Here is a 57171-nt window from a genome sequence, read left to right as displayed (position 1 = left end):
TGCCGCAGACCACCCGTTCCAGCACCCAATCCGCCCCGTTGAGCGCGGGTGAGCGTGCACATCCGGGCAGGCCGATCACGGGTTTCTCGCCAAGATGGCCGAGAAACAGCAGGTTGCCCGGATCAACCGGCATCCCAAATCGTGTAACCACGCCCCCTGCCAGGCGCAGCGCCTCTGGTGCTACATCCATAGGATCGGATGTCGCAGAGCCGGTGAGGACAAACAAAACCTCGCCCGGCGCGTCCTTCAGTGCGGTGGCAATCTCTGCGGTATGATGCGGGATCACCACGCGTGGGCTCAGCATCATACCCATCCGTTCCAGACGCCCCGCCATCGCAGCGCGCCCTTTGCCGGACGGTATCTCTTGTGTAACCCGTGTTTCAATCAACGTAGCCGATGAATAAACCGGAGATCGCACGCGGAGCGCAGCCGTCGCCGCAGCCGTCGCTTGGTCCAGATACGTTTCAGGCACCGCATATGAGATAATCTTGATCGTCGCGACCATGCCATCTGCATCAACCCGGTGATAATCTGGCACTGTCGCCACGGTGATCATCGGATCGATCGCATTCACCGCCGCGATCTGGCTGGCATCCAACTGCAACACGCCAGAGTTCAGCGCATATAGATTGACGCGTCCAGCGCCCGCACCCGATATGCGCAATCCTTGTCCGTCCGCGTCCGGCACCAGCGCCTGCGCCAAACGCAGGGCCGCGTCGTTCTCGTGCACGTCGCCGGGTTCAAGCCGCGCTACGACAATCTCGCTATGACCTTCCTCGATCAGATCTTCGATATGATCTGCGGTCAGTTGCGTGCCCTTGGCAATCTTATAGTCCAGTTGCGACGCGTAGGGGCGCGCGGTGGCCCGGATTGAATGCGCCGCAATCGCGCCAAGAGCGTCGCGCACCGGAACCGGCCCGAATTTCATGCCGCTTTGCCCCGCAGCACCGCCGTCATCTCGGCAAGGATGGACACCGCAATTTCCGCCGGGCTTGCTGCACCGATATCAAGTCCGATTGGGCCATGGATACGGGCAATGTCCTCTTGCATAAAACCAGCGGCAATCATGCGTTGGTGCCGCTGCCCGTGGGTGCGTTTAGACCCCAACGCGCCGATGTAGAAACACTCTGCTCGCAAGGCCGCCATCAGGGCCGGATCGTCGAGCTTTGGATCATGCGTGAGCAACACCAAAGCAGTGCGGGTGTCCAGTCCAAGGCGCTCCACCGCGTCATCCGGCCAATCATCCACGATATGTTCGCCCGGAAACCGCTCGGCAGTGCCAAAGGCTGCGCGCGGCTCAATGATAATGGGATCATAGCCCGCAATCCGCGCCATCGGCACCAATGCTTGCGCAATATGCACCGCCCCCACCACGATCACCCGCAAAGGCGGGTTGTGGATCGCCACAAAGGTCTCCCCATCATCTTCAACCCCAGAGCGATCCATCCGCATGCGCTCCGGGTAGGATGCGGCATTGACCAAATGGCCCTGTCCGCTCGCGAGGTTCACCTCATAGGCCAGTGGGCGGCGCTCAGTGCGCGCCAGAACCAAAGCCTCCAGCGTGTCCTCAGTCAAGGTGTGACCAATGGGTTCGAGCAAGACCTTGATGGTGCCGCCGCAGGCCAGCCCCACGGCAAAGGCGTCACCATCGCTGACGCCAAATTCCAGTAACTTATGGCTGCCCCGCTCCAGCGCCTCCTGCGCTTCCATGATGACCGCACCTTCGACGCAGCCCCCCGAGACGGATCCCTCGACGCGACCATCTCCGCCAACCACCAGTTGTGATCCCGTGCGTCGTGGGGCAGATCCCCACGTCTGCACCACGGTACACAGCACCGCACCAATCCCTGCGCGGTGCCACGCCAGTGCAAGCTCAGGTGCATTGTCGAAACGGGACTGCGGTGCAGGTTCGCTGTCGGTGTTGGTGCCAGATGTCATCTCAGAAATCCCGGTGCCTGAATGTGTTTTAAATCATGGTTCTAAAGGTCAGAAGTTCAAGGATAAATCGCTTCAACTCAGAAACTCTTGAGCCTCTGTGCTTTGCATCAATGCCATAAGACGCGCCTTCTCTCCTGTATCCTCAGGCCGAGAGAGCACACTTGCAAGATCCTCAAGCGAGGCAATGTTGTGACCTGCCCGGAAACTGTCCACATGGGGCAGCATCGCCTGAATGCCCTGCGCCCGTGGTGCAAAACCATCCCACCGCAAGAGCGGGTTGAGCCATATCAGCCGTCTGGCAGAGCGCTGCAAACGCTGCATCTCGCGCGCCAAATCCACCGGGTGCTCCCGGTCAAGCCCATCCGAAACCAACACCACCACAGCACCCTGCCCCATTACCCGGCGTGACCAGTCGCGGTTGAACGCATGCAAGCAGGCTCCAATCCGGGTGCCACCCTGCCAATCCTGCGCCTCAGCGCCTGCAGCGGCAAGGGCCGCATCTACATCGCGTTGGCGCAAGTGGCGGGTAATGTTGGTCAGCCGGGTGCCAAAGGTAAACCCATGAACCTGCGCCCAGCGCCCGCGCCGATGGGCTTCTCGTGCATTGGTCAAAGCATGCAGAAAATGCAGCACCATGCGGCTGTATTGGCTCATGGAGCCCGAGATATCACAAAGCACAACAAGGTTTGGAAATCGCTCCGCCCGGCGCGTCCGGGCGATCCGGTGGATTTCGCCCCCCGTGCGGCAGGCACCGCGCATCGTGCGCCGCCAATCCGCCCGCGCGCCTTGCGGTGACGGCAGATGGCGGCGCGTTTTCAAAGGCTTGATCGGCAATGTAAGACGCGAGAGCATGCGTTTCGCCTTTGCGATTTCATCCGTGCTCATCTGTTCGAAATCAAGCGTTTTAAGCCGCTCTTCAGCCGAGAGCGTCATGGTCGCATCTATCTCGATCTCTTCGCCCTCGGGCGCATCCTGAGGCAGATCATCGGGCAATTGTCCCTGCAGCAAAGCTTCCGCCGCACGTTTTTCCGCAGGTTTTGCCCTGCGCTCTTCTTGGACACCTCGGATCGCGGGCAGCATCGCCGCCATCATATGCTCCAGAAACCGCGGATCGCGCCAGTACAGCCGGAACACTTGCGCGAACACTGCGCGCTCTTCGGGACGCGAGACAAAACAGGCGTGCAAGGTCCAGTAGAAGTCTCGTCGAGAGGTAAAGCCCACGGCAGCCACAGCCTTCACAGCATCCATCACGCGCCCGGTGCCCACATTCAGACCCGCCTTGCGCAAAGCGCGCGCGAAATGGGTGATATTTGCAACCAGCTTAGGGTTTTCCGGCAAACTCAGGGTCGGGACCTCTGCCATCACCCATTATGGGGGCGTTGCCCCCACACCCCCAAGGTATTTGAAAAAAGACGAAAGGACATATCAGCGCTCCTCCAGAGATGCCCGCGCCTGATCGAGCAGACGTTTGGCCTCGGAGCCTTGCAAGCGGGCGATGTCATCTTGGTATTTCAGCAAGGCCCCCAAGGTATCGGCAATGGTCTCGGGACTTAGGTTCACAACATCAAGCGCCAGCAGGCAGTTGGCCCAGTCAATGGTTTCTGCCACGCCCGGTTTTTTGAACAGATCCTCCGTGCGCAACGCCTGCACAAAGGCCACCACCTCGCGGCTGAGGGTCTGCGCTGCCTGCGGCACCCGCGCGTGCAGAATTTCAAGCTCGCGTTCAAAATCAGGATAATCCACCCAGTGATAGAGACAGCGGCGTTTGAGGGCGTCATGCACCTCGCGGGTGCGATTTGACGTCAGGATCACCATCGGAGGCTCAAGCGCCTTGATGGTGCCGAGTTCTGGAATGGTCACCTGAAAATCAGAGAGTACTTCGAGCAGGAACGCCTCGAAAGGCGCGTCGGTGCGATCAAGCTCGTCAATCAGCAGGATCGGTGCGCCGCGCGGGTCTGGTTGCATCGCTTGCAACAGCGGGCGGGCAATCAGGTAATCCTCTGAAAAGAGTTCGTCCTGCAGTGCTTTACGGTCTGCATCGCCCGTAGCCTCTGCGGTGCGGATCGCCACCATTTGCGCGGCGAAATTCCATTCATAGGCGGCGCTCGCCGCGTCCAACCCCTCATAGCATTGCAACCGGATCAAGGAACGCCCTGTCAGAGCTGAGAGAGCCTTGGCAATCTCTGTCTTGCCAACACCTGCCTCTCCTTCAAGGAACAACGGACGATTGAGGCGGGCGGATAAAAACACTACCGTCGCCAGGGCTCTGCCACAGATATATCCCACCTGTGCAAGCTCTGTCTGTACGGCATCAATCGACTGAAATTCTGCCTGTTGTGTCATGCGGCGCGCCTCTTAGTTCAGGTTCTGCCAAGAGGCCATGGCCGCCCCCCTTGCGTCAAGCAGCCTCAACGCGGAGGTGATGCAACATATTGCGGGCTTTGACGCCGGACAGATTGACGCCGCCGCCTGCAGGGTGCGACAACACCAGCGCCAAGGACCCCGGCTGAACGGGTGGGGAGAAAACACCCCTGCAGGCGATAAGAGGCACGATCCACGCGTTCATCTGGGGCGTGGGCCACAAAGAGGGACAGGACAATGCGCATCACCGCGGTGACCTGCGTCAAAAACGAAGGCCCGTTCCTGCTGGAATGGATCGCGTATAACCGCCTGATTGGCGTGACGGATTTCCTGTTTTATTCCAACGATTGCACCGATGGCACTGATGCGCTTTTGGATGCGCTGGCAGCGCGTGGCCGTGTTGTGCATCTGCCCAACCCGGCACAGGGGCGCGCCTATCAGATGGAGGCGCTGAAAGATTGCGCCCATCAGCCCATTGTACAGCAGGCCGATTGGCTTTGGATTGCGGATGTGGACGAGTTCCTGAACATCCATGTGGGCGATCACACGATCCCTGCCCTGATTGAGGCCTGCCAGAACCCACAGGCGATTTCGCTTTCATTCCAGTTTTTTGCCAATGGTGGCGTTGAGAGTTTTTCTGACCGTCCGGTCATTGATCAATTCACCCGCTGCCATAACCCCGACATCTGGTGCGGAGAAAGCGCGATCGAGGTGAAGACGTTGACCCGCAGGGATTTCCCATTGGGGTATTATGGCGCGCATCGCCCCTTTATAAGGAAGGGCGCAGATATACGCCCGCGCTGGTGCGATGGCGGCGGACGGCAAGTGCCGCAGAAGTTTCTGGTCGCGGCCAACCCACGCCGCATTCGCAAGTTCCCCGCCAAGGGCGCGCGACAGTTGGCAACGCTCAATCACTACGCCCTGCGCGCGCTTGACAGCTATCTGGTCAAAAATGATCGTGGCGATGTGAACCGTGAGAACCGCGCCTTTGACGATACCTACTGGCGGGAGAGGAATGATCCTGCTTGGGAGGATCGTTCTATCCTGCGGCTTCTGCCTGCGCTGCAAGCTGAATTGGATGAAATGAAATCCGACCCGGAGATTGCCCGCCTTCATGCAGACTGCGTCGCCCGTCACAAGGCGCGGCGCGATGAGCTTCTGGCGCAGCCTGCCTATCGCGCGATGCGCGCGCAGTTGCAAAAAGCCTCTCCGCTGCCGCCACAAGAGGAAGACATGCTGCTGCGGCTGGGATTGATGTGAGACCTGTTCAATGACCGTTGAAATCATCAACCTCGGGCTGCCGAAATCCGGAACCACCACGCTGAAACATGCGCTGACGCAGGCGGGGTTCTCTGTTGCCGACCACCGGATAAAATCGCGCGAAGATCCCAACGATCCGGCCGACAGAGTGTTTGTTGGCGATCTGATGTATCAGGGACTATTTAAATACGGCGACCCGCTGGCACTGTTGAACGACCATGACGCGCTGACCGAAATTAGTTTTATCTACGGTGGGAATTCGGTCTGGCCGCAATGCGATCATGCGTTGTTGTTGGCCTTGCGAAAACTTCACCCCAAGCTCTGTTTTATTGCGACACGGCGTGACACAGAGCACATGGCGCGCTCGATCATGCGCTGGAATAACCTCGGCAAGCTTCGCATCCCGCTCTCCACCGTTCCCGGACTCCCGGTCGGATACGGACATGAGATCGATGAGCAGATGATCTGGATCGATGGCCATTATGAGGCCCTTGCCCACTGGTTCCGCAATGATCCGCTGTATCTGGAACTGGACGTTGCCGCCCCCGACGCACGGCTGCGGCTTGAGCGGTTCTTGGGCCGTCCGGTACCGTGGTGGGGACAGTCCAACATCAACCCCGAAGATCGCGCGGCACAAGATGGCAGCGCAGAACAGGATAGCGCGCGTTGATGCGAATTTATCTTCATATCGGCCTGCACAAGGCGGGTTCTGAACGTCTGCAGGCGGTGCTCGCGGACAAACGCGATCAACTGTTGGCGCGCGGCGTGATGGTACCGCGTGCCGCAGGACCAAAGAACCACACGCGTCTGTTTATGGCGGTCACCGATCCAGACCATGTCGACCCGCTGCGCTATAATCGGGGTTTCATCGGCACAGCCAAACAAGCGCATCTGCGCGAAACACTGTTAGAAAGCCTCGCTGCGGACATTGCCAAACACACGCCCCATACGCTGATCCTGAGCGCCCACCAACTCGGCACACAATTGTCGCGCCAAAGCGAATTGGAGCGGCTGAAAGCGCTGTTGACGCCGTTCTCTGATGACATTCGCATTGTTGCGCATCTGGATGCACAGGCGCGCATGCTGGCAGATGTCTTTGCCGAGCAGGTCTTTGAAGGCCGTGCCACCGGGCTGGCCCGCGAGGTGGAACTAACCCGCGAGGACAGCTGGTGGGATGCAGCACTGGACACCCTGCCACCGGTGGACCCACAAGCGGGGCAGTTTGAGGAAACCCAAGGTGCGCCCTTTTGGCTTGATTATCAGGCGCTTCAAGCCCATTGGGAGCAGGTCTTTGGCGAGGGCTCGGTTGCGTTTCGCAGCTATGACCCGGCAAAGTTTGACAGCGCGGACATCACCCAAGAGATCTGCGCGGCCTTTGGCATTGAGGGGCAAATCGGGCGTGCAACCGCTATAAAACCCAGCCTACCTGTTCCTGCCGCATGGCTCACCCGTGGGCGCCAGTTCAATGCGCTGCTGCTCAGGCTTCTGGCGCAGGGCAACCATATCCTGCCGCGCAAGCTGTGGCGGCAGATGATCCAAGACCTCCATGTGGAGGGCCCGCCCATTGACGAAGCGCGGCTCGGTGCTGTGACACGGTATTTTTCAGATCAGAACGCCGCGCTTTATGCAGCGCATGAGGCGTTGTCAGAACACACCTTCGAGGTTGCGACCTCGACCGAGGAATGGGCAGAAACTGACCCGCAGATGGGATTTCGCGCCTCGCAATATCTTATGGCCTTTCTGCACCGGATTGAGAAAGCAACAGCGGAAGAGCGCGCCGCGCGCGAGGGCGATCTGCTGGCGCACCGGAGTGCTCGCGCGGCGCAAGAAAGCGCAGCGGGTGCCGCACCCTCCGCAAAGGCGCGCCGATTGATGCCTCCATTAGCGCTCAAGAATTTTGCAATGTTGCAGGGATCTTCGTTCAAGCCACATGACCAACTTGGCCGGGTGGATGAAACCGCCCAGATGCCGCCCTACACTGAGGTTGCGCCGCGTAAGCTCTCAAAAGGACAAAGCGGCAATGTCATCGTCGGCTGCATGAAAGATGAAGCACCTTATATCCTCGAATGGGTGGCCTATCACCGCATGATCGGTGTCGATCATTTCCTGATCTACACCAATGGATGCAGTGACGGCACTTCGGAGCTGTTGGACCGCCTGCAGGACCTTGGCATCCTGCAGCATCGCAACAATGACAACTGGAAAGGCAATTCCCCCCAGCAATATGCGCTCAATCAGGCGCTGAAAGAGCCGGTGATCAAACAGGCCGACTGGGTCATCCATATCGACGTCGACGAGTTCATGAACGTGCGCTGTGGCAATGGGACGCTGGATGATTTCTTTGACCATGTGCCGGACGCCACCAATGTCGCGATGACATGGCGGCTGTTTGGCCACAACGGCGTCACCGCCCTCAGCAACCGGCCTGTGATCGCGCAGTTCGATCATTGCGCGCCAAAATTCTGTCCCAAGCCACATACGGTCTGGGGCTTTAAAACCATGTTCAAAACCATTGGTGCCTATAAGAAAATCTCCTGCCACCGGCCCAACAAGCTGGAAGAAGACAAACGCGCGCAGGTGAAATGGGTCAATGGCTCCGGTCAGGACATGACGCAGGAGGTGGCAGACAATGGCTGGCGTAGTTCCAAGAAATCCATCGGCTATGATCTGCTGCAACTGAACCACTACGCGCTGCGCTCTGCCGAGAGTTTTCTGGTAAAACGCCAGCGTGGTCGGGCGCTGCATGTGGATCGCTCCATCGGGCTGAACTACTGGATCCGCATGGACTGGAACGACCATCGCGACATCACCATTCAGCGAAACCTCCCCAGAATGCAGGCAGAAATGGCGCGTCTGATGGAGGATAAAACCCTGTCCGATTTGCATCAGGCGGGGCTGGAGTGGCACCGTGCCAAGGCGGCAGAGCTGCACCAGCGCGCCGAGTTCGAAGAGCTCTACCGTCAGGCTCTGGAGATCGACCTTACCGCAACCGAACGCGTCGCTTGGGCGCTCTCGCTGGATCTGGAGAGCTGATGATGCGCACGCTGGCCGTTCTGACCGTCCGAAATGAGGCCGCCTATCTGTTGGAATGGCTCGCCCATCACAAGGCGGTGGGGTTCACGGATTTCCTCGTCTTTTCCAACGATTGCGATGACCAAACGGTGGAAATGCTGAACCGCTTGGACGAGATGGGCCATCTCGCACATGTTGAGAATACCGGCCCCTTTGATAAGGGCGGCATCCAGTTCACCGCCATGAAACGCGCCGATAAACACCGGCTGACCAAACGCGCCGATTGGATCATGGCGCTGGATGTCGATGAATTTGTGAACATCCACACCGGCAAAGGGCAGATCAGTGATCTGTTGGAGGCCCTGCCGGAGGCCGATGCAATCACCCTCACATGGCGGCTTTTTGGCAATGCCGATCAGGTCCGCTATCAGGGGGAACGTGTCACCGATCGCTTCACCCGCGCGGCCCCTGCAGTGATGCACTGGCCATGGCGTGCTTCCATGTTCAAAACGCTCTATCGCAATTCCGGCGTCTACCGCAAAATCGGCATCCACCGCCCGCGCAATGTCAAAGACGAGACCGCACTGGAGCAGTTTCGCTGGTTTGACTGCGTCGGGCGCGAATTGATGGGCGATTTCAAAACCAAGCGGGTGTTTTCCAACTATGGTCAGGACAATTATGCGCTGGCGCAACTCAACCATTACCCGCTTGGCGCAATGGAGAGCTACATCCTGAAGGCCAATCGCGGTCGTGCAGTCCATTCAGACCATCTGCTGGACATCGACTACTGGGTGGAGCGCAACTTCAACACCGATGAAGACACCACAATCGCACGCTACCGCCCTGCACGCGATGCGATCCTCGATATGCTTCTTGAGGACGCCAGACTGCGCAAATTGCATGAACACGCGGTGCAGTGGCGCAAGGACCGCTTTATGGAACTGATGCGCGAAGAGCCCTACCGCGCGCTCTTTGGTCGTTTGATGATGACACCGCCCTCGCGCCCCATCAGTGATGTGACAGGCCGTACTCTGGCCGGGTTTGCCACATTGGGCATGCGCCAGCGCCGCACAGTACGCATAGAGCCAAAATCAACCGAGAGCCCTGAAACTGGGCCCGGCAACGAGCCAACACAAAGCTCCGAATAAGCAGGAGTTATCCCCACTGCAGCAACAATGGCCGACAATTGGGCCAAGGTTTTTCTAAATTTAGCCTCAATCTCCACCTAGATCTTACCCTGAGCAAGACCGAAAAAACGGGTGGCAGGTGGCGCAAATGCAAGACGACACAGATATCCTCGAGCAGGACCTTTCAGGATTAAAACCTGCGGAATGGCAGGCCCGCCTGGCAGAGATGGCTGAGGAAAACGGCATGTATCAGCCGCTCGGTGACCGGCATTTCGCCACATTCATCGATCAAGGCAACACGCTTCTGGTGACGTTCGAGAGCCGTCAGGGCATCGAGAGCTTTTCTGAAACTGCCCAGCCACTGGGGTTTGACCTGGTCAAGAATTTGGGCTGGTCGCATCTATGCGTGATCTCGGATGGCGACACCTGGTTTCGCGAGGCGCGTATCTACGGGTTCTTCGATCAGTTGATCGACGATGGTTTCTTTGAAGAATTCGACAATGTCGTCTTCTATGGCGCAGGTCCCTGCGGCTACGCGGCGGCGGCGTTTTCGGTTGCGGCCCCCGGTGCCACGGTAGTGGCGATCCAGCCGCAAGCAACGCTCGATCCGCGTATGACCGAATGGGACGACCGCTTTGTCGAGATGCGCCGCACCTCCTTTACCGACCGCTACGGCTACGCGCCGGATATGCTGGACGCGGCTGACAGGGCCTTTGTGCTTTATGATCCCTACCAGTCTCTGGATGCGATGCACGCGGCCCTTTATGCGCGCCCCAATGTAACGCGTCTGCGGCTGCCTTGCATGGGAGACGCGATCCAGACCCGCCTGATCGAGATGGATATTCTCTATCGGATCATGTCCCTTGCTGGCAGTGGGCGGCTCACCGCAAACGCATTCCACCGGCTCGCACGGGCGCGGCGCGACAATAATGTCTACCTGCGTAATGTTTTGAACCGGCTCGATTATCTTGATCGCCCCTATCTGAACGTGCTCCTGTGCAGAAACGTCAATGATCGCCGCCGCCTGCCACGTTTCCGTCGCCGCCTGCGCGGTCTGGAACAGCGCGCGACAGACGGCGAATTTCGCCTGCCCCCCGGCCCGGTGCTTCCACCAGAAAAACCCCAGACCGACAGCGGGCACTAACCCGCCTTCCCAAGCTCATGGGGCTGTGCTAACGCCTGCCCCATGACCCAGAGCCTGACGATCACCCGCCCCGACGACTGGCATCTGCATCTGCGCGACGGCGAAATGCTGCGCGCGGTGCTGCCGGAAACCGCGCGCCATTTTGGCCGTGCCATCATCATGCCAAACCTCGTGCCGCCGGTGGTGACCGGCGAACAGGCTGGCGCTTATCGCGACCGCATCCTGTCCGCCCTGCCCGACGACATGACGTTCGATCCGCTGATGACGCTCTACCTCACCGAGGACACCGACCCGGAAGATGTGGCCGCCGCCCATGCGTCGGGTCTGGTGAAAGCGGTCAAACTCTACCCCGCCGGGGCGACCACCAACTCCGCTTCCGGCGTGCGCGATTTCGACAAGGTGCGTCCGGTGCTGGAGAAGATGGCCGAAATCGGCCTGCCGCTCTGCACCCATGGCGAGGTCACCGACCCCGACATCGACATCTTTGATCGCGAGGCGGTGTTTATCGACCGGGTTCTGGACCCAATCCGTCAGGCGACACCGGGCTTGCGTGTGGTGATGGAACATATCACCACCCGGAACGCTGCAGATTACGTGCGGTCGCAGGATAAGGATCTGGGCGCAACCATCACCACGCATCACCTAATCATCAACCGCAACCATATCCTCGTCGGTGGCATTAAGCCGCATTACTACTGCCTGCCGGTTGCCAAGCGCGAAGAACACCGTATCGCCCTGCGCGCCGCCGCCACCTCGGGCGATGCACGGTTCTTCCTCGGCACCGACTCAGCCCCGCATACGGACGCCAACAAGCTGCAAGCCTGCGGCTGTGCGGGCTGTTTCACCGCCACCAACACCATGGCGCTGCTGGCCCATGTGTTTGAAGAAGACGGCGCGCTGGACCAGCTCGAAGGCTTTGCCTCCAAGAACGGTCCCGCCTTCTACCGACTGCCGGAAAACCCCGGCCAGATCACGCTGGTGAAACAGGACGCGCCCGTCGCGTTCCCGGAACAGATCGACACGCCGGACGGCCCGGTCACCGTCTTTGATCCAGGCTTTGCGGTGCATTGGACCGTCGCCTGACTTCATCTTCTCGATAAATATCCCCGCCGGAGGCTCCCGCCCGCGCCTCTGGCACTCTGCTCTCGAAGGATACGCCATGATCCCCTCCTCCTACCCCTCACCCGAAGAAATCGCCCGCCTCTCCGCCCGGATGCTGTTGGAAATCGGCGCGGTGAACTTCAACACCGATGAGCCCTACACGCTGGCCTCCGGCCTGCCCTCGCCGAGCTACATCGACTGCCGCAAGCTGATCTCCTTCCCGCGCATTCGCTCCACTCTGATGGATTTCATGGCCGTCACCGTGATGCGGGATGCAGGCTTTGAGGCCTTTGACAATATCGCCGGCGGCGAAACCGCGGGCATTCCCTTCGCGGCCTTGGTGGCCGAACGTCTCGCCCTGCCGATGACCTATGTGCGCAAAAAGCCCAAAGGCTACGGCCGCAACGCCCGTATTGAGGGCGCAATGTCCGAAGGCGAGCGGGTGCTTTTGGTCGAAGACCTGACCACCGATGGTGGCTCCAAGCTCTCCTTTGTGGATGCGATCCGCGACACCGGTGCGACCTGCGGCCACACAGCCGTGATCTTCTATTACGACATCTTCCCCGAAACCACCAAGACGCTGGGCGATCATGGTGTCGCACTTCACTACTTGTGCACATGGTGGGACGTGCTGAAAGAGGCCCGCGTTCAAGGGGCATTCAGCGTCGAAACCCTTGATGAGGTAGAGAAATTCCTGCGCGATCCCCGCGCTTGGCAAGACGCCAACAAGAAAGCCTGAGGAAAACTCTACCCCCAAGGCTACTGATTTCTGTGGAAAAGGTCGCACCGAATCGGAGCGGCCTTTTCCATATCTCGTGGCTGACGCAACTTGCGCACACCAGATACAGAAGTCAGACGCGCCTATCCCGGTTTTTCGAAAAATTGCCCACATCCGTCTCTGCGGTTATCCTCACTTCATCCACAGGGATTTCCAGATGGAAATCAGGTTCGAATCCAGCGTAGAACTCGGGCCTATCACAAGAGAGCAGACATGAACGAGATCACCTCATTTAACGGCGATCCACAGCCGCCCGCGTCACCGGACTCCAGCGGCTCGGCAGGTGAAGCACAGGCATCGGAATTGCCCCACTCCGTCGAGGCGGAACAGCAATTGCTGGGGGCAATTCTCACCAATAATGATGTCTACGACAAAGTCGCCTCGATCATTAACTCCTCGCATTTCTATGATCCCGTGCACGCCCGGATCTATGAGGTCGCAGCCGCCCGCATCTCAAAAAATGCGCTGGCCTCGCCGGTCACGCTCAAGGCCTTCATGGAAGACGATCAGGGCCTGCGCGAACTGGGAGGTCCCGCCTATCTGGCCAAGCTGGCCTCTGCGTCGATCTCGGCCTTTGCGGTGCGCGACTATGCGCAGATGATCTATGATCTGGCGATCCGGCGCGAGTTGATCGCCCTTGGTCAGACCATCGCCGAAAAGGCCCGCCGCGTCGATGTCGCCTCCGAACCCAAGGAACAGATCGTCGAGGCGGAACAGTCGCTCTACCAACTGGCCGAACAGGGCCAGACCGAACAGGGGTTCAAATCCTTCCTGCGCGCTGTCACCGAGGCGGTCAATGTCACCAACGAGGCCTACCAGCGCGGCGGTGGCATGGCCGGGATTTCCACCGGGCTTGACGATCTTGACAAACAACTCGGCGGTTTGCACCCCTCGGACCTGTTGATCCTCGCGGGACGTCCCTCGATGGGGAAAACCTCGCTCGCCACCAACATCGCCTTCAACGTGGCCAAGGCTTACAAGCGCGGGCTGAAACAGGACGGCAGCGAGGGCGCGGTGGACGGCGGCGTCGTCGGCTTCTTCTCGCTTGAGATGTCAGCCGAACAGCTGGCGGGCCGTATTCTGGCCGAAGCCTCCGAGATTTCCTCGCACAAGATCCGTCAGGGCGATATGACCGAAGAGGAGTTCCGCCGCTTCGTGCAGGCCGCCAAGGATCTGGAGAGCTGCCCGCTTTTTATCGACGACACCCCCGCGATCCCGATCTCGCAGCTTGCGGCGCGCGCGCGGCGCCTGAAACGGACCCACGGGCTCGATCTTCTGGTGATCGACTATCTGCAGCTTTGCCGCGGGATGTCCGACAACCGGGTGAACGAGATCGCCGAGATCTCCATGGGGATGAAGGCCATCGCCAAGGAATTGAACATCCCCGTGGTCGCTCTGTCGCAGCTGTCGCGTCAGGTGGAAAGCCGCGAGGACAAACGCCCGCAGCTGTCGGATCTCAGGGAATCGGGCTCGATCGAACAGGACGCCGATGTGGTGATGTTCGTGTTCCGCGAAGAATACTACAAGGAACGCGAAAAACCCGGCGATCACGAGCTCGACAAGATGGAAGAGTGGAAACAGGCGATGGAGCGTCTGCACGCCAAGGCCGAAGTCATCGTCGGCAAACAGCGTCACGGCCCCATCGGCACGGTGGAACTATCGTTCGAGGCGCAGTTCACCCGTTTTGGCAACCTTGCCAAATCCTGGCAGCAGCAGCCCGACGGCTACTAAGAAAAACTCAGACCTGCGGGGACACGCGCCCCGCCCTTTCACCTTTTATCAAATACCTACTGCGCGATCTCCGCTCGCAGCGCATCTCTGAATAACCGCTGCGGGTGCGTCTGGACAGCATGGCCCAGCGGCGCGGAGATCTCCAAGATCAAAGCGCGTCCGGCTGTGGTGGCGCGCTCACTGCGCTGATTCAGGTCACTTTTAATTGGCCGCAGCGTTGCCGAAGTACACCTCTGGGTCCACGAGCGTGCCATCTGTTGTGGCGACGTAGAACACGCCGTCTTTCACCTCGCCTATCTTGCCGTACTCGGAATGCGTGACCTCAAAGTCATTCAATGTGACGCGACCATCCTCGTCGAAGCTTGTCGAGGTTTCGGCCGTGATACCGAAGTCGCGGGTCAATTCAGACGCCCTCACGTTATACCACATTTCAGTGGCTTTCAGGTCGTGCGCCTGTTTTTCGTTATTCTTTCTAATATCTTCCGAAGACAACCTATCAATGATGTCACTAACCATGTCGGGTGGCGTGACGCGCGAGACATATACCACAGAGTGCCCGGGTGACGCCTCTTCAAGCGGAACTGCGATCTTGTTCCTCGAGTTATTCGCATCTCTCGCCGCTGTAATCATGTCACCCAAACGTTCAGCCGCAGCAGCAACAGCATCTTCACGGGTCTCATAGTGGCCCATACCCGGTTGCTGAGCTCTCGCCATAGCATCAGCCGTATACAGTCCCACAGACAGACGGTTCTTGTATCCGTTCTCTGCCTGAAAGGCATCGGATGCGGCCTGTCTGGCATAAGCCTCTGCGAATATTATGGCGCGCTGCGCTGGATCGGAGAACCGCCCGCCATAGGTGCCGCCTTCCTCAGGAATTCCAGCCCCTGCGCCCTCAAATGCCGGTGCCGCAGGTTCTCCCGCCCTTGCTGCAAGCGCAATCTTGCTGAGTGCAAATTTCAGGGCCTGATCGGCGACAGATGACGATGCCAGCGACGTTTTCGGTGCCTCTGTGCCATCCTGGCTTGCCCCTGCGGTTTTGAACAGGGCGAGCGTCTGTTCGCTCAAAGATTGATTAATATACATGGCGACCTCTCAATATCTCAAAGTCTTGAACCATTCTGGCCACGGCAGATTTAACAAATCATGCAGATCAAAACACGTATAGGTAGAATTGTGAATATCTTTAGTGAAAACCGCGATGGTAAAGCACGTAGAGCCAGTCCAGCGGGCGCGCGGTCGTGCCTCCTCTCGGCCCCTGAAGCAGCGCAATAGCCTGCCCAAAGCCACCCCCGATGCGGTTTCCCCCTTGACCCCGGTGGCCTCCATGTCATGAACGACGCATGAGCACGGCACGTTTAAAAATCAACCTGGATGCGTTGGCGATCAACTGGCGCAATCTGGATGCCAAGACCGGCTGCGAGACCGCAGCCGTGGTCAAGGCCAATGGCTATGGTCTGGAATCTGGTCGCGTCGGCAAGGCGCTGGCTCAGGCAGGCGCCCGCAACTTCTTTGTCGCCATCGCCGAAGAGGGCATCGCGCTCCGGCGCGCGCTGGGGCCCGGACCCGGGATTTCGGTCTTTTCCGGTCATATGGAGGGCGACGCAAAACTGTTGCGCGACTTCCAGCTGACACCGATGCTCAACTCGCTTGACCAAATGCTGCGCCATTTCGAGAGCCTTCCGGGACATCCCTTTGGCGTACAGCTCGACAGCGGCATGAACCGGCTCGGGATGGAGGCGGCCGAATGGATGGCGGTGCGCGACATTGCGCTGGATCAGAACCCGGTCCTCTTGATGTCGCATCTGGCCTGTGCCGATGAACCCGGCCACGGCATGAACCCCTATCAGCTCAAGAACTTCATCGAGATGACCGAGGGGCTGAACCTGCCCCGCTCGCTCGCCGCCACCGGCGGTCTGCTCTTGGGCCGCGACTATCACTTTGATCTCTGCCGTCCGGGCATCGGTCTTTATGGCGGTGCGCCCTACAGCGACGCGCTGCCGGTGGTCGAACTGGAGGTGCCGGTGATCCAGACCCGCGACCTCGCGCCGGGCGAAAGCGTGGGCTACGGCAACACCTGGATCGCGCAGCGCGACACCCGCATTGCCACCATTGCCGCCGGCTACGCCGACGGTCTGCACCGCGCCTTTCAGCGGCAGGGCATCATGGCCTATGCGGGTTCCACCCCCTGCCCCGTGGTGGGGCGGATCTCGATGGATCTGGTCACAGTTGACGTCACCGATCTGGACGAGGTGCCCCCCTATCTGAGCCTGATGAACGAGGCGCAGACGGTGGATGTGCTGGCCAACGCCGCTGACACCATCGGCTATGAGGTTCTGACCGCGCTCGGCAATCGCTATGCGAGGACCTATAGCGCATGACCCCCATCTCCGCCCTTGGGATGATCGGCCGCACCTCGCTGGGCCGCCTCGCGGCCCTCGGGCGGATCACCCGCTTTGCCGCCTCGACCTTCAGCCACATGCTGCGCCCGCCGTTCTATCCGCGCGAGCTGGCCAATGCGCTGCTTCAGGTCGGCTGGCTCAGCCTGCCTGTCGTTGCCCTGACCGCGATTTTCACCGGCGGTGCGCTGGCGCTGCAGATCTACGCCGGCGGCGCGCGCTTCAATGCCGAGGCCGTGGTGCCGCAGATCGTCGCCATCGGCATGGTGCGCGAGTTGGGCCCGGTTCTGGTGGGGCTGATGATCGCCGCGCGGGTAACGTCCTCCATTGCTGCCGAAATCGCCACGATGAAGGTGACAGAGCAGATCGACGCGCTGGTGACGCTCTCCACCAACCCGATGAAATACCTCGTCGCGCCGCGCGTGCTGGCGGCCCTGATCACCGTGCCGGTGCTGGTCGGCGTCGGTGACATCATCGGCATCATGGGCGGCTATGTGGTGGCCACCGAGACCCTGGATTTCAACGCCGCTGCCTATCTAAAAAACACCGTCGATTTCCTTGAGCTGCGCGATATCGTTTCCAGCCTGGTCAAGGGCGCAGCCTTCGGCACCATCGCCGCCCTCATGGGCTGCTACTACGGCATGCAGTCGGGCCGCGGCGCGCAGGGCGTGGGCCGCGCCACCAAAGGCTCGGTCGAGGCGGCCGCCGTGCTGATCCTCGCCGCCAACTTTGTGCTGACCGGGGTGTTCTTCTCGCTATGACCCATCCGATGATTGAAATGCGTCAGGTCGCCAAGGCCTTCGGCTCCAACGAAGTTCTGCGCGGTGTCGATTTGGAGGTCGCCAAGGGCTCCTCTCTGGTCATCATCGGCGGCTCCGGCACCGGAAAATCTGTGGCGCTGAAATGTGTGCTTGGCCTCATTGAGCCCGACACCGGCGAAATCCGCGTGGATGGCAAACCCGTGGGCCACGGCGACCGCGATGCCTTCCTTGCCCGCTTTGGCATGTTGTTTCAGGGCGCAGCACTGTTTGACAGCCTGCCGGTCTGGCAGAATGTGGCCTTTCGCCTGTTGCGTGGCCGCCTCGCCCGCCCCCGTGACGAGGCCCGCGAGATCGCCATCGAGAAACTCCGCCGTGTGGGTCTGAAGGCCGATGTCGCCGACCGCCTCCCCGCAGAGCTGTCCGGCGGGATGCAAAAACGCGTCGGCCTCGCCCGCGCCATTGCCGCCGACCCGGAGATCATCTTTTTCGACGAGCCCACCACCGGGCTCGATCCGATCATGTCCGGCGTCATCAACGACCTCATCCGCGAGATCGTGGTGGAGATGGGCGCCACCGCCATGACCATCACCCACGACATGACCTCCGTGCGTGCCATCGCCGACAATGTCGCCATGCTCCACGGCGGCAAGATCCGCTGGACGGGTCCTGTGGCAAAGATGGATCAGTCGGGCGACCCTTACGTGGAACAGTTCATCTCCGGCAGCGCGGAGGGGCCGATCGAGGCGGTGCGGTGAGCGCATTTGCACTGTTTGTCCTGTGCAGCCCGTTCATCGCAGCCGGCTGCACCATCTGGTTGGGCGTCAAACTCAGAAAACAGCGTACGCAAACCCGGTCTGGTACATCCCTTGTCCTTTTGCCATTTGCTGCGTTTTTCTTCTTCGTGCTCTTGTTTGCTGCGCTTTCCTTCAGCCCTGATGTCAGGCAGGTCCTCACGTGGCATATACACGCGATCCCGTTTGCACTGTTTCTTGCAACCGAAGTCATTACCTTTCGCCTTGCCATTCTTGGCCCCTATCGCACGCATGCAATTTGCAGCCTCTTCCTCTGCGGCGTTGCAGGCTACCTCATTTTTGGATCCATCTTCATCTAGGACGTTTTCACATCTAGCTTTGTGAAAACCCGAACATTAGGGACACTCCCATTTGCCCCTCCTTCGCCTCGCCAACCTCGCCCTGCTGATCCTTTACCCCGTCGCGTGGTTTGCGCCCTTGTTGCGAGCGGGCCTGCTGCCGATCTTCGGCCTGTCGGAAATCTCCGTCCTCACCGGCCTTCAGAGTCTTTGGGACAGTGACATCGTGCTGGCGCTGGTGGTCACCGCATTTGCGCTCTTTGCCCCCTACCTCAAGACTATCGGCCTCGCCTTGGTGCAGTTCCGCCTGCTGGATGCGCGCAGCCTGCCTGTACTGAATATCCTCGGCAAGCTTGCGATGGCGGATGTCTTCCTGATTGCGCTCTATATCACCCTGGCAAAAAGCATCAGCTACGCCACGATCGAGGTGGCCTGGGGGATGTATCTCTTCACCGCCTGCATCCTTGCCTCCATCATTCTGTCGTTTCTGACGGACCGCCAGATCAAACGTGAGTCGGCGGCGGGTCAATGACGGCCCAGCGGGCCGCCGCGCCCCGCGCGGTCGGAGATCATTGAGGCGCAGGCGACTCGCATTCAGGCTGGACAGGGCGCGTTCAGGGCAGACCTGCCCCTGAGCCGCTTCTCAGCAGCCCCTTCGCGCCGCGCCAGCGGCGCGCGACCCAACAGGAGGAGATCATCTGTGATGATCGTGCGACTGGCGGGAGCCCCGATGACCTGCCCCCCGCGAAATCCCTCACCATGATGTAGAGTCTGCCCAACCCTTAAGGAGCAGACGAATGCGGAAGAGCCGTTTTACCGAGGCGCAGATCATCGGGATGATCAAGGAGCAAGAGGCAGGCATACCAACGACGGAGGTGTGCCGCAGGCACGGGCTCAGCCCTGCAACGTTCTACAAGCTGAAGTCCAAGTACGGCGGCATGGAGGTGTCGGAGGCCGCGAGGCTGAAGGCGCTGGAGGACGAGAACGCCAAGCTGAAGCGGTTGCTGGCCGATACGATGCTGGACAATGTGGTTCTGAAGGATCTTCTGGGAAAGAACTGACGACGCTGACCAAGCGGCGAGAGGCAGCGCTCAGGGCGATGCGGGATCACGGCATCTCGCAGCGCCGGGCCTGCCGGCTTGTCGGTGTCGACCCAAAGACAGTCCGGCGCGAACGCCCGCCGGACTGCCCTGAGATCCGCAATGAGATGCAGCAGATCGCCGGAAAGCGGCGCCGGTTCGGCTACCGCCGGATTGGCGTGTTGCTTGAGCGCAAGGGCATGAGAATGAACCACAAAAAACTGTATCGGCTCTACCGGGAAGAAGGGCTGTCAGTGAAGCGGCGGCGCGGCCGCAAGCGGTCCCGTGGAACGCGCTCCCCGATGCCGGAGGCTGCGTGTCCCAATGCGCGCTGGTCTCTGGACTTCCTGGCTGACAGCTTCGGGGCATCCCGGAAATTCCGCATCCTGGCAGTGATAGACGATTGCAGCCGCGAAAACCTGTGCCTGATTGCTGACACCAGCATCTCCGGCGCGCGTGTTGCGCGTGAGCTGGATGCGCTGGTGCGGATCTACGGTAAACCCGGATGCATAGTCAGCGACAACGGGACAGAGTTCACGAGCCGGGCCATTCTGAGGTGGGCCGATCAGAACGCAATTCCGTGGCACTATATCGACCCAGGGAAGCCGCAGCAGAACGCCTTTATCGAGTCATTCAACGGCAGCCTGCGCGACGAACTGCTGAACGAGGAGATATTTGACACCCTGGACGACGCCCGCCGGAAGCTGGCGCTCTGGCGTTACGATTACAACACCGTCAGGCCGCACTCATCGCTCGGGAACAAAACACCGGCCGAAGCGCGCCGGACGCTTGAGCAATTTGAGGGCTCCGCGCCCGGCGCGCTTGCCAAGCCCGAAACCGACGACTACCAAAATCAAACCCGCAGACTCTCGTCATGAACGAGGGACCAGTGGGGGGCAGGTCACCACCTATGCGGGAAAAGGGGGCGCTGCCCCGGCCCTGATGGGCCTCCCCCGGGATATTTGTGGTTAGAAGACAACAAAGCCGCACTTGAACAAACCGGAAACATCTGCCACTGATCGCCCATGGCAAAGACAACATTCTCCTGCTCCGCCTGCGGAGCCTCCTTCTCCAAATGGTCCGGTCGCTGCGAAGGTTGCGGCGAATGGAACACCATTTCCGAGGACAAGGGCCTCACCTCTGCCGGTCCGGCCAAGAAATCACTGGGGGCCATGCGCGGCAAGCGGCTGGTGCTGAGCGATCTGGCGACGCAAGAAACACCACCGCCGCGCACATTATGTGGGGTCGCCGAACTCGACCGTGTGCTTGGTGGCGGTTTGGTGGAGGCTTCCGCGATCCTTGTGGGGGGCGATCCCGGTATCGGTAAATCGACGCTCTTGTTGCAGGCAGCGGCGCAGTTTGCCCATGCGGGGCTGAAGACGGTCTATGTCTCCGGCGAGGAAGCCTCTGCGCAGGTGCGGATGCGGGCGCAACGGCTGGGGCTGGAGCAGGCTCCGGTCAAGCTCGCGGCTGAAACAAATCTGCGCGATATCCTGACCACGCTGGAGGCGGAAAAGCCGCAACTGGCCATTATCGATTCCATCCAGACCATGTGGGCCGACAACGTCGACAGCGCGCCGGGATCCGTCAGCCAGGTGCGCGCCGCCGCGCATGAGCTGACCACATTCGCCAAAACCAACGGCATCAGCATCATCATGGTGGGCCATGTCACCAAGGAAGGCCAGATCGCAGGCCCCCGCGTGGTGGAGCATATGGTCGACACGGTGCTCTATTTCGAGGGCGAGCGCGGCCATCAGTTCCGCATCCTGCGCGCGGTCAAGAACCGCTTTGGCCCCGCCGACGAGATTGGCGTCTTTGAGATGACCGGTGGCGGGCTGGCACAGGTCCTCAACCCCTCGGCATTGTTTCTGTCGGAACGCGGTCAGCCCTCGCCCGGGTCGGTGGTCTTTGCCGGCATCGAAGGCACCCGCCCGGTGCTGGTGGAGATGCAGGCGCTGGTCGCGCCCTCGCCCCATTCGCAGCCGCGCCGTGCGGTCGTTGGCTGGGACAGCTCGCGCCTTGCGATGATCCTCGCGGTGCTGGAGGCGCGCTGCGGCATCCCCTTTGCCGGGCTTGATGTCTATCTGAACGTCGCAGGCGGTATGAAAATCTCCGAACCCGCAGCCGATCTGGCGGTCGCCGCCGCGCTCCTGAGTGCCCGAGAAGACACAGCTCTTCCAGCGGATACGGCAATATTTGGCGAAATATCCCTCTCCGGGGCGCTCAGACCTGCCCCTCAGACCGAAAACCGGTTGAAAGAAGCGCAAAAACTTGGTTTCACGGCAGCGATCGCTCCGAGCGGTGGCAAAACTGTATCTGTCCCCGGCCTGACCCTGCGCCCGGCCGCCGACCTCACAGGATTTGTTGGCGAATATTTCGGAGCAGGCTAAAAGGCCACTCAATAGAGATTTCGCGGGCAAACAGGCGAGGGACATGGAAGGTTTCACCATTATCGACGGCGCAGTAGCGCTGGTTATCGTTGTATCGGCGCTTCTTGCCTATGCACGCGGCTTTGTCCGCGAAGTCATGGCTATCATCGGCTGGGTTGCCGCTGGTGTGCTGGCCTATATGTTCGCGCCGCAGGCCGAACCTCTGATGGCAGAGATTCCGGTGGTGGGCGACTTTATCGCCGACAGTTGCGAATTGTCGCTGATCGCCGCGTTCTTTGCGGTCTTTGCCATTGCATTGATCGTGGTCTCGTTCTTCACGCCTCTCATGGCGGGATTGGTACAGCGCTCTGCACTGGGCGGGCTTGATCAGGGGGCTGGGTTCTTCTTTGGGGTGCTGCGCGGCATCCTGCTCGTGGTGATTGGCTTCTTTGTCTATAACGTCGTGATGACCGGGCAGAGCTTCACCATGGTGGATGAGAGCCGCTCGGCCGCAGTGTTCAACCAAGTGATCGGCAAGGTCGAAGAGCAAAACCCCGAACAAGCGCTTGGCTGGGTGACTCAAAAGTACGAAGACCTGATCTCTTCCTGCGAAGGCTGAGAGACGTCACATTGACATATCTAAAGGGCGTCCATTTTGGGCGCCCTTTTTACATTCCCAAACAAGAATAAACCAAACCCGTGTTTCGCTGAGATCTGTTCACAGAGTTATCCTCAGCCTCCGCAAAGTGGTTAACGCGAAACCAGCAATAATTAACCTTCTGTTAACAAAGAAGAATCGATTCTAAACATCTGCCCAACGCAGGCGGAATCCGTCTCTAGGTGTTAACAAGTCCTTAATTACCCCCAGATCCGGCGTTAACCTTTGGGTTGTATCGTGTTTTTCCGGTCCCAAATGCGCTCTGGTACCGAAACTGTCCCAAGCCTGCCCCATTCTTGTCCCAATTCAGGGGCCAATTGAGATCAACGAAGGCAAAAAGCCTCGGCGCTCTCAGAAGGGACATTTGGACATGCTGTTGGATCACACCACCGCGTTTACAGACTATCAGCCGGTTGACCTGCTTCTGGACCTGCGTTCGGATGACGCAGAAGGTCTTAGCGCGTCCCGCCTGCGCCCCCAGCAGGGCGGTGTTTTGCCCGGCACCCTCATCGAGACAGAGTTTGGTTTCAAACAGGCCCGTACCCTGCGCCCCGGTGACATGGTGCAGACCTTTGACGGCGGCCTGCGTGAAGTGGTCAACATCCGTCACTCCGTTCCGCGCCTCACCGCCATGGTGCATGTACCGGCGGGCGCTCTGGGCAACGACGCCGCACTCGATCTTCCCTCCGATGCCATTGTCGCAATCGAAGGCGATCTGGCGCTGGAGCTTTTCGACCTGCCGGTCGTGACCGCAAAGCTCGTCGCGCTGATTGGCCATAACGGGATCAGCACCGCCCTGCCCCAACGTATCGCCCGCATCCACATCGATTGCACCGAAGAAGAATTGCTCTGGAGCGAAGGCGGTCTGGTCCTGAACGCAGGCGCATCTGACGATGATGGGTTCTACAGTGTCCTGAGCCTCTCCGAGACCCGGATGATTGTCGAAGCTGGTCGCGAATCCGCCACCGAACAGAACGCTGCCGCCGAGATTGACGAAGACGCAGAAGATGCGCGTTTCTTTGGCCTCGACGCAATGCCTGCACCGGCCTTTGATCCCATCGATCTGCTGTTTGGCCGCTACGCAGCCTGAAACCTAAACCTATCCAGATCGCTCTGCGCTGACATCTGACGACGATCCAGCGCCGCGCAATTCAGCCTGTGCGGGAAATCCCGCCCCGATCCGGCCCGACATTGTGATCCTTTGATGACATTGCCTGTCAGACAGCCTATGTGAGGGCCGTCACTGTTAGACAGGATTCGGAGCCAAAGCCCCTGTGTTGATCCAGTACTCAGCCGACCTGCGCAGTCGCTCTCGCGCTGCAGGTTCTGCCCCTCTCGCACCCCGCAGCCGCAGTGTGGCCCGCGCCATCGCAGCGCTGCACCGCAAAGGCTCCGCCTACCCGTTCACGAGAAATCCCCTATATCTTGGCCCAACATATGCTGTTGTGGCCTCCGTTCCCGGCGCTCGCGCCGCGACACCTCACGTCTCGGCCTTCGGGCTGTAAGCCACTCGAACGATTATATTGGAGCCTCGCCATGTGCGGTATCTTGGGCATCGCAAGCAGAAACCACCAAGTGTTTGCGGAACTCTATGACGGGCTGCTGATGCTGCAGCATCGCGGTCAGGATGCGTCAGGCATCGTCACCTACGGCGACGGGTTCTTTCGCGAACGCAAAGCCAATGGCCTTGTGAAGGATGTCTTCGGCGCAAAAGATGCCGACACCCTGCAGGGCTGCATCGGCATGGGCCATGTGCGCTACCCGACTGCCGGGTCGCTTTCGGCCGCCGAGGCGCAGCCGTTCTTTGTGAACGCGCCCTATGGCATCTATCTTGTTCACAACGGCAACATCACCAATACCGAAGAGCAGCGCGCCAAGGTCACCGGCAAATACAGCCGCCACCTGCGCACCACCTCGGATTCCGAAATCATGCTCAACGTGCTGGCAGATAAGGTTGCCGATGCCATCAAGGTCAACGGCAACGCCGATCCCATCCGCAACATCTTTGCCGGTGTGAAGATGACGATGGAGCGCGTGCAGGGGGCCTATTCGGTCATCTGCCTGATTGCCGGTGTCGGCATGCTGGCCTTCCGCGACCCGCACGGCATCCGTCCGCTGTCGGTGGCCAAACGCGACGCCGAAGGAAACGGTGACGATTATGCCTTTGCCTCAGAGGATGTGGCCTTTGGCATCAACGGGTTTGAAAAGCTGCGCGACCTGAAACCCGGCGAGGCCATCTTGATTGATCTCGACGGCAACAAACATGAGTTTCAGGCGGTCGAGGGCAAGCTGACGCCCTGCATCTTTGAATATGTCTACCTCGCACGTCCCGACAGCCTGCTCGATGGGATCTCGGTTTACAAAACCCAGATCCGCATGGGGCAGACGCTTGCAAAACAGATCGAAGCCTCGGGTCTCGACATCGACGCGATCATCCCTGTGCCCGACAGCGCACGCCCCGTGGCATTGGAAGTCGCCAATATCACTGGCATCCGCTACCGCGAGGCATTGGTCAAAAACCGCTATGTTGGCCGCACCTTTATTATGCCCGGTCAGGAAGAGCGGCAAAAATCCGTGCGTCGCAAGCTGAACGCGATCCCACGCGAGATGCAGGACCGCAACATCCTGCTGATTGATGACTCGATCGTGCGCGGCAACACCATCAAGAAAATCGTGCAGATGTGTCGCGAAGCGGGCGCTAAGAAAGTCTATATCGCCTCCGCCTCGCCGCCGGTGAAATACCCTAATGTCTACGGCATCGACATGCCCACCAAACATGAGCTGATCGCAAATGGCCGCTCCATCGAGGAGATTCGCGAGGAACTGGGCGCGGATGAGCTGTTCTATCAAAACCTGGAAGACCTGATCTGGGCCGCGCAGGGTGGCAATCCGGATATCGACACCTTTGACTGTTCTTGCTTTGACGGCAAATATGTCACCGGCTCCGTGAGCGAGGATTACCTCAACACGCTGGAAAGCAGCAGCCGCGTCAGCAAGAAAATCAAAGACATGCCCGACGCTGGCACCTCTTGGAACGGCGCAACGCTGGCGACCTGAGGTCAAACCGCAAGCTCCGTCGCGGCACCTGCGGAGATGCGCTCTGTCTGAGCGTGCTTTGGCACAGCGATTGCATGTCCGCGCTAACAGGCGTATGGGGCCTCATAAATCCCGATGGCGCTGATCCCGACAGATCAGCGCCATTCTCTATTTGACTTTCGAAAGGGGCGCTTTCTTGGACGCGCATCTCGCCCGCATGCTGAGTTCTTCTCGTCAGTGCCGCTGTTGCGGCGCGACGTTTGCTCAGCTTCTCAGCCTCTCCTGCGACCGACCGGACATCGTGCCGGGCGATCTGGAGGTGCAGGACAACACAGCCGTGTTTGCGACCAATGGCGATGTGCTAACCGAGGATTTCTGCCGTTTTGGCAGCCTGCGCTTCTTGCGTGCGGTATTGGCGATCCCGCTGGCAGATTCGCGTGGCGAGGAGTTCATTCTTGGCACATGGGCCGGTGTCAGCGAGGAGGTCTTTATGGAGTATCTCGACCTCTTTGAATTGCGCGAAACCGAAAGCATGGGCTCGCGCCCCGCATGGCTCTCAAACCAGATCCCGCCAGACAGCAGTGGCCCGCTTGCTTGCATGTTGCACATGCGTCCCGATGGCCAATATCCGGAGCTTCAGGTGTCTGAGGTCAATCATGACCTTGCCCGCATGCAGGAACTTGGCCTTGATCTCGAAGAACTGCTGATCTTTTTACATGCCTACGGGCATGATCTCGCCTCGCTGGTCTACGACGCCTGACCCTCCGGCAGCAGTTCGCGCATTTGCCCACGCCGTGTCGGCTGCCCCCCGCTTAGTCGGGCACACCCCGCTTTTGCTTTGTGATCGTCGCTGATAGCAGCGGCTCAGAACCATTTGATCACCACTCACAGCTGACACATCGCGCGCTTGGGATTGCAATTTCCGCACCCAAGCGCGTCACCGGACCCTGAATGGCTAACTCACAAACCGCCACCGCCGAAGCGCTCGCCACCTCAAAGGGCGCGCTTCCAAACCGCAATCTCTCACTGATCGGTCTCTTTGGATCTGAAAACAACATGCAGGCACTGGTGCGTTATGCCTCCGGACGTATCGAGACCGTCAAAACCGGTGAACGCCTCAGCCTTGGCCGCATTGTCGCAATCGACCAAAACGGTCTATTGATCGAGCGGCGCGGCGAAGTGGGCCGCCTGCCGATCCTCACCAACTGAAGGCCGCCATGCGATATCCGCCGCACAAAGGCGCATCTCGTCGCAGGGCGATAGGAGGATCATCACGGGGCTTGACCCCGGAGCGACCTCACCGCATGTAAGCGGCCATGACCGATAAACTCGCCCTCATCACCGGGGCCTCGCGGGGCCTTGGCGCCGCCTTGGCCGAAGCGCTTGCGCCCACGCATCATATCATCGCCGTCGCCCGGACAACGGGCGCGCTGGAAGAGCTCGACGACCGGATCAAAGCCGCTGGCGGCTCGGCGACACTTGCCCCCATGGACATCACCGTCCCCGAGGCAATGGCGACCCTATGCCGTGGTATTTTTGATCGCTGGGGCAAACTCGATCTGTGGCTCCACTGCGCAATCCACGCAGCACCGCTCAGCCCTGCACATCACGTGGCCCCAAAGGACTGGCAAAAGTCCCTCACCATCAACGCGACAGCCACCTCTGTGCTGATCCCCTATGTAGCACCCTTGCTGGGCCAGACAGGCAAGGCGGTCTTCTTTGACGACCCCCGCGCGGGCGAAAAATTCTTTGGCGCCTATGGTGCGACCAAAGCGGCGCAAATCTCCCTTGCCCGCAGCTGGCAGCAGGAAACGGCCCGCACCGGCCCAAAGGTCAAACTGCTGACACCGCCCGCCATGCCCACGGCTCTGCGCGCCCGTTTCTTTCCGGGCGAAGACCGCGAGACCCTGACCTCTCCAGCGCAGGCCGCAGCCACACTGCTGCCCGACATTCTGGCAGACTGAGCCCCGCCCTCTTCTAACAAAAAATATCCCGGGGTCCGGGGCAGCGCCCCGGCTCTGCCCCAGAGCCTTGGTCATTCCGGGCGATTTGGCCACACCAGCACCGCCGCACAGCTGAAAATGCGGGCAAAAACCTTGCCCTGTGCCGCCCTGCCGCCTATTCAAGGGCGCAGTCGCGGCCCCCATCTATTGGGTTCGCGCAGACAAAAAACGTGAATAATCCGCAGATATGCTAAGGGGTCACAATGCGCATTCTGGTCACCAACGACGACGGCATCAGCGCACCGGGACTGGCCGTTCTGGAACAGATCGCCGCTGAACTCGCAGGCCCGGATGGCGAGGTCTGGACCGTTGCCCCCGCCTTTGAGCAATCTGGCGTTGGTCACTGCATCAGCTACACCCACCCCTCGATCCTGTCCGAACTCGGGCCGCGTCGCTTTGCTGCCGAGGGCTCGCCTGCCGATTGCGTGCTGGCCGCACTGCATGTGGTGATGAAAGACAATTTGCCGGATCTGATCCTCTCAGGCGTAAACCGGGGCAATAACTCCGCCGAAAACGCGCTTTATTCCGGCACATTGGGTGGCGCGATGGAGGGTGCTCTTCAGGGTGTGCCCGCAATGGCGCTCTCGCAGTATTTCGGCAGTGGCAACCGCAATCTGGACACCCCGTTTGAAGCGGCACGCCAGCACGGGGCCGCTGTGGTGCGCAAACTGCTCGCCGCTCAGCCCCAGAGCACCGACGCCTACCGGCTGTTTTACAACATCAATTTCCCCCCTGTCGCAGCAGCGGATGTCAAAGGGATCAAGGTCACCACTCAGGGCTGCCGCGAAGGCAAGCGGTTCTCCGCAGAAGAGCAATTCTCCCCGAATGGCAAACGTTTCATCTGGGTGAAAGGCGGTGATCAGCAAATCTCGACCGCGCCGGGAACCGATGCGGCGGCCAATCTGGAGGGTTTCATCTCTGTCACTCCGATGCGTGCCGACCTCACTGCCCATGACGCGCTGGAGGCCTTGAAGGCAATCGAATGAGCGGCCCCGACGCGCAAACCAAGATGCAGTTTCTCTTTGCTCTGCGCTCGCGCGGGGTCACCGAAGGGCCAGTACTCGAGGCCATGGAGGCCGTCGACCGTGGCCTGTTCCTGCGCGGCATTTTCTCGGAACGCGCCTATGAGGACGTGCCGCTGCCGATTGCCTGCGGCCAGACGATTTCCCAGCCCTCGGTTGTTGGCTTGATGACACAGGCGCTGCAGGTCAATGCGCGTGATACTGTGCTCGAAGTGGGCACTGGTTCTGGCTATCAGGCTGCAGTGCTCGCCAAACTCGCACGTCGCGTCTACACGGTGGACCGCCACGGGCGGCTGGTGCGCGAGGCCCGGCAGGTGTTTCAGAAAATGGGCCTGTCAAATATCACCTCAATGGTCGGCGATGGCAGCTTTGGGATGCCCGATCAGGCTCCGTTTGATCGAATCATTGTGACCGCCGCCGCCGAAGACCCCCCCGGACCGCTGCTTGCTCAATTGAAGGTTGGCGGTATCATGGTGGTGCCGGTGGGGCAGTCCGATGCTGTTCAGACGCTGATCCGCGTCCGAAAGACGGAAAATGGGCTGGAATATGACGAATTGCGCCCGGTGCGCTTTGTTCCGTTGCTGGAAGGGCTTGGAAAAGACACCTGAGCTGTCCTATTCCGTGGTCAGCCCCGTTGTGCGGTGGCGCCACGCTCGGTTCAGGCCCGGGCCAGATACTTCGCCGCTGCCGTCAAAGTCTCCGCCATAACGGGGACGCCATTCGAGGAGAGCAAGAGATATGACCCGCCCCAGCAAGGTCTTCCGCCCGATCCCCCTGCGCCCCGCAGCTCTGTTGCCGCTGGTTTTGGTGGCCGCGGCCTGTACTGAACCATTGGATTATGACCTGCGCGGTCAACTCGGCGCGTTCAACACCTCCAAAGCGGCCCAGACCGCCACCGAGAACCGACCTGCGCCAGACAGCCGTGGCCTGATCACCTACCCCTCATATCAGGTGGCCGTCGCGCGCAATGGCGACACCGTCGCCGATCTGGCGGGCCGGATCGGACTTCCTGCGGTCGAGGTTGCGCGCTTTAACGGCGTGGAAACCACAGATCCCCTGCGCAAAGGCGAGGTGCTGGTGCTGCCACGCCGCGCGCCAGAAACTTCGGCACGTGGCGGCAACGCGGCCCCCGGCGGCGTTGATATCGCCTCTCTGGCAGGCAGCGCCATCGACAGCGCCCCGTCTACATCGCCCAACCCCGGATCTGTCACCACGACGACGCTGCAGAACACTCCTGCAAAACCCGCACCGGCTCGCGTGCAGGATGGCCCGGAGCCCGTGCGCCACAAGGTCACCCGCGGCGAGACAGCCTATACCATTGCCCGCCTCTATCAGATCCCGGTGAAATCACTGGCGGAATGGAACGGGCTTGGCAGCGATTTTGCCATCCGCGAAGGTCAATATCTGCTGATCCCGCTCAAAGATCCCAAGGCACCGCCGCCTAAGGTCGAGACGCAAGAAACCGTGACCGCGCCCGGTCAGGGCAGCTCAACACCCACACCACCAAGCGCCACGCAGCCGTTGCCGGATGAGAAAGTCAAACCTGCAGCACAAGCCCGCGCAGAACCCGCCCCGACGGTAAAAGTCGAAGAGCCAACTCGCGCTTCACAGGCGGCAATGGCCTATCCGGTCACCGGCAAGATCATTCGCGCCTATTCCAAGGGTAAGAATGATGGCATCGACATTTCAGCGGCACCGGGCAGCGCTGTAAAGGCCGCCGCCGCAGGCACAGTTGCGGCCATCACCGCGGACTCCAACAAAGTGCCGATCATCGTGATCCGTCACGACCGCAATCTGTTGTCTGTCTATGCCAATGTGGATGGCATCAAGATCAAGAAGGGCGACCGCGTGAACCGCGGCCAGACCATCGCAAGTCTGCGCAGCAGCGCGGAAGAGGCCTATGTTCACTTCGAGGTGCGCGACGGCTTCGAAAGCGTCGATCCCCTGCCTTATCTGCAGTAACACCTCCCAACACGGCATACATGGCGAGATGCGCCCGCGCCGGACCGTCAGGTCCGGCGCCCGGCCCAACGGGAGTGGGGCGCTCTGCGCCCCAGCGACGGGCGGGAGCCTCCTCCTTCTAGCCTATTCCATCAGCCTGAAATTCTCTCAGGTAACTCTGCTATGCTTGCCTTGATCAAGGCAGCACTACCGCCCGTTTCCATCGCCGCGAAGCGGCGATCAAAACCGTTGGGCCCGGCGCCGCGCCCCTGACGGGCCGCGGCGGATACCCACACCGATGTCAGCGCAGCGCCACACCCTTACGCCCTGCCAGATCGGTGAAGAACTGCCACGCCACCCGGCCCGATCGTGCACCGCGCGTCGCCTGCCACTCCACCGCCTCGGCCCGCAATGTCTCGGCGTCGACCTCGACGCCATAGGCGGCACAATAGCCCTCAATCATCGCGAGATAAGCGTCCTGATTGCAGGGATGGAACCCAAGCCAAAGACCAAAACGATCCGAGAGCGAGACTTTTTCCTCTACCGCCTCGGAGGGGTTGATCGCCGAGGAGCGCTCATTTTCGATCATGTCGCGGGGCATCAGGTGGCGGCGGTTGGAGGTGGCGTAGAACACCACATTCTCAGGCCGACCCTCGATCCCGCCGTCCAGCACCGCTTTGAGACTCTTGTAGTGCTGGTCGTCATGGCTGAACGACAGATCATCGCAAAACAGGATGAACCGGTAAGGCGCGCCGCGCAGATGGTTCAGCAGGCGCGCCACCGAGGGGAGATCCTCGCGTTGCAGTTCCACCAGCTTCAGATCGGGATGCGCGGCTGTCAGCGCGCCGTGGATGGCCTTCACCAGCGAGGATTTCCCCATGCCGCGCGCGCCCCACAACAGCGCATTATTGGCCGCGTGACCTGCTGCAAAACGGCGGGTGTTTTCCAACAGCGTGTCGCGCGAGCGATCAATCCCCACCAGGAGATCCAGCTCCACGCGGTTGATCTCAGGCACCGGTTCCAAACGATCCGGGCCAACATGCCAGACGAACCCAGAAGCCGCCGCAAAATCCGGTGTCGCCAGCGGGGCGGGCGCCATGCGCTCCAGCGCGTCTGCAATGCGGCTAAGTGTGTTGTCGTCCATGCCTTCCTCCACGTCTGAGTGCGGCCATGACAAAGCACGATTGCCCCCGCGCAACAAGAGCGCACAAACCTGCCCGCAATATTCGCGCGCAAGACATGCATTCACGCGCAGCCACATGCACGCGCCATCCTGCAAAGACAGGGTCGAATAGGGAACCGAACATGGAAAAAAGGCGCGCCTCAAAAAGCGCGCCTCCTTCATTCATATCAGCTGTTTTCGTGCCTACTCGCCGTCCAGTTCATCATCGTAGAACCCTTCAGCACGCAGTTGTTCTTCGCGCTTTTTCTCGACACGGGCGACGAGGAAGATCGACACCTCGTAAAGCCCGTAGACCACCGTGAAGAGGATGATCTGGGTGATGACATCCGGCGGTGTGACCAGCGCGGCCAGAACCAGAATGGCCACCACGGCATATTTGCGCATGGCCCCGAGCCCTTCGGCACTCACCAGACCGGCCTTACCCATCAGCGTCAAAAGCACAGGCAACTGGAAGCACAGGCCAAAGGCCATGATGAATTTGAGCGTGATATCAAGGCTCTCGTTCACCTTGCCGAAGAAGGTGATCTTCACCCCTTCCGAGGTTTCCGGCACCACTGCCACATCCACGGGCACATCGCTTCCGGTGGCCTGCGACAACAGGCCCGCAAAAATCGAACTCACATCGGCAAAGCCCAGAAAGAACTGCATCGCCAGCGGGGTCACCACAAATTGCGCAAAGCTCGCGCCCAGCAGGAACATGAAGGGCGAAGCGATCAGGAACGGCAAAAACGCGCCCTTTTCGCTCTTGTAGAGCCCCGGTGCCACGAACCGCCACAGCTGAAAGCCGATCACCGGGAAGGACAGCGCAAAGCCGAACACCATGGAGATCCGGAACAGCGTGAACAGATATTCCTGCGGCGAGGTATATTGCAGCGTCGGGGAAGGATCGCCCAATTCGCGCAGGGTCTGCTCGATCGGGGATACAAGGAACTGCAAGATCGGCTCGGCCACCATAAAGGCCAGCACGATACCCACAGCAAAGGCAAGCACCGCCCGGATGAGGCGGCTGCGCAGTTCCGCCAGATGCTCGATCAGCGGCGCTGTGGAATCGTCTAGATCGTCTGTTTGGCTCATGCCTTGGTCTCACTGTCAGAAGACGGCGCGCCGCTTGATGTTGCTGCCAGTGCCGCCTCGGCCTCTTCTGCCTTGGCCATCGCCTCGGCGGCCTCCTTGGCCTTGCGCTCTGCCGCAGCCCGCGCGGTGGCGGCCTGTATCTTCTTAGCGCTTTCGGCCCGGTCGGCGGCCAGCTTGCCGGTCTCGCTGTCGGGGTCGAATTTCGTGGGATCGATGGAATCTGTCAGATCGCGTGTCGCTTGTTTGACACTGTCCATCGCCGATCCCATCGGATTCGTCGCTGTTTTAAAACTCTTCTGGATGTCACTGACGCCCGCCTCATCCGCCGCGTCTTCCATCGCGCGGCTGAATTCACGGGCCATGCCGCGGGCCTTGCCCACAAACCGGCCCACATTGCGGAACAACATGGGCAGATCCTTGGGCCCGACCACGATCAGGGCAACGACGCCAATGACCAGAAGCTCGGTCCAGCCAAGATCGAACATCTAGGAGTTACGCCTTGTCTTTGTCAGCTTCGGGAGTGACGTCGCGCGCTTGATCGGCGGCGTCGTCTTCCAGCTCTTTGCTGCCTTCGCTGATGCCTTTTTTGAAGGAGGTGATACCTTTGCCCACTTCGCCCATCAGCGAAGAGATCTTGCCGCGGCCAAAGAGAACCAGAACCACGACGGCGATGAGGAGAATGCCGGGAAGGCCGATGTTGTTGAGCATGGGTGTTGCCTTTCGTTATGCGGGGCGCGGGATCGGGCCACAGCCCGAAGCGCCGAAATAGGTTGTCCTGTCCTGAGTGATAGGCGCTGCACGCGCCGGAGCAAAGCGCAGGCTGGCAGATCGGAGCGCCCATTGCCCTCACATATACGGTTTTTTCAATCCGCCACCACTCAACTGACAGGTTTGTGTCAGTTGCCCTGCCTTAGGACAAGATCATCGAAACCGTCAAGACAAGGATGACGACAGATGACCAAGACCGTGGTGGAAGTGGTAACCTTCAAACTGAACCCGGGCGTCAGCGACGCGGACTATGTGGCTGCCACCCAAAAGACCGAGCGCTTCATCGGCAGTATGCGCGGCTTTATTGACCGGCGCCTGTCCAAAGGCGAGGACGGCACATGGATGGACTATGTGATCTGGGCCGATCTGGCGGCTGCGCAAGAGGCCAGCGCCAAGTTCCCGCAGGCCGACTGCACCGCCGATATCATGCGCATGATCGACCAGAGCAGCCTCGTGATGCGGCATGAGACACAGATGTGGACGATGCAACCGGCGCCTGCCATGGGTTGACCTTGAGGTGCGGCGCAGGTGAAAGATCTCTCCATGCGCCGCACCGACCGCCTCTTTGAGATTATCCAGATCCTGCGCGACGGGAAATTGCACCGGGCGCAGGACATTGCCGCACGGCTGGAGGTCTCTACCCGCACCATCTATCGCGATATGGACACGCTGGTGGCCTCGGGCGTGCCGGTCGAGGGCGAGCGCGGTGTCGGCTATCTGGTGCGCGAGGCGATCACCCTGCCACCGCTGACCCTGACCCCGTCCGAGCTGGAGGCGCTCAACCTCGGCATGGCGATCGTGGCCGAAGCCGCCGATCCGGAGCTGAAGGCCGCGGCAGAGAGCCTCGCGACCAAGGTCGACGCGGTGCTGCCCATTGAGACGGTGACAGAGGCGGATGCCTGGAAGTTCGCGGTCTACCCCTTTGCCGATGCGGCGCGCGGGTTTACGTGGATGCCGACGCTGCGGGCGGCGATCAAGGCCCGCCAGAAACTCGCCCTGCGCTATCGCCGCATTGACGAGACCCTGACCGAGCGGGTGATCCGCCCTTTGCATATGGAGTACTGGGGCCGGGTCTGGACCCTGACCGCATGGTGCGAGACGCGGGGGGATTTCCGGGTGTTCCGCGTCGATCTCATTGAAGGTGCCGAGGCGCTGCCGGAACTCTTCGTGGATGAGCCGGGCAAACGCTTGCAGGATTATCAAGCCTGCGAAGAGGCGCGGCATCGCACTTAGGGATCAGCCCAACTCAAAACTGGTCACGCCATAAATCAGATCCTGCGCCACTTCGGGCTTGCGCCCCCGATACATGCGCGCGGTTTCAAATACGGGCTGAAGGCCCAAATCCTGCGCCAGATCAACCGCTACCGTGTTGGGGTCCGACACATCGAGAAAAATCTCCTGATCTGCGGGCCAATCGCGCAGCAACCCGGCCAGAACCGCAAGCGCCGCCGCGCGAGAGGTCGCAACAAGGGGCGCAATCTTTGCCCCCGTCTGACAACGCCGGAGCGTGCCAAAAGCGCATATGCCACCCTCGTCATGTGCCGCGATGCTCACATGCCCCGGCGCGCACAGCCATTGCTGCCAGAAGTCCGGGCGCGCAGCCGGAAAGACCCGCGCATCAAGCGCTGCCACATCATCAGTCAGCCCCTCCAGCCACGTCAGCGTATAGGCGTCCGACACTTTGAGCGCGGCCTTGGGCACGCCGCCAAATCGAATATTGCGCCACGCCAGATCAAAGCCCGAGCGGCGGTAGTTGTCCTGCTGGTCCACCACCCCATCCAGACCAACGGTGCGTTGCCCGGCGTGCTCCAGCGCTCGCTGCCACAGGTCATAGCCATAGCCCTGCCCCCGATGGGCGGAATCTACGATGTAAAATCCAAGAAAAGCAAAAGCCTCACCATAGGTGACAACAGAGATGCAGGCGATCATTTCTCCGGCCAGAAAGCCGCCCCAAAAGCCGCTTGGGTCTTGCGCGGCAAAGCATGCAGCATCCTGCGGTCCGGGGTTCCAGCCCTCTCGCGCGGCCCATGCCACGGCGGTGTCGATTTCGCCCCGAGTGAGCGGTCGGATTTCATAGCTCTGCTGCATGGTGGCCTCCGGTTTCCTGATCCCACCATGACGGTCAAAAATCACCGTGGAAAGACGAAACACCGATCACGCGGAACTGTCAGCCACATCGCACGGCCTTCGGCGGGCAGGAACACATTGGGCACTGTCGCCTTCAGGATAGAGCCGTCAAAGTCCATGCGGAACTCCACAAGGCTCTCATTGCCCAAGAAACGCGCCCGCTGCACGATGCCACGTGCAGGCACCCCATCCCGCGTGGTCGCTTCGGGACCACGACCATTTCGATCAAAGTCGATGCGCAGATGCTGCGGGCGGAACACAATCTCTACATCGGTGCCATCCGGCACCCCTGGCGCAAGAAACTGACCAAACGGCGTTTCGGCCAGCGCGCCATTGACCTGCGCGGGCAGCGTGTTGACGTCAGAGAAAAACGCCACCGCCGCTTTATCGACGGGGCGGGTATAGACGTTGTAGGGCGCGCCCTGCTGCACAATGCGCCCATCCCGCATCAGGGCGATCTCATCCGCCATCCGCATGGCTTCTTCGGGCTCATGCGTGACCAGCAACACGGCTGTGTCTTCTTCTTTCAGAACGCTCAGCGTCTCATCACGGATGCCATCACGCAGACGGTTATCAAGCCCCGAGAATGGCTCGTCCATCAGCATGATCTTGGGGCGCGGGGCCAACGCACGCGCCAACGCCACCCGCTGCTGCTCCCCACCAGAGAGCTGATGCGGGTAGTCATCAATATACTGCGCCAGCGACACCCGATCCAACAGCTCATGCGCGCGGGCCCGTTTCTGGTCCTTGGGCCCTTTCAGACCAAAGGCGACATTGTCGCCAACGCTCAGATGCGGAAACAGAGCAAAGTCCTGAAACATCAGGCCAATTTCTCGCCGTTCTGGAGGCACCCGAAACAGCGTGTCGCAGATCAGCTTGCCATCGACATAGATCTCGCCCTCATCCTGCATCTCCACGCCCGCAATCATGCGCAGGGTGGTGGATTTCCCGCACCCCGAAGGGCCGAGCAGACAGGTCACCTGCCCCGGCAACACCGTGAGCGAGACATCATCCACCACCGCACGGCCCTCAAAGAAACGGCGGATGTTGCGGATTTCCAGCCGGGGCGTCACCTCGTGCCCTTCCGCCTGCATGGAGGGCAGTGCGGATTTGGTCATCTGCTCTGGCATGGTCTGGCCCTTTATGTCTGGATTGCTGGCAATCGGAGATTGCGCGCTGATATCAAGCTGCCCTGCCTCAGGCAAGGAACTCCACTTCACCACGCGCGCGGGGCTGGCCATTGACCATCAGCGTGACGCGATGAGCCCCCGGCATCAGCGTAAAGGTCGAAGCCTGCGCTTTGAGTGGATGGGATTTTTGCAGCGCAAGGCCATCTCCGCCCAGCGCACCGGTTTTCCATTTGAACACTTTGGTCGACGTCTTGCCGCCCGCACGCTGAAAGGTCAGCGCATAATCAACCAGTACCCGCGCGCCGTTTGCGCCTTTTAGCGTACAGCCCAGCATGAGCTTTTCACCGATACGCACGCGCGCTGGCAGATCCAGTTGCGCGGTCAACTCAAGATCGGGATCATAGCCCAACAGCCGCAGCGCCCGTGGATCCCCCGCCTTTACCAACCCGCGCAAGGCGTGAGAGGTGATCCAGTCCAGTTCTTTGGGCGCTTGTTTCCCCTGCCCTTGCCAATCGGTCAGCCGGTCGATGACGATCTGCGGATCTTTCTTGGCAATATCATTCAAATGGTTCGCCACAGACCGCGTGACAAAGCGGGTCGGATCCCCATGCAGCCGGTCCAAAATCGGCAATGGCGCGGTCAGCGGCAGGTTCACTGCCAGTCCCCATGGCAAGCGCGGCCGGGTACCCTCGCTGGCCAGACGACGCACATGATAATGCCCATGCGCTGCCCAGTCCGCCATGCGCGCCAGCACCTGATCCGGCCAGCGTTTCAACAGGGGCCGGATGGCAAACTCCATGGAGAACCGCTGCGTCAGGACCTCCAGCACATCCAGTGCAAGCGGCAGGTCATTGTCATCCTGCGTCAGGGCCGTCACCCACTCACCAAGGGGTGCAAAAATGAAATCGCCAAAATCATCGTCCCTCAGGCTCGGATCCAGCGGCGGCGGCAGAGCGGCGATGATCACCGGTGCCACGTTCTCCAAGGGGCCCGACACATGCTGCGACAGTTGCTCGGCAATCCAGTTGATGCGTTCCTTGAGTTCCAGATCAAGCAACCGCGCCATCACATCCGCCTCAAAGGCTTTTGCATCGAAACTCGGGGACGCCGCAGCAAAAAGCCCCGCCAGATAGCGGGTCTTTTCGATGTTAAATAGCTGATCCTTCAGCGAGAATGCCTCTGCCATCGGGTCAGATCGTCATATTGGTGGCACCACCGTCCAGCAGAATATTCTGCCCAACGATGAAACCTGCATGCTGTGAACACAAGAATGCGCAGGTCGCACCAAACTCCTGCCGCGTCCCATAGCGCCCGGTTGGGATTGTAGCGGCGCGCTGGTCGCGGGCTTCATCCATGCTGATGCCCTGTGCCTGCGCCACCCCGGTATCAAGCGAGATCGCCCGGTCGGTGGCATGAATGCCCGGCAGCAGATTGTTGATGGTCACACCCTTGCCAGCCACCTGCCGCGAGGTGCCCGCCACATAGCCCGTCAGCCCCGCGCGCGCGGAATTGGAAAGCCCCAGCGCCGCGATTGGCGCTTTTACCGACTGCGAGGTGATATTGACCACCCGGCCCCAGCCTGCGTCCATCATCTGCGGCAGCAGCGCTTTCATCAGCGCAATCGGGGTGAGCATATTGGCATCAATCGCCTTGATGAAATCTTCGCGGTCCCAATCGCTCCAGACGCCCGGAGGCGGACCGCCTGCGTTGGTGACAAGGATGTCGACACCTTTGGCGCGTTCGATCAGCTCTGCGCGCGCGCCCTCATCGGTCACATCACACGCAAGCGTATCCACACGCACCCCGAACCGGTCGCGAATGTCCTGAGCCGATGCTTCCAGCGCCTCAGAGCCGCGCGCATTCATCAACAGATCCACACCCGCCTGCGCCAATGCTTCTGCACAGCCCAGACCTAACCCTTTGCTCGATGCACATACCAATGCGCGCTTTCCGCGAATGCCCAGATCCATGAAACTCTCCCTGCTGCTGCGTGTTCCGGCGTGACCCTGCCAGCGCAGTGACGGGTTTTCCAGATGACAAACCGGGCACGGGCCAGAAATTTTCCCCTGAGTGCCCGTTTCTCGCCCAAGTGTGAACCTAGTCTTTACTACGCGGGGTGCAAAGTTGTTCCGCAATCGAGGCGCTCCCGACAGCCTCCTTAGACCGAAAGACAGTGATCGACGTGACAGACGACACCATCTCCCTCTACGCCCTCCCGGCCTATCCGGCGGAACAGTTCTGCGTGGATATAGGCGCCAATTCGGGCGATCCGGTTGGGTTGTTGGATGAGTTGGTGATGGATGACATCTACGAGCTGAGCAGCCCTGCAAGGCTGCAGCGGCTGGCATTCACCGTCTCCGCCGAGGGCGCAATTTCACTGCACTCCGACAGCGAGATGGGCCAGCCTGAGGCTGCGCTCTATCTGGATTGCGCCATCACCCTGATGCCCGATCTTGGCAGCGCGATCGAAGCCTTGATCGCGGTTGAGGTCGACAAGGCCGGAGTAATCACCGCAGTATATTTGATCCCGCAGGCGCCACTGTCTGTTGGAACAGGCTATCGCTTGGTCCGTGCGGATCGTGCCCGCGTCTGGGAACGACTTGCACAGCTCAGCTGTGTTGCGTTTTCACGCGGAACGCACATCACCATGGGCACCGGTGAGCAGCGCGCGATTGAAACCCTGCAACCCGGTGACCGGGTTCTGACCCGCAACAGCGGTGCGCGCACGATCACTTGGGTTGGGCAGACCACCGTGCGCGCCGTCGGCGAGATGGCCCCGGTCCTGATCCGGGAGGGTGCGCTTAACAATGCCCGTGACCTGCTGGTCAGCCCAGATCACCGGTTGATGATTTATCAGCGCTCGGATGTATTGGGCACCGGGCGTCACGAGTTGATGATACGCGCGCGGGATCTGGTCAATGGCGAGAGTGTCGTGGTGCAGGACGGCGGCTTTATCGATTACTACCAGATCCTGTTTGACCATCACCACATCATCTACGCCGAGGGAATCGCAGCTGAATCGATGCTGGTGGATGCGATCACGCGCCCGGCCCTGCCAGAGGATATTCAGCGCAAAGTTGCAACACCGCGCCGCCACGGCACACGCGGGGATCACGGGCTGGAAATTCGCCGCCCGCTGCTACAGCGCCCCGATGCGGTAGAATTGCTAAAACGCGCATCCCTGCGCTAAAGGTCGCGCCAACGCCATCAGCCCACCAGCACCATGCGTGCCCGGCTCCGAGTACTACAACAGCGCGGCCCCATCAGCTGCCGCGCTGTTGCATACGGGCAAAGCCCGCGCCCTCGTTCACACCATTCATAAAGGCCTCAGCCACGCTCGGTGCTGTTGCGGCATGACCGTTGGGATGCGCCACATGAGGTGAGCCAACCCGCGGCTCTGAACCATAGTCTTCGCGATCCTCACCAACCGCACCTTTGGCCAGCAGAAAGACCCCCGACAGGCCAAACCAGATACAGCCAAGAATAAGCGATGCCATCGCGTGCGACTGCCCGGACTGCAAAAGCGCCGCATAAAGCGCCGTCGTCGCAAACCCCGCGCCAATCGCCGCGCTCACCGCACAAAGTGCCGCGTAGCGCGCCCGGCGCACTCCGCGCCGGGCCTTGGATTTAATGAGCCTCAGCATCGCGTTAGCGACGATTGCTCAGATAACCCAGCGCGAAGCCAAGTCCGGCTGCAATTGCCGTTGCCGCAAGCGGTTGCGCGCGCACCGCGTCCTCGGCTTGGCGAGTCATCTGGGCAGCTCCATTCGCGACCGCTTGGCCCTGCTCGCGCGCAGTGTCGCGCGCCGCATCACGGGCTTTGCCCGCACGATCCTTGGCCAGATCGGAAACGGATTTGGTAAGCGCAGAAATGTCAGAACGCAGGACTTCCATCTGCGTTGCAATATCTTCGGTGGACGGTGCGGTTTGATCCTTCGGCATGGGAATGTCCTTTCCGGTTTTGTTTCGCGTTCGGACAGACAACGTGAGACCACGCAAATTGTTCCGCAAAATTCCCAAAAATCGCAGCCCCCTCCCAGCCTGCCTCTGTCGCCACGGTCCAGACCACAACGCCCCACATGATGCTGGGGAAGGCTCAGAACACCGATCCGGTGCTCTGAGCCTCGCCGGGCCGAATGGCCCGGCGCCCGGCCCAACCGGACGCGGGGTGCCCCAAAGGGGCGCAACGATGGATGGGCGGGAGATCTCCCGCGCTCCTTGAGCGATGACACCGCTTTTCCTTGCCTCATCCCCGCTTTCTGGCTAAGGCCAGCCTCATGTTGGACACCGCTCATAACCGCCCCGATCTGCCGCCGGAAATCGCGCGGCGCCGCACCTTTGCGATCATCTCGCACCCGGATGCGGGTAAAACCACCCTGACCGAGAAATTCCTCCTCTATGGTGGCGCCATCCAGATGGCCGGACAGGTGCGCGCCAAGGGCGAAGCACGGCGCACGCGCTCCGACTTCATGCAGATGGAAAAAGACCGCGGCATCTCCGTCTCGGCCTCGGCGATGTCCTTTGATTACGGCGATTTCCGCTACAACCTCGTCGACACCCCCGGCCACTCGGACTTTTCCGAGGACACCTACCGCACGCTTACGGCGGTGGATGCAGCCGTCATGGTGATCGACGGCGCCAAGGGCGTCGAGAGCCAGACCCAGAAGCTCTTTGAGGTTTGCCGCCTGCGCGATCTGCCGATCCTGACCTTCTGTAACAAGATGGACCGAGAAAGCCGCGACACCTTTGAAATCATTGACGAGATTCAGGAAAACCTCGCCATTGATGTGACGCCTGCCAGCTGGCCTATCGGTGTGGGGCGCGATTTCATCGGCTGTTACGACCTCTTGCGTGACCGGCTGGAGCTAATGGACCGCGCCGACCGCAACAAGGTTGCCGAGAGCATCTCGATCCAAGGACTCGATGATCCCAAACTGGCCGAACATGTGCCCGAGCACCTCTTGGAAAAGCTGCTCGAAGAGGTCGAAATGGCGCGCGAACTGCTGCCCAAACTCGACCCGCAGGCTGTACTTGAGGGGCATATGACCCCGATCTGGTTCGGCTCTGCGATCAATTCCTTTGGCGTGCGTGAGCTGATGGACGGCATTGGCCAATATGGCCCGGTGCCACAGATCCAATCCGCCGAACCCCGCCAAATCGCACCCGAAGAGAAAAAAGTCGCAGGCTTTGTCTTCAAGGTGCAGGCCAATATGGACCCCAAGCACCGGGACCGCGTGGCCTTTGTGCGACTGGCCTCCGGCCACTTCAAACGCGGCATGAAGCTCACCCATGTGCGCACCAAAAAACCGATGGCGATCTCCAACCCGGTGTTGTTCCTCGCCTCTGACCGCGAGCTTGCCGAAGAGGCCTGGGGCGGTGACATCATCGGCATCCCCAACCACGGCCAGCTGCGCATTGGCGACACGCTGACCGAGGGCGAGGCGCTGCGCGTCACAGGTATTCCGTCCTTTGCACCGGAACTGCTGCAAGGTGTGCGGGCGGGCGATCCGATGAAGGCCAAGCATCTGGAAAAAGCGCTGATGCAGTTCGCTGAGGAAGGCGCTGCCAAGGTGTTCAAACCCTCGATTGGCTCGGGCTTTATCGTCGGCGTCGTTGGCCAGTTGCAGTTCGAGGTGCTCGCCAGCCGGATCGAGATGGAATACGGCCTGCCGGTGCGTTTTGAGGCCTCGCAGTTCACCTCGGCGCGCTGGGTGCATGGCGATAAGGCGGCGGTGGACAAATTCACCAACGCCAACAAACAGCATATCGCTCATGATAACGATGGCGACGTGGTCTATCTGACCCGTTTGCAATGGGACATCGACCGGGTGGAACGGGATTATCCTGACTTGAAACTCTCCTCCACCAAGGAAATGATGGTCTGAGACGCGGGCACCCCTTACCGGGTGCCCGTTTTCGATCACGCAGGCAGGTGGACACATGAAAGATCCCGCAATTACGGGAAAATGGGGCCTCGTCGCCACCCTCAAGGCCGGCGCGCAGGAGATCCTGAACTTTGCCGCATGGCATCTGGAACAAGGTGCGCATCGCCTGTTTCTCTACCTGGATGCCCCCTGCCCCGCGGCGCTGCCACACCTTGAAAACCACCCACACATCCGGGTCACTGAAACCACGGAGGCCCATTGGCAAAAACGCCGGGGCCGTGTGCCGGTAAAACATCAGGTCCGCCAGAGCCTGAACGCCACCCGCGCCTATCGCCGTCAGGCCCGCGACCTGGATTGGCTGATCCATATCGACGTTGATGAGTTTTTGTGGTCCACCTCACCGATTGAAACACAACTCGCATCCCTCACAGACGACACCATCTGCGCCCGCGTGCGCCCGCTGGAGTTGCTCGCTGGCAGCAACGATCAATTCAAGGCGCGCGTGCCCCAGGGGTCAAACGCCAGCGCCACCAGCGCCCGGCTCTACCCCCGTTTCGGCGGCTACCTGAAAGGCGGCTTTGTCAGCCACATACAGGGCAAGGTCTTTGTGCGCTGTGGCCTGAGTGATGTGGAATTGCGCATTCACAATGTCTTTGTGGATGGCGTCGAAAACCCTGCCAAAACAGAGCTCGATGATATGGACCTATGCCATTTCCACGCGAGCGACTGGGAGCATTGGTTGAACCACTATCGCTACCGGCTGCAAAAAGGATCCTACCGGGCAGACCTGCGCCCCGCTCAGCCCCGCGAAACCGGCGGTGTCACCTTGCACGAATTGCTGTCCTCCTTGGAATCAGAAGAGGGCGAATCCGGCCTCAGGGCCTTTTTCGATGAAGTTTGCGCCGACAGCCCCGATTTGCGGCAAAAATTGACGGCAGAGGGACTTTTGCGCCAACGGAGCTTGCCACTTGCACAATTGCGGCGGAAACATTTCCCGGAATTCTGACGAACTGTTTCAGAAATACTGCAAATACCCCCAATCTCCAAAAGAACGCCGGCGGAATTTCGCGATCATTTGACCGTATCTCGCAATTTTGCTATGTGCCGCCACATCCGGGGACACCTGACTGCTCAGGCGTCCGACTGATACCGGGATAGAGACACACGCGCGGGCCAGGTCAGTGTCCGCAAAAACGGACGCATATGACAAAATTCACCGATCTGAACCTTAATCCGAAGGTCCTCAAAGCCATTGAGGAAGCAGGATATGAAAGCCCGACCCCGATTCAGGCAGGCGCGATTCCCGCCGCCCTAGAAGGACGCGATGTCCTCGGGATCGCTCAGACCGGCACCGGCAAGACCGCCTCCTTCACCCTGCCGATGATCACCCGCCTTGCCCGTGGCCGCGCCCGTGCGCGCATGCCGCGCTCGCTGGTGCTCTGCCCGACGCGCGAATTGGCCGCACAGGTGGCGGAGAACTTCGACACCTACGCCAAACACGTCAAGCTGACGAAGGCCCTGCTGATCGGCGGCGTCTCCTTCAAGGAACAGGATGCAGCCATCGACCGTGGCGTTGACGTGCTGATTGCCACACCGGGCCGCCTGCTGGACCATTTCGAGCGCGGCAAGCTGCTCTTGACCGGCATTGAAATCATGGTGGTGGATGAGGCCGACCGGATGCTCGATATGGGCTTTATTCCCGACATCGAACGCATCTTCTCGCTGACGCCCTTCACCCGCCAGACGCTGTTCTTCTCCGCCACCATGGCACCGGAGATCGAGCGCATCACCAATACGTTCCTCTCCGGCCCCGAACGGGTGGAGATCGCGCGGCAAGCGACCACCTCCGAGACGATCGAACAGGCGGTGGTGATGTTCAAAGCCTCCCGCAAGGATCGCGAAGGCAGCGAGAAACGCCGCGTTCTGCGCGAGCTGATCAATCAGGAAGGCGAGGCCGTCAAAAACGCCATCATCTTCTGCAATCGCAAAACCGACGTGGATATCGTCGCAAAATCGCTGAAGAAATACGGCTATGACGCGGCACCGATCCATGGCGATCTGGATCAGAGCCAGCGGACAAAAACGCTGGATGGCTTCCGTGACGGAACGCTCAAGATCCTCGTGGCCTCCGATGTGGCGGCGCGTGGTCTGGATGTCCCCTCCGTGAGCCATGTGTTCAACTTCGACGTACCCGGCCATGCGGAGGACTATGTGCACCGCATCGGGCGCACTGGTCGCGCCGGGCGCAACGGTAAAGCCATCACCCTGTGCAGCCCGCGCGATGAAAAGGCGCTGGATGCTGTCGAGGGTCTGGTTCAAAAAGAAATCACCCGTTTGGAAAACCCGGTAAAGCCGACGCCGCGCAAAACCGCGACCAAGGAAGACGCAACAAGCGATAAGCCCAAACCGGCCCGTCGCAGCCGCAGCAAAACCACCGCTGCCAAATCCGAAGAACCGCCGGTCGAAGCCGCTGCACAAACGCCTGAGCAGCAGCCACAGCAGGCGCAGGACAAACCCCAGCGTCAGGCCGAGAAACCCGCGGACGATACCAACAAATCCGGTAAATCCCGCTCTCGCGGACGCCGCGATGATCGCCGCGATGACAAGGTCGTGGGCATGGGTGACCATATGCCAAGCTTCATCGCGCTCAGCTTTGATGAGCGCCGCGCCAGCTGATCACCAACAGCTGCAGCCCAAGAAAAGAAACCGCCCTGCATCAGCACGGGCGGTTTTTTTCATGGCGAAACGATCCATCTCCCGGATGCCGCATTGCAGCAGAGGCATAGCGGGATTGCCAAGCTATGCGATGTGCAAAGCTGAGGGATACACTAGATGAAGGGCATCAAACGAAGACCCCAAGGTGAAGTTATGGACCTGAATTCAACCGCCCCGCTGCTCAGCGAAGAGATGAAAGACATCGAACTGCGCGCCCGCAAAATGCGCGCCGAGATGATGGGCGTCATCCTCTCCAGCATCGGCGCTGCACTGGTACGTGCGATCAAAGCACCTGCCCTGCTGCTGTCACGCCCGCGTACGGCTTAATAATTCTGGCCGCCGCGGCCTCCCTCCCGCGTCAGCCTGATGAAAAACGCCCGGACTTCACGGTCCGGGCGTTTTCTTTGCCAAAGCGCCGACCGCTCCCCTTCTTCTAACCGCAAATATCCTGGGGTGAATGCGCGTCAGCGCAGAGGGGCAACGCCCCTGCCGATAAAAATACGCCCGGAGAGGCAACTCTCCGGGCGCATCATTTCCCATCTATCAATCAGATCAGTTGGTTATAATCTCAGGCCCCATGATCATATTGGGCAGGAAGGTCGAGATCGCCGGGATATATGTCACCATAATCAGGAAAACAAAGAGCACCGCGAGGAACGGCAGCGCAGCCCGCACCACCGCCATCATCGGCATCCCCGCAACCCCGGAGGTCACAAAGAGGTTCAGCCCCACCGGCGGTGTAATCATCCCGATCTCCATGTTCACAACCATGATGATACCGAGGTGAATTGGGTCAATCCCCAGCTCAATGGCGATCGGGAACACCAAGGGCGCCACAATCACCAGAAGTCCCGATGGCTCCATGAACTGCCCGCCGATCAGCAGGATCACATTGACCACGATCAGGAACATCACGGGGCCAAACCCTGCAGAAAGCATCGCATTGGCGATATGCTGCGGCACCTGCTCGTCGGTCAGAACATGCTTCAGGATCAGCGCGTTGGCGATCACGAACAAAAGCGTCACGGTGAGCTTGCCAGCCTCAAACAGCGTGTGTTTGGTGTCGCTGTGGAAAAACGCGGTGATCAGCGCATAGGGCTTTTTCAACAGCGAGTCCTTGGGTTGCCCCTCTCCATTGGAAAGCGGCCCCATGTCCTTGTAAACAAAACACGCGATGAAGAAGGCGTAGACCGCTGCCACTGCAGCCGCTTCGGTCGGGGTGAAGATACCGCCGTAGATGCCGCCCAGAATGATCACGATCAGGAACAGACCCCAGCCTGCTTCACGTGCAGAGGCAAAGACCTCCCCCCAGCCGTTCCACTCGCCCTGCGGCAGGTTCTTGACCTTGGCCATCACATAGATTGTGACCATCAGCATGATGCCCGCCATCAGGCCCGGGATGACACCGGCAAGGAACATCCGCCCGACCGAGACCTCAACCGCTGCGGCGTAAACCACCATCACGATGGAAGGCGGGATCAGGATGCCGAGCGTACCTGCATTACAGATCACCCCGGCAGCGAATTCCTTGGAATAGCCCACCTGACGCATGCCCGCGATCACGATCGTCCCGATGGCCACCACGGTTGCTGGCGACGACCCGGACAGCGCTGCAAACAGCATACAGGCAAAGACGCCCGCAATCGCCAGACCGCCCGGCAAGTGACCGACACAGGCGATGGAGAAACGGATGATCCGCCGCGCCACGCCGCCTGTGGTCATAAAACTCGAAGCCAGAATAAAGAACGGAATTGCCAGCAGGGTGAAATGCCCTTCAAAGGCCTGAAACAGCGTCCCCGCAACCGAGCCCAGCGAGCTGTCGGAATAGATCAGCAGGAACACGGTGGACGACAGACCAAGAGCCACCGCAATCGGCACACCGATCAGCAGCAGTCCGATCACGAGGGTAAAGAGAAGAACCACTTCCATCAGTCATGCTCTCCTTGTTGAGCGCGAACCGCTTCGAGTTCGTCTTCGACTTCGTGACTTGCAACCAGACGGTCGGTCTGACCGCGCAGGATCTGAAATGCCGCCTGAACAAAGCGGATCACCAGCAACAGCATCGACAGCGGCAACACCAGATAAGGCACGACCTTTGGCAGTTTTTCGTAGGAATCGCCGTAGTTGATCAGATCCTCAAGAAAGCGCAGCGCACCGATCATCGGCACATCCTGAACCTCATAGAAACTCTGGCTCCGCGCTTTCAGATCCAGACCGGTCGGAAACCAGCGCCCGGAGGTTGGTGGCAGATCGGCAAAAACCGCCCAGTAGTCATAGGCACCTTTCAGCATCAGAAGCGAAAAGATAATGCAGGCCGCCGCCGCAATCAGACCCAGCGTACGACGCACGCCTTCGGGCAGCATGTTGATCACCGCATCAACGCCCAGATGGGCATGCACTTTGACCGCATAGGACGCGCCCAAAAGCACCAACCAGGCAAAGAGGAACACAGTGACCTCAAGCGCCCAGAGAATATTGGAATTGAAGACGTAGCGCGCAATCACGTTGGCAAAGGTGAGCAATGTCATTGCTCCGAGGATCAGCGCGATCAACGATTCCTCAAGTGTATGGATGAACCCGGACGGGCCGGTTCTTGCCCCCGACATCATTGTCTCTCCAGTTTTTGGGAAAATGGGTGCGAACACAGTCTCTGTGCCGCTCAGGTGTCAGAGCGCATTTTGCCTGCGCTCTGACCAGTATTTCAGATGATCGCGGCCCGCACGGGACCGCAGATCTGCCTTAGAAGCCCGCGTTGATGGACTGCGCCGCGTCGATCATGTCCTGACCCACGTCGCCTGCGAATTGCTCCCAGACGGGTTTCATCACATCGACCCACGCCTGACGCTGATCAGCGGAAAGCTCACGCACCACACCGCCTGCGGCGATAATAGACTCTTTGGCTTCGTTGTTCACACGGGTGGATTCGGCGTTCCGGGTTGCGGTGACCTCATGCATGATGGTCATGAACTGATCACGCACTTCGGGCTCAAGGCTGTCGAGCCAGTCAACGGAGGCCACAACCAGATAGTCGAGCACACCGTGGTTGGTTTCGGTGATACCGTCCTGAACCTCAAAGAACTTCTTGCCGTAGATGTTGGACCAGGTGTTTTCCTGACCGTCCACAACACCCTGCTGCAGCGCGCCATAGACTTCGGAGAAGGCCATTTTCTGCGGGCTGCCGCCGATCGCTTCCATCTGAGCAACCAGCACGTCAGAGGATTGCACGCGGAACTTCAGACCATTGGCATCTTCGGGCAGCAATAGCGGCTTGTTGGCCGACATCTGCTTCATGCCATTGTGCCAGTAGCCCAGACCTTGCAGACCACGGCGCTGCATGCTGTCGAGCATGGCCTGACCATTGTCGGAGGCTTGGAAGGCGTCGACCGCGTCGATGTTCTTGAACATGAACGGCAGATCAAAGAGGCGGAACTGTTTGGTGAATTTCTCAAACTTCGAGAGCGACGGTGCGGCCAGTTGCACGTCGCCTTGCAGCATCGCCTCAAGCACCTTGTTGTCGTCATAAAGCGTGGAGTTCGGATAGACGACCATGCACATGGTGCCGTTCATCTCTTCGTTCACGCGCTTTTCCAGCAGTGAGGCCGCGATCCCCTTGGGGTGCTTGTCGGTGTTGGTGACGTGGCTGAACTTTACGACGATTTCGCCGTCATCACAGGCTTCGGCTTGTGCGGCACCTGCGGTGACGCTCAGTGCCAGCGCGGTTGCGGCAGCAGTCAGAAACTTCATGGAGATCCTCCCTAAGAATCGATGTCTTCCTCTGACCCCGGATCGGACCCGAGGCTTGGGAGCTAGAATTGGCAAAGGCGGAGTTTCGCTCAAGTCGCGATTCGAGAATCACGACAAATTAACTATTTTCGCCTATTTTCAATAAGTTAACGCAAAGTATGAAGGCGCAAGTGATGCGCGCCTTGCCGGCCTGTGCGGGATTTCACACAGGGCTGTTGCGGGTTGTGCGAAAATCCGCACAAACGTTAGCGCCGATAGTCTTCTGGGCGAATCCCATAGCGGGCGAGCTTGTCGTAAAAGGTTTTGCGCGGCAGCTTCAGCGCTTCGGCAGCCGCAGCCGCCTTGCCGTTTTGCCGCCCCAAGGCCGCAATAAGCAGGGAGCGCTCCACCTGCGCCATCTGCTCTGCCAACCCCAGGTCGGCGGCTTTGGAGACCTCCTCGGGCATCCCCAGCACAAAGCGCATCGCGGCCGACATCAAGGACCGCGCATTGCCGGGCCAGTCCTGCGCCATCAGGCTGGCGAGGGTCTCGGGGCTGATTTCGGGCGCATCAATCCCGGCTTGCTCTGCCGCCTGCGACACGTAGTGACGAAACAGCACAGGGATATCGTCGCGCCGCTCGGCAAGCGACGGAATACGCACCCGCATCACATCAAGCCGGTAGTAGAGATCGGCGTTAAAGCTGCCCCCCGCGACCCTCTCTGACAGATCAACGGAAGAGCCACCGATGATGCGCGCATCGCTGCCCTGCTCCAGCCGCGCCAGCACCGCGTATTGCGTCTCTTGCGGCATGGCGGACAGCTCATCAAGGAACAGCGATCCTCCCTCGGCGCTGTGGCACAGCTCCTCAAAGGTTTCAGGCGTCAGCCCCGCCGCCGGACGTTTGACAAACGCACCCTGCCCGCGCCGCGACATCAGATGCACCACCTCGGCAACTTTGGGAATGCCACTGCCCGGCGCGCCACTCACCAGCACCTCTGCCTCGGTGACGGAGGCCGCGCGCACCCGCGCGCGCAACTCCTGCACCTGCGGCGAGGTGCCAAAGATCATCCGCGCCGCCGGGTCGCCCCGCTCCAGCTGCCGTTGCAGGCGGCGATTTTCCAGCACCAGAGCGCGGGTTTTCAGCGCCCGCTCCAGCACCGTCATCAACTTTGCCGTCTCACAGGGTTTCTCAAGGAAATCAAACGCGCCTTCGGACATGGCCCGCACTGCCATCGGGATGTCGCCCTCGCCCGTAAGCAGCACCACCGGCAGTTCCGCATCCACCTCCTGCGCATAGGCCAGAAGATGAAACCCATCGCGCCCCGGCATCCGCATATCCGACAGGATCACCCCGTCAAACTCTGGCGTGATGTGGTCCTTGGCCGCGACAAACGACCCTGCCGTCACCGCATCCAGATCCGCCAGTTCCAGCGTCTGGCCCAGCGCCTCACGCACGGCGGCGTCATCATCCACCAACAAGACTTTGCGGGTGGGCAGCGGTGACAAAGAGCGCGTCATGCGGCGGTTTCCTCTTTCCAGTAGTCCAGCTCAACCGTGAACAGGGCGCCATGTTCGGTGTTGGTGCCCCGGATGTTGCCGCCAAAGCTTTGCACCAGACCGTAGGAAATGGACAGCCCCAGCCCCATGCCCTCAGAGCTGCCCACCGCCTTGGTGGAGTAAAACGGCTCAAACACCTTTTCGGGCTGCTTCAGGCCGGGGCCGATGTCGCGCACAGTTACCGTAAGCCGCTCACCATCGTTGACGACAATCCGAACAAGGCGGTCGTCCTGTCCCATCATCGCATCCACCGCATTGTTGATCAGGTTCACAAACACCTGCGTCAGCCGTACCTCGCCGCCGCGCACCCAGATCGCGCCCGCCTCGGGGGGCCGCCAGTCAAGCGTCACGTCAAGGTCGCGCAGACGGGTTTCAGTCAGCTCCACCGCCGCAGTGATCACCTGCACCAGATCGACACGGCCCACCGGCTCGCTCTCGTTGCGGGCAAAAGCGCGCAGGTTCTTGATGATCCGAGCCATCCGCGCCGACATCTGCGCAATCCGCGTCAGGTTCTCACCCGCGCGCTCCGATTTGCCCCGCTCCAGAAAGGCCTGACCATTTTCGGCAAACTGCTGGATCGCCATCAGCGGCTGGTTCAACTCGTGGGAGATCCCTGCCGACATCTGCCCCAGTGCCGAAAGTTTATCGGCCTGCACCAATTCGGCCTGCGCCTGTTTCAGTGCCGCCTCTGCCTCCTTGCGTTCGCGCACCTCCCGGCGCAGCTGCACGTTGGCATCCGACAGGGCGCGCGTGCGGGTCTCAACCCGCACCTCCAGTTCGGCATTGGCCTTTGCCAGAGTGCGGCGGCGCTCTGCCACCCAGAACAGGATCGTGCCAAAGGCCAGACAGACCGCAGCCATCGCCATCGCCTGCAATGTGGCGATCCGCTGCGCCGGTGTTACATCCACCAGAATTTCGCCGCGCATCCCAATGGCAGGCAGATCAATGCCAAGATGCAGAGCCTGATTGGGCAAATAGGGACTCCAGCCCTGTTGCCAGATTTCATGTTCCCCCACATGACGCACCTTCAGCGGCAGATCGCCCCCATCGGCGGTCATAAGCCCGGTCTTGTCGTCATCCAGCTGCCAGAACAGCAGCTCAAACCGGTTCGACATAAAGACCCGGCCATCCTCGATGGTGAAATACACCGCCGGCAGCGAGCCGCGCCACGTCTGCTCGACCACCTCAATATCGGCCACCACCACCAATGTTCCGCGCACCCGCCCATCGGGGCCGTAATCAGGCGCCGCAAAGAAATAGGCGCGGCGTTTGCCACCGGGCAGCACCATCGGCTCTGCCCCCATAGCGCCTTGCATGGCGCGACGAAAATAGCGGTTTTGTGAGACATCCGCCCCCGCGACCCCTTCGGCTGCCGCCAGCACCTGCCCGCTGGCATCCGCATAAAACACATCAAGCGCGCCGGATTTATCGGCAAAGCGGCGCAGCAAATTTGTCGCCAACTCCCGCCCTGCTGCATTGTCCAGCGTCTGAAGCCCCGGATGCTCCACCACCAGCACCGCTTGTTCGCGAAAAATCTGCAATTGTGTGCTGACCCGATCAGAGGCCAGCGCCAGATCGGACGCGGTGCGCTCTCCTAGCGCCGTGAGCGCCTGCCGGTAGGCCGATGACCAAACCGCGACAGACAGCACCACGATGACCAGAACAACGCCTAAGATCAGGGCGAGACGGGGGTGACGTGTATCCAACATTGCGCCACAGTAGCAAAGCCCCCCTTGCCAAGGCCAGAGACCTCCGCAAAAAGCCATATACATGAAAACACTGACCCAATCCCCGACTGACCCAGATTTTGTCCAGGCCCCCTATCCCTTTTACGACGCTGCGCGCGCAGCTGGGAAACTCGGGTACTGGCAGGACTATAAAATGGTGGCCGCCTTTGGCCATGATGCAGTTCATATGCTGCTGCGCGACCGCCGCTTTGGCCGCGAAATCCCCGCCGAGATGGCCACCGAAGGCCCGGCCCATCTGGCGCCCTTTTTGCAAGTGGAAGCACATTCCTTGCTGGATGCGGAACCGCCCCGGCATACACGCCTGCGCAAACTGGTGCTGCGCGCCTTTACCAGCCGCGAGATCAAGGCGCTCGCACCGGGGCTGGAGACGCTGTGCCATGATCTGATTGATGCCTTTCCCAATGATGCGCCCTTTGATTTGCTGACCGCCTATTGCACGCAAGTGCCGGTGATCGCGATCTGTCGTCTGCTCGGCGTGCCAGAAGACATGGCCCCGAAGCTCCTGGACTGGTCGCACAAGATGGTGGCGATGTATCAGGCCTCCAAAACCATCGAGACCGAACATGCCGCCGCCAAGGCGAGCGAAGAGTTCATCGCCTTTCTCACCAACTATGTGGACGAGCGTCGCAAGACACCGGGTGATGATCTGATCACCCGCCTCATTCAGGCCGAAGAAGATGGCGAGAGCCTTTCCACGGATGAGCTGATCGGCACCTGCATCCTGCTGCTCAATGCCGGGCACGAGGCGACGGTGCATTCGCTCGGCAACGGGGTGAAGACGATGCTGGAACAGGGCTGGTCGCCAGAGTGGCTGGCCCCCGAGGGCATCAGCGGGCTGGTGGAGGAGATCCTGCGCTATGATCCGCCGCTGCATATGTTCACCCGCTACGCCTATGAGGAGGTCGAGATGCTCGGCCATACCTTCCAGCGCGGCGATTTGGTGGCGCTGATGCTGGCAGCGGCCAACCGCGACCCGGAGGCGCTGGCGCGCGCAGATCAGTTTGACCCGACCCGCCCCCCCAAGGTGAACAAGAGCTTTGGCGGCGGCTTGCATTTCTGTGTCGGCGCGCCGCTGGCGCGGTTGGAGATGGAGATTGCCCTGCCGATCCTGTTTGCGCGCTGCCCAAAACTGAAATTGGCAGAGGCACCGCAGTATTCCAACAGCTACCATTTCCACGGGCTGACCCGCCTTTGGGTCCAGCAAAGCTAACCTCAGTCGCGCGCATCTGCGTGAAAAAACCGGGCAGCCCTGCGATCCGCTACCCGGTTTTGCGGGGAAACTCTGCTTCAAATTGGCAAAAACGCCGCCCAAGCGGGCTGCCCTCTGGTTTCAGGACCAATGGATTGCTACATCTTGGGAAACAGCCGTGGGAGGGAACACCTTGGGCATTTTCGATTTTCTCAAAGGCGAATTCATCGACGTCATCCACTGGACCGATGATACCCGCGACACGATGGTCATGCGTTTTGAGCGCGAAGGCCATGCAATCAAATACGGTGCCAAGCTGACGGTCCGCGAAGGTCAGGCGGCGGTATTTGTGCATGAAGGCCAGCTGGCGGATGTGTTCACGCCCGGGCTTTATATGCTCGAAACCAACAACATGCCGGTGATGACGACGCTGCAGCACTGGGACCACGGTTTCCAGTCGCCTTTTAAGTCCGAGATCTACTTTGTCGCGACGACGCGGTTCAATGACCTCAAATGGGGCACCAAGAACCCGATCATGTGCCGCGACCCGGAGTTCGGCCCGGTGCGCCTGCGCGCCTTTGGCACCTATTCGGTGCGGGTAGTGGACCCGGCGCGGTTCCTCACCGAGATTGTCGGCACCGATGGTGAGTTCACCATGGACGAGATCTCTTACCAGATCCGCAATATCATCGTGCAGGAGTTCTCTCGCGCAATCGCAAGCTCCGGCATTCCAGTGCTTGATATGGCCGCCAACACCGCCGATCTGGGCAAGCTGGTCGCGGCCGAAATCGGCCCTGTTGTGGCAGAATACGGCCTCTCGATCCCGGAGCTTTATGTGGAAAACATCTCTCTGCCGCCGGCGGTGGAGCAGGCGATGGACAAGCGCACCCAGATGGGCATCATCGGCGATCTGGGCCGCTATACCCAGTTCAAGGCCGCCGAAGCGATGGAAGCCGCCGCCAAGACCCCCAACAGCGGCATGGGCGCCGGTCTCGGCATGGGGATGGGGATGTCTATGGCACAGCAGATGGGACAGGCGATGCAAGGAGGCGCATCGTCTCAGGCAGCGGGTCAGACCACCGGGCCATGGGGCGCACGGCCCGCACCCGCTGCGTCGCACCCCTCGCCCCAAGCCGCACCGATGGCCCCGCCGCCACCGCCGGTGGAACATGTCTGGCACATTGCAGAAAACGGTCAGACCTCCGGCCCCTACTCCAAGGCCCGCATGGGACGCATGGCCCAAGAAGGCCAGCTTACCCGCGACACCCATGTCTGGACACCGGGTCAGGACGGCTGGATGCGCGCAGGCGACGTCACTGAGCTGGCTCAGCTCTTCACGATCCTGCCCCCTCCGCCGCCACCACCACCACCCGCAGGCAGCTGAAACTCACGCCGCGAGGTCCAAAGGTCGGGCGCGCTGACGCCCGACCCTCTTATATCTGCGCCCCGCCCCCTTCCCGCGACCAAACCTGTGTTCAAAGAGCCCGCCTGACGTGACCCAGACACCGCCGCCCCCGCCCGTAATGGACGCAGCCCCGCAACAGGCCGAGGAAACCCATCGTTTCCCCTGCGAGCAATGCGGCGCGGACTACCGCTTTGCCCCCGCCGAGGGCGCGCTGATCTGCGATCACTGCGGTCACAAGAAAGACCTCACTGAAAGCCCATGGGGCGGAAGCGCGCTGAAGGAGCTCGATTTCCTCAAGGCCCTGCGCGAACAGCTTCCCGCTGCCGAGATGGAAGTGACGCGCGTCTCCTCCTGCCCCAATTGCGCAGCACAAGTAGAGTTTGACCCCTCGGTGCATGCGCTGGAATGCCCCTTCTGCGCGACCCCGGTGGTGGCGGACACCGGCGAGAATCGCCATATCAAACCCAAGGGCGTGCTGCCCTTTCAGTTTGACGAACGCGCCGCGCGTCAGGCGATGGAAGACTGGCTCGGCGGGCTGTGGTTTGCCCCCAATGGCCTCAAGGACTACGCCCAGAAGGGGCGCAAGCTCGATGGGATTTACGTTCCCTACTGGACCTATGACGCCCAGACCCACAGCCAATATACCGGCCAGCGCGGCACGGAATATACCGTCAGCCGCACCGTCATGGTCGATGGCAAGCCGCAGGTGCGCACCGAAATCCGCGTGCGCTGGTCGAATGTGCGCGGGCGCGTGCAGCGGTTCTTTGACGACGTGTTGGTGCTGGCCTCCAAAAGCCTGCCGCGCAAATATACCGAAGGGCTGGAGCCTTGGGATCTGTCGCAGCTTGCGCCCTATCAACCCAAGTATCTGGCCGGGTTCCGGGCCGAAGCCTATACAGTCGACCTTGAGACAGGCTTTGCCGATGCGCGCCAGAAAATGGACCGGGTCATCGAACGCGACATCAAATTCGACATCGGCGGGGATCGCCAGCGCATCAGTTCGGTCGATACGGACGTCAGCGCGGTAACCTTCAAACATGTGCTGCTGCCGGTCTGGCTGGCAGCCTATAAATACCGCGGCCAAAGCTATCGCTTTGTGGTCAATGGCCAGTCCGGCCGCGTGCAGGGCGAACGCCCCTATTCCGCATGGAAGATCGCCGGTGCCGTGGTGCTGGGTCTGATCGTCGCGGCGGGGGTGGCCTACCTCGCGTCACAGAGTTAAATTCCGACATCTGCTTGCGTTTTCGCGACACCCCCGGCATGTTCGCGCCAAATCCGGGGAGACGACACATTGTCCGACAGCGCTTTGAGCGAGTTCGACCAACGGCCACGCAGGCGTCACAGCCACCCAAGACGGACCCGACCTCACGCGGTCGCGGTCGCTCTGGCTGATGCTGTCGGGCGCTGCTCTATCAGCGACACGGCGCGCTCAGCCCTCTCCCGTAATCCCAAGATGAAAGGACAGGCATGCGTGCCCTCCTGCAACGTGTGAGCACCGCCAGCGTCACCGTCGATACAAATGTCGTCGGCGAAATCGGTCCCGGTCTTCTGGTTTTGGTCTGCGCCATGCAGGGCGACTCGGAAGATGAAGCCGCGCAACTGGTGCATAAAATTTCTCGCCTGCGGATCTTTCGCGATGACGCAGGCAAGATGAATCGCTCCGTCAGCGACATTGGCGGTGCCGTGCTGGTGGTCAGCCAGTTCACGCTGGGTGCCGACACCCGGAGCGGCACAAGACCCGGCTTTTCAAAAGCGGCCCCTCCAGATGAAGGAAAGCGCCTTTATCATTGTTTTTGCGACAAAATGCGTGCGATCGGCCTGCCGGTTGAGACCGGAGAGTTTGGTGCTGACATGAAAG

At 60.4% G+C, this 57171-nt stretch carries 55 protein-coding genes (2 of these 55 only partly in view); 35 read left to right on the top strand and 20 right to left on the bottom strand.

What is annotated here, in order from left to right; all coding sequences use genetic code 11:
• The 4 genes from QNI81_RS05100 to QNI81_RS05085 all read right to left on the bottom strand — a co-directional run.
• Nucleotides 1–928, bottom strand: partial view of a molybdopterin-binding protein gene (locus tag QNI81_RS05100; RefSeq protein ID WP_283967580.1) — the 5' portion only. Its footprint begins 95 nt before the window's first position; 928 of the gene's 1023 nt are visible here — the first part of the coding sequence; it begins with the start codon at nt 926–928; its stop codon lies off the left edge, out of view.
• The gene (locus tag QNI81_RS05095; RefSeq protein WP_283967579.1) at nt 925–1938 is read right to left on the bottom strand and encodes an XdhC family protein; all 1014 of its coding nucleotides are present in this window, start codon (nt 1936–1938) and stop codon (nt 925–927) included. The genes QNI81_RS05100 and QNI81_RS05095 overlap by 4 nt, the downstream gene beginning before the upstream one ends.
• Before the next feature lie 72 nt (nt 1939–2010).
• Nucleotides 2011–3300 (bottom strand): vWA domain-containing protein, encoded by a 1290-nt coding sequence (locus tag QNI81_RS05090; RefSeq protein ID WP_283967578.1) that lies wholly within the window; start codon nt 3298–3300, stop codon nt 2011–2013.
• Nucleotides 3301–3363: 63 nt separating this feature from the next.
• A complete protein-coding gene (locus QNI81_RS05085) occupies nt 3364–4281 on the bottom strand; it encodes an AAA family ATPase (RefSeq protein ID WP_283967577.1) in 918 nt (305 codons plus the stop codon).
• 255 nt (nt 4282–4536) lie between these two features.
• Here QNI81_RS05085 and QNI81_RS05080 point away from each other — a divergent pair, with 255 nt between their 5' ends.
• From QNI81_RS05080 to QNI81_RS05045, 8 genes are all read left to right on the top strand, one after another.
• Nucleotides 4537–5559 carry a glycosyltransferase family 2 protein gene (locus QNI81_RS05080; protein WP_283967576.1) on the top strand — a complete coding sequence of 341 codons (1023 nt, stop codon included), beginning with the start codon at nt 4537–4539 and terminating at the stop codon, nt 5557–5559.
• A 10-nt stretch (nt 5560–5569) separates the two neighbouring features.
• The gene (locus QNI81_RS05075) at nt 5570–6229 is read left to right on the top strand and encodes a sulfotransferase (protein ID WP_009177269.1); all 660 of its coding nucleotides are present in this window, start codon (nt 5570–5572) and stop codon (nt 6227–6229) included.
• The gene (locus QNI81_RS05070; protein WP_283967575.1) at nt 6229–8592 is read left to right on the top strand and encodes a glycosyltransferase family 2 protein; all 2364 of its coding nucleotides are present in this window, start codon (nt 6229–6231) and stop codon (nt 8590–8592) included. Before QNI81_RS05075 ends, QNI81_RS05070 begins: the two co-directional genes overlap by 1 nt.
• 2 nt (nt 8593–8594) lie before the next feature.
• A complete protein-coding gene (locus QNI81_RS05065) occupies nt 8595–9719 on the top strand; it encodes a glycosyltransferase family 2 protein (RefSeq protein WP_283967865.1) in 1125 nt (374 codons plus the stop codon).
• A gap of 127 nt (nt 9720–9846) precedes the next feature.
• Nucleotides 9847–10842, top strand: coding sequence for a phosphoadenosine phosphosulfate reductase (locus QNI81_RS05060; RefSeq protein WP_126136779.1), 996 nt, complete (start codon nt 9847–9849; stop codon nt 10840–10842).
• A gap of 42 nt (nt 10843–10884) precedes the next feature.
• Nucleotides 10885–11925 (top strand): dihydroorotase, encoded by a 1041-nt coding sequence (pyrC, locus tag QNI81_RS05055; protein ID WP_283967574.1) that lies wholly within the window; start codon nt 10885–10887, stop codon nt 11923–11925.
• A gap of 76 nt (nt 11926–12001) precedes the next feature.
• Nucleotides 12002–12682: an orotate phosphoribosyltransferase gene (locus QNI81_RS05050; protein WP_040643227.1), complete on the top strand. Its 681-nt coding sequence runs from the start codon at nt 12002–12004 to the stop codon at nt 12680–12682.
• Between the two features lie 252 nt (nt 12683–12934).
• Entirely contained in the window at nt 12935–14452 is a 1518-nt protein-coding gene (locus tag QNI81_RS05045) for a replicative DNA helicase (RefSeq protein WP_005646628.1), read from the top strand.
• Between the two features lie 201 nt (nt 14453–14653).
• Here QNI81_RS05045 and QNI81_RS05040 read toward each other — a convergent pair whose 3' ends face one another.
• A complete protein-coding gene (locus tag QNI81_RS05040) occupies nt 14654–15535 on the bottom strand; it encodes a hypothetical protein (RefSeq protein WP_283967573.1) in 882 nt (293 codons plus the stop codon).
• A gap of 257 nt (nt 15536–15792) precedes the next feature.
• Between QNI81_RS05040 and alr the strand changes: the two genes are divergently transcribed.
• The 16 genes from alr (at nt 15793) to QNI81_RS04960 (ending at nt 30828) form a co-directional block, all read left to right on the top strand.
• Nucleotides 15793–16830: an alanine racemase gene (gene alr / locus QNI81_RS05035; RefSeq protein WP_283967572.1), complete on the top strand. Its 1038-nt coding sequence runs from the start codon at nt 15793–15795 to the stop codon at nt 16828–16830.
• Entirely contained in the window at nt 16827–17609 is a 783-nt protein-coding gene (locus tag QNI81_RS05030) for an MlaE family ABC transporter permease (protein WP_126136774.1), read from the top strand. Before alr ends, QNI81_RS05030 begins: the two co-directional genes overlap by 4 nt.
• An 8-nt stretch (nt 17610–17617) precedes the next feature.
• Nucleotides 17618–18364, top strand: coding sequence for an ABC transporter ATP-binding protein (locus QNI81_RS05025; RefSeq protein ID WP_283967864.1), 747 nt, complete (start codon nt 17618–17620; stop codon nt 18362–18364).
• A complete protein-coding gene (locus QNI81_RS05020) occupies nt 18361–18720 on the top strand; it encodes a hypothetical protein (protein WP_283967571.1) in 360 nt (119 codons plus the stop codon). Before QNI81_RS05025 ends, QNI81_RS05020 begins: the two co-directional genes overlap by 4 nt.
• Nucleotides 18721–18772: 52 nt before the next feature.
• Nucleotides 18773–19231 carry a paraquat-inducible protein A gene (locus tag QNI81_RS05015; protein WP_283967570.1) on the top strand — a complete coding sequence of 153 codons (459 nt, stop codon included), beginning with the start codon at nt 18773–18775 and terminating at the stop codon, nt 19229–19231.
• A gap of 265 nt (nt 19232–19496) precedes the next feature.
• Nucleotides 19497–20656, top strand: a protein-coding gene (locus tag QNI81_RS05010; protein WP_283967569.1) for an IS3 family transposase whose coding sequence is annotated in 2 segments (ribosomal slippage) — nt 19497–19746 and nt 19746–20656 — 1161 coding nt in all. Because the reading frame shifts where the segments join, the coding sequence is not laid out codon by codon here.
• Between the two features lie 147 nt (nt 20657–20803).
• Nucleotides 20804–22168: a DNA repair protein RadA gene (radA, locus tag QNI81_RS05005; RefSeq protein ID WP_283967568.1), complete on the top strand. Its 1365-nt coding sequence runs from the start codon at nt 20804–20806 to the stop codon at nt 22166–22168.
• Between the two features lie 43 nt (nt 22169–22211).
• On the top strand, nt 22212–22766 hold the full coding sequence (locus tag QNI81_RS05000) for a CvpA family protein (RefSeq protein ID WP_005622538.1): 555 nt from the start codon (nt 22212–22214) through the stop codon (nt 22764–22766).
• A gap of 409 nt (nt 22767–23175) precedes the next feature.
• Entirely contained in the window at nt 23176–23895 is a 720-nt protein-coding gene (locus QNI81_RS04995) for a Hint domain-containing protein (protein WP_165808358.1), read from the top strand.
• Nucleotides 23896–24341: 446 nt separating this feature from the next.
• Nucleotides 24342–25862, top strand: a complete 1521-nt coding sequence (gene purF, locus QNI81_RS04990; protein ID WP_009177099.1) for an amidophosphoribosyltransferase — start codon at nt 24342–24344, stop codon at nt 25860–25862.
• Between the two features lie 175 nt (nt 25863–26037).
• Nucleotides 26038–26601: a DUF2199 domain-containing protein gene (locus tag QNI81_RS04985; protein ID WP_081285197.1), complete on the top strand. Its 564-nt coding sequence runs from the start codon at nt 26038–26040 to the stop codon at nt 26599–26601.
• A gap of 191 nt (nt 26602–26792) precedes the next feature.
• The gene (locus tag QNI81_RS04980) at nt 26793–27050 is read left to right on the top strand and encodes a hypothetical protein (protein WP_009176183.1); all 258 of its coding nucleotides are present in this window, start codon (nt 26793–26795) and stop codon (nt 27048–27050) included.
• A 107-nt stretch (nt 27051–27157) separates the two neighbouring features.
• Nucleotides 27158–27805, top strand: a complete 648-nt coding sequence (locus tag QNI81_RS04975) for an SDR family NAD(P)-dependent oxidoreductase (RefSeq protein ID WP_126136769.1) — start codon at nt 27158–27160, stop codon at nt 27803–27805.
• Between the two features lie 242 nt (nt 27806–28047).
• Nucleotides 28048–28830, top strand: coding sequence for a 5'/3'-nucleotidase SurE (gene surE, locus QNI81_RS04970; RefSeq protein WP_005665157.1), 783 nt, complete (start codon nt 28048–28050; stop codon nt 28828–28830).
• On the top strand, nt 28827–29474 hold the full coding sequence (locus tag QNI81_RS04965) for a protein-L-isoaspartate(D-aspartate) O-methyltransferase (RefSeq protein WP_005665154.1): 648 nt from the start codon (nt 28827–28829) through the stop codon (nt 29472–29474). Before surE ends, QNI81_RS04965 begins: the two co-directional genes overlap by 4 nt.
• Before the next feature lie 130 nt (nt 29475–29604).
• Nucleotides 29605–30828 (top strand): peptidoglycan DD-metalloendopeptidase family protein, encoded by a 1224-nt coding sequence (locus QNI81_RS04960; protein ID WP_283967567.1) that lies wholly within the window; start codon nt 29605–29607, stop codon nt 30826–30828.
• 280 nt (nt 30829–31108) lie between these two features.
• Here QNI81_RS04960 and QNI81_RS04955 read toward each other — a convergent pair whose 3' ends face one another.
• From QNI81_RS04955 to QNI81_RS04940, 4 genes are all read right to left on the bottom strand, one after another.
• Nucleotides 31109–31951, bottom strand: a complete 843-nt coding sequence (locus tag QNI81_RS04955; RefSeq protein ID WP_065328923.1) for an ATP-binding protein — start codon at nt 31949–31951, stop codon at nt 31109–31111.
• Between the two features lie 222 nt (nt 31952–32173).
• On the bottom strand, nt 32174–33064 hold the full coding sequence (tatC, locus tag QNI81_RS04950; RefSeq protein WP_283967566.1) for a twin-arginine translocase subunit TatC: 891 nt from the start codon (nt 33062–33064) through the stop codon (nt 32174–32176).
• A complete protein-coding gene (tatB, locus tag QNI81_RS04945; RefSeq protein ID WP_005673016.1) occupies nt 33061–33549 on the bottom strand; it encodes a Sec-independent protein translocase protein TatB in 489 nt (162 codons plus the stop codon). Before tatB ends, tatC begins: the two co-directional genes overlap by 4 nt.
• 7 nt (nt 33550–33556) lie before the next feature.
• A complete protein-coding gene (locus tag QNI81_RS04940) occupies nt 33557–33772 on the bottom strand; it encodes a twin-arginine translocase TatA/TatE family subunit (RefSeq protein WP_005673018.1) in 216 nt (71 codons plus the stop codon).
• A gap of 246 nt (nt 33773–34018) precedes the next feature.
• On the opposite strand from QNI81_RS04940, the gene QNI81_RS04935 reads away from it, so the two are divergent.
• Both QNI81_RS04935 and QNI81_RS04930 read left to right on the top strand, forming a co-directional pair.
• Nucleotides 34019–34342, top strand: a complete 324-nt coding sequence (locus QNI81_RS04935; RefSeq protein ID WP_283967565.1) for a hypothetical protein — start codon at nt 34019–34021, stop codon at nt 34340–34342.
• A gap of 33 nt (nt 34343–34375) precedes the next feature.
• A complete protein-coding gene (locus QNI81_RS04930; protein ID WP_283967863.1) occupies nt 34376–35065 on the top strand; it encodes a helix-turn-helix transcriptional regulator in 690 nt (229 codons plus the stop codon).
• Nucleotides 35066–35068: 3 nt separating this feature from the next.
• On the opposite strand, the gene QNI81_RS04925 is transcribed toward QNI81_RS04930, so the two are convergent.
• The 4 genes from QNI81_RS04925 to QNI81_RS04910 all read right to left on the bottom strand — a co-directional run bounded on the left by QNI81_RS04925 (nt 35069) and on the right by QNI81_RS04910 (nt 39059).
• Nucleotides 35069–35920 carry a GNAT family N-acetyltransferase gene (locus QNI81_RS04925; protein ID WP_283967564.1) on the bottom strand — a complete coding sequence of 284 codons (852 nt, stop codon included), beginning with the start codon at nt 35918–35920 and terminating at the stop codon, nt 35069–35071.
• Nucleotides 35921–35961: 41 nt separating this feature from the next.
• Nucleotides 35962–37053, bottom strand: coding sequence for an ABC transporter ATP-binding protein (locus tag QNI81_RS04920; RefSeq protein ID WP_502999392.1), 1092 nt, complete (start codon nt 37051–37053; stop codon nt 35962–35964).
• A 103-nt stretch (nt 37054–37156) separates the two neighbouring features.
• Nucleotides 37157–38275 carry a YhaZ family DNA alkylation repair protein gene (locus tag QNI81_RS04915; protein ID WP_283967563.1) on the bottom strand — a complete coding sequence of 373 codons (1119 nt, stop codon included), beginning with the start codon at nt 38273–38275 and terminating at the stop codon, nt 37157–37159.
• 4 nt (nt 38276–38279) lie between these two features.
• Nucleotides 38280–39059, bottom strand: coding sequence for an SDR family oxidoreductase (locus QNI81_RS04910; protein WP_110364162.1), 780 nt, complete (start codon nt 39057–39059; stop codon nt 38280–38282).
• A 203-nt stretch (nt 39060–39262) separates the two neighbouring features.
• Between QNI81_RS04910 and QNI81_RS04905 the strand changes: the two genes are divergently transcribed.
• A complete protein-coding gene (locus QNI81_RS04905; protein ID WP_283967562.1) occupies nt 39263–40279 on the top strand; it encodes a Hint domain-containing protein in 1017 nt (338 codons plus the stop codon).
• 73 nt (nt 40280–40352) lie between these two features.
• Here the strand turns inward: QNI81_RS04905 and QNI81_RS04900 are convergent, their stop codons facing one another.
• Together QNI81_RS04900 and QNI81_RS04895 are read right to left on the bottom strand one after the other, a co-directional pair.
• The gene (locus QNI81_RS04900; protein WP_046002017.1) at nt 40353–40733 is read right to left on the bottom strand and encodes a hypothetical protein; all 381 of its coding nucleotides are present in this window, start codon (nt 40731–40733) and stop codon (nt 40353–40355) included.
• Between the two features lie 4 nt (nt 40734–40737).
• Nucleotides 40738–41031, bottom strand: coding sequence for an ElaB/YgaM/YqjD family protein (locus QNI81_RS04895; RefSeq protein ID WP_283967561.1), 294 nt, complete (start codon nt 41029–41031; stop codon nt 40738–40740).
• 335 nt (nt 41032–41366) lie between these two features.
• Here QNI81_RS04895 and QNI81_RS04890 point away from each other — a divergent pair, with 335 nt between their 5' ends.
• The 4 genes from QNI81_RS04890 to QNI81_RS04875 all read left to right on the top strand — a co-directional run bounded on the left by QNI81_RS04890 (nt 41367) and on the right by QNI81_RS04875 (nt 46016).
• A complete protein-coding gene (locus QNI81_RS04890) occupies nt 41367–42974 on the top strand; it encodes a peptide chain release factor 3 (RefSeq protein WP_283967560.1) in 1608 nt (535 codons plus the stop codon).
• A gap of 55 nt (nt 42975–43029) precedes the next feature.
• The gene (locus QNI81_RS04885; protein WP_283967559.1) at nt 43030–43980 is read left to right on the top strand and encodes a glycosyltransferase family 2 protein; all 951 of its coding nucleotides are present in this window, start codon (nt 43030–43032) and stop codon (nt 43978–43980) included.
• A 197-nt stretch (nt 43981–44177) separates the two neighbouring features.
• A complete protein-coding gene (locus QNI81_RS04880; protein WP_283967558.1) occupies nt 44178–45650 on the top strand; it encodes a DEAD/DEAH box helicase in 1473 nt (490 codons plus the stop codon).
• 192 nt (nt 45651–45842) lie between these two features.
• The gene (locus QNI81_RS04875) at nt 45843–46016 is read left to right on the top strand and encodes an RSP_7527 family protein (protein ID WP_009176519.1); all 174 of its coding nucleotides are present in this window, start codon (nt 45843–45845) and stop codon (nt 46014–46016) included.
• Between the two features lie 225 nt (nt 46017–46241).
• Here the strand turns inward: QNI81_RS04875 and QNI81_RS04870 are convergent, their stop codons facing one another.
• The 5 genes from QNI81_RS04870 to QNI81_RS04850 all read right to left on the bottom strand — a co-directional run bounded on the left by QNI81_RS04870 (nt 46242) and on the right by QNI81_RS04850 (nt 52680).
• Nucleotides 46242–47618, bottom strand: coding sequence for a TRAP transporter large permease (locus tag QNI81_RS04870; protein WP_005634554.1), 1377 nt, complete (start codon nt 47616–47618; stop codon nt 46242–46244).
• Nucleotides 47618–48295, bottom strand: a complete 678-nt coding sequence (locus QNI81_RS04865) for a TRAP transporter small permease (RefSeq protein ID WP_009176906.1) — start codon at nt 48293–48295, stop codon at nt 47618–47620. Before QNI81_RS04865 ends, QNI81_RS04870 begins: the two co-directional genes overlap by 1 nt.
• Before the next feature lie 133 nt (nt 48296–48428).
• Nucleotides 48429–49433 carry a DctP family TRAP transporter solute-binding subunit gene (locus QNI81_RS04860; RefSeq protein ID WP_009176572.1) on the bottom strand — a complete coding sequence of 335 codons (1005 nt, stop codon included), beginning with the start codon at nt 49431–49433 and terminating at the stop codon, nt 48429–48431.
• Between the two features lie 245 nt (nt 49434–49678).
• Nucleotides 49679–50932, bottom strand: a complete 1254-nt coding sequence (locus QNI81_RS04855) for a sigma-54-dependent transcriptional regulator (protein ID WP_283967557.1) — start codon at nt 50930–50932, stop codon at nt 49679–49681.
• Complete coding sequence (locus QNI81_RS04850; protein WP_283967556.1) at nt 50929–52680, bottom strand: sensor histidine kinase; 1752 nt, start codon at nt 52678–52680, stop codon at nt 50929–50931. Before QNI81_RS04850 ends, QNI81_RS04855 begins: the two co-directional genes overlap by 4 nt.
• A 61-nt stretch (nt 52681–52741) precedes the next feature.
• Here QNI81_RS04850 and QNI81_RS04845 point away from each other — a divergent pair, with 61 nt between their 5' ends.
• From QNI81_RS04845 to dtd, 4 genes are all read left to right on the top strand, one after another.
• The gene (locus QNI81_RS04845) at nt 52742–53929 is read left to right on the top strand and encodes a cytochrome P450 (protein ID WP_283967555.1); all 1188 of its coding nucleotides are present in this window, start codon (nt 52742–52744) and stop codon (nt 53927–53929) included.
• Between the two features lie 172 nt (nt 53930–54101).
• Nucleotides 54102–55292: an SPFH domain-containing protein gene (locus QNI81_RS04840; protein WP_114962738.1), complete on the top strand. Its 1191-nt coding sequence runs from the start codon at nt 54102–54104 to the stop codon at nt 55290–55292.
• A gap of 139 nt (nt 55293–55431) precedes the next feature.
• Nucleotides 55432–56535, top strand: coding sequence for a TFIIB-type zinc finger domain-containing protein (locus QNI81_RS04835; RefSeq protein WP_005628650.1), 1104 nt, complete (start codon nt 55432–55434; stop codon nt 56533–56535).
• A 245-nt stretch (nt 56536–56780) separates the two neighbouring features.
• Nucleotides 56781–57171, top strand: partial view of a D-aminoacyl-tRNA deacylase gene (dtd, locus tag QNI81_RS04830; RefSeq protein ID WP_283967554.1) — the 5' portion only. 80 nt of this gene lie beyond the right edge of the window; the window shows 391 of its 471 coding nt (coding positions 1–391); it begins with the start codon at nt 56781–56783; its stop codon lies beyond the right edge, outside the window.

Source organism: Tritonibacter sp. AK171, assembly GCF_030127025.1.
Taxonomy (GTDB): domain Bacteria; phylum Pseudomonadota; class Alphaproteobacteria; order Rhodobacterales; family Rhodobacteraceae; genus Epibacterium; species Epibacterium mobile.
Note: the sequence above shows the minus strand (reverse complement) of the source record. Positions and strands in the feature narration are given on the sequence as shown.

Bases quoted from the DNA above. Each gene is read 5' to 3' on its own strand.
- QNI81_RS05095 (WP_283967579.1), bottom strand. From the start codon at position 1,938: ATGACATCTGGCACCAACACCGACAGCGAACCTGCACCGCAGTCCCGT.
- QNI81_RS05090 (WP_283967578.1), bottom strand. From the start codon at position 3,300: ATGGCAGAGGTCCCGACCCTGAGTTTGCCGGAAAACCCTAAGCTGGTT.
- QNI81_RS05085 (WP_283967577.1), bottom strand. From the start codon at position 4,281: ATGACACAACAGGCAGAATTTCAGTCGATTGATGCCGTACAGACAGAG.
- QNI81_RS05080 (WP_283967576.1), top strand. From the start codon at position 4,537: ATGCGCATCACCGCGGTGACCTGCGTCAAAAACGAAGGCCCGTTCCTG.
- QNI81_RS05075 (WP_009177269.1), top strand. From the start codon at position 5,570: ATGACCGTTGAAATCATCAACCTCGGGCTGCCGAAATCCGGAACCACC.
- QNI81_RS05070 (WP_283967575.1), top strand. From the start codon at position 6,229: ATGCGAATTTATCTTCATATCGGCCTGCACAAGGCGGGTTCTGAACGT.
- QNI81_RS05065 (WP_283967865.1), top strand. From the start codon at position 8,595: ATGCGCACGCTGGCCGTTCTGACCGTCCGAAATGAGGCCGCCTATCTG.
- QNI81_RS05060 (WP_126136779.1), top strand. From the start codon at position 9,847: ATGCAAGACGACACAGATATCCTCGAGCAGGACCTTTCAGGATTAAAA.
- pyrC (WP_283967574.1), top strand. From the start codon at position 10,885: ATGACCCAGAGCCTGACGATCACCCGCCCCGACGACTGGCATCTGCAT.
- QNI81_RS05050 (WP_040643227.1), top strand. From the start codon at position 12,002: ATGATCCCCTCCTCCTACCCCTCACCCGAAGAAATCGCCCGCCTCTCC.
- QNI81_RS05045 (WP_005646628.1), top strand. From the start codon at position 12,935: ATGAACGAGATCACCTCATTTAACGGCGATCCACAGCCGCCCGCGTCA.
- QNI81_RS05040 (WP_283967573.1), bottom strand. From the start codon at position 15,535: ATGTATATTAATCAATCTTTGAGCGAACAGACGCTCGCCCTGTTCAAA.
- alr (WP_283967572.1), top strand. From the start codon at position 15,793: ATGAGCACGGCACGTTTAAAAATCAACCTGGATGCGTTGGCGATCAAC.
- QNI81_RS05030 (WP_126136774.1), top strand. From the start codon at position 16,827: ATGACCCCCATCTCCGCCCTTGGGATGATCGGCCGCACCTCGCTGGGC.
- QNI81_RS05025 (WP_283967864.1), top strand. From the start codon at position 17,618: ATGATTGAAATGCGTCAGGTCGCCAAGGCCTTCGGCTCCAACGAAGTT.
- radA (WP_283967568.1), top strand. From the start codon at position 20,804: ATGGCAAAGACAACATTCTCCTGCTCCGCCTGCGGAGCCTCCTTCTCC.
- QNI81_RS05000 (WP_005622538.1), top strand. From the start codon at position 22,212: ATGGAAGGTTTCACCATTATCGACGGCGCAGTAGCGCTGGTTATCGTT.
- QNI81_RS04995 (WP_165808358.1), top strand. From the start codon at position 23,176: ATGCTGTTGGATCACACCACCGCGTTTACAGACTATCAGCCGGTTGAC.
- purF (WP_009177099.1), top strand. From the start codon at position 24,342: ATGTGCGGTATCTTGGGCATCGCAAGCAGAAACCACCAAGTGTTTGCG.
- QNI81_RS04980 (WP_009176183.1), top strand. From the start codon at position 26,793: ATGGCTAACTCACAAACCGCCACCGCCGAAGCGCTCGCCACCTCAAAG.
- QNI81_RS04975 (WP_126136769.1), top strand. From the start codon at position 27,158: ATGACCGATAAACTCGCCCTCATCACCGGGGCCTCGCGGGGCCTTGGC.
- surE (WP_005665157.1), top strand. From the start codon at position 28,048: ATGCGCATTCTGGTCACCAACGACGACGGCATCAGCGCACCGGGACTG.
- QNI81_RS04965 (WP_005665154.1), top strand. From the start codon at position 28,827: ATGAGCGGCCCCGACGCGCAAACCAAGATGCAGTTTCTCTTTGCTCTG.
- QNI81_RS04960 (WP_283967567.1), top strand. From the start codon at position 29,605: ATGACCCGCCCCAGCAAGGTCTTCCGCCCGATCCCCCTGCGCCCCGCA.
- QNI81_RS04955 (WP_065328923.1), bottom strand. From the start codon at position 31,951: ATGGACGACAACACACTTAGCCGCATTGCAGACGCGCTGGAGCGCATG.
- tatC (WP_283967566.1), bottom strand. From the start codon at position 33,064: ATGAGCCAAACAGACGATCTAGACGATTCCACAGCGCCGCTGATCGAG.
- tatB (WP_005673016.1), bottom strand. From the start codon at position 33,549: ATGTTCGATCTTGGCTGGACCGAGCTTCTGGTCATTGGCGTCGTTGCC.
- QNI81_RS04940 (WP_005673018.1), bottom strand. From the start codon at position 33,772: ATGCTCAACAACATCGGCCTTCCCGGCATTCTCCTCATCGCCGTCGTG.
- QNI81_RS04935 (WP_283967565.1), top strand. From the start codon at position 34,019: ATGACCAAGACCGTGGTGGAAGTGGTAACCTTCAAACTGAACCCGGGC.
- QNI81_RS04930 (WP_283967863.1), top strand. From the start codon at position 34,376: ATGCGCCGCACCGACCGCCTCTTTGAGATTATCCAGATCCTGCGCGAC.
- QNI81_RS04925 (WP_283967564.1), bottom strand. From the start codon at position 35,920: ATGCAGCAGAGCTATGAAATCCGACCGCTCACTCGGGGCGAAATCGAC.
- QNI81_RS04920 (WP_502999392.1), bottom strand. From the start codon at position 37,053: ATGCAGGCGGAAGGGCACGAGGTGACGCCCCGGCTGGAAATCCGCAAC.
- QNI81_RS04915 (WP_283967563.1), bottom strand. From the start codon at position 38,275: ATGGCAGAGGCATTCTCGCTGAAGGATCAGCTATTTAACATCGAAAAG.
- QNI81_RS04910 (WP_110364162.1), bottom strand. From the start codon at position 39,059: ATGGATCTGGGCATTCGCGGAAAGCGCGCATTGGTATGTGCATCGAGC.
- QNI81_RS04900 (WP_046002017.1), bottom strand. From the start codon at position 40,733: ATGCTGAGGCTCATTAAATCCAAGGCCCGGCGCGGAGTGCGCCGGGCG.
- QNI81_RS04895 (WP_283967561.1), bottom strand. From the start codon at position 41,031: ATGCCGAAGGATCAAACCGCACCGTCCACCGAAGATATTGCAACGCAG.
- QNI81_RS04890 (WP_283967560.1), top strand. From the start codon at position 41,367: ATGTTGGACACCGCTCATAACCGCCCCGATCTGCCGCCGGAAATCGCG.
- QNI81_RS04885 (WP_283967559.1), top strand. From the start codon at position 43,030: ATGAAAGATCCCGCAATTACGGGAAAATGGGGCCTCGTCGCCACCCTC.
- QNI81_RS04880 (WP_283967558.1), top strand. From the start codon at position 44,178: ATGACAAAATTCACCGATCTGAACCTTAATCCGAAGGTCCTCAAAGCC.
- QNI81_RS04875 (WP_009176519.1), top strand. From the start codon at position 45,843: ATGGACCTGAATTCAACCGCCCCGCTGCTCAGCGAAGAGATGAAAGAC.
- QNI81_RS04870 (WP_005634554.1), bottom strand. From the start codon at position 47,618: ATGGAAGTGGTTCTTCTCTTTACCCTCGTGATCGGACTGCTGCTGATC.
- QNI81_RS04865 (WP_009176906.1), bottom strand. From the start codon at position 48,295: ATGTCGGGGGCAAGAACCGGCCCGTCCGGGTTCATCCATACACTTGAG.
- QNI81_RS04860 (WP_009176572.1), bottom strand. From the start codon at position 49,433: ATGAAGTTTCTGACTGCTGCCGCAACCGCGCTGGCACTGAGCGTCACC.
- QNI81_RS04855 (WP_283967557.1), bottom strand. From the start codon at position 50,932: ATGACGCGCTCTTTGTCACCGCTGCCCACCCGCAAAGTCTTGTTGGTG.
- QNI81_RS04850 (WP_283967556.1), bottom strand. From the start codon at position 52,680: ATGTTGGATACACGTCACCCCCGTCTCGCCCTGATCTTAGGCGTTGTT.
- QNI81_RS04845 (WP_283967555.1), top strand. From the start codon at position 52,742: ATGAAAACACTGACCCAATCCCCGACTGACCCAGATTTTGTCCAGGCC.
- QNI81_RS04835 (WP_005628650.1), top strand. From the start codon at position 55,432: ATGGACGCAGCCCCGCAACAGGCCGAGGAAACCCATCGTTTCCCCTGC.